The 57,671-nt window shown below is 67.2% G+C and carries 43 protein-coding genes and 1 riboswitch (1 of these 44 running past the window's edge); of the genes, 28 read left to right on the forward strand and 15 right to left on the reverse strand.

Annotation, left to right across the window (positions count from 1 at the left end; all coding sequences use genetic code 11):
• Window positions 1-113 precede the first annotated feature (113 nt).
• Window positions 114-1,052, reverse strand: a complete 939-nt coding sequence (gene lhpI / locus ACFO0J_RS05245; RefSeq protein WP_376812010.1) for a bifunctional Delta(1)-pyrroline-2-carboxylate/Delta(1)-piperideine-2-carboxylate reductase — start codon at window positions 1,050-1,052, stop codon at window positions 114-116.
• 136 nt (window positions 1,053-1,188) lie between these two features.
• On the reverse strand, window positions 1,189-2,046 hold the full coding sequence (locus ACFO0J_RS05250) for a COX15/CtaA family protein (RefSeq protein WP_376812011.1): 858 nt from the start codon (window positions 2,044-2,046) through the stop codon (window positions 1,189-1,191).
• Between the two features lie 265 nt (window positions 2,047-2,311).
• On the opposite strand from ACFO0J_RS05250, the gene ACFO0J_RS05255 reads away from it, so the two are divergent.
• The 10 genes from ACFO0J_RS05255 to metF all read left to right on the forward strand — a co-directional run bounded on the left by ACFO0J_RS05255 (window position 2,312) and on the right by metF (window position 12,338).
• Window positions 2,312-2,467 (forward strand): hypothetical protein, encoded by a 156-nt coding sequence (locus ACFO0J_RS05255; protein WP_376812012.1) that lies wholly within the window; start codon window positions 2,312-2,314, stop codon window positions 2,465-2,467.
• A 9-nt stretch (window positions 2,468-2,476) separates the two neighbouring features.
• Window positions 2,477-3,016, forward strand: a complete 540-nt coding sequence (locus ACFO0J_RS05260) for a cupredoxin domain-containing protein (protein WP_376812013.1) — start codon at window positions 2,477-2,479, stop codon at window positions 3,014-3,016.
• A gap of 13 nt (window positions 3,017-3,029) precedes the next feature.
• On the forward strand, window positions 3,030-4,730 hold the full coding sequence (locus ACFO0J_RS05265) for a cbb3-type cytochrome c oxidase subunit I (RefSeq protein ID WP_376812014.1): 1,701 nt from the start codon (window positions 3,030-3,032) through the stop codon (window positions 4,728-4,730).
• A gap of 41 nt (window positions 4,731-4,771) precedes the next feature.
• Complete coding sequence (locus ACFO0J_RS05270; RefSeq protein ID WP_376812015.1) at window positions 4,772-5,620, forward strand: SCO family protein; 849 nt, start codon at window positions 4,772-4,774, stop codon at window positions 5,618-5,620.
• On the forward strand, window positions 5,620-6,123 hold the full coding sequence (locus ACFO0J_RS05275) for a hypothetical protein (RefSeq protein WP_376812016.1): 504 nt from the start codon (window positions 5,620-5,622) through the stop codon (window positions 6,121-6,123). The genes ACFO0J_RS05270 and ACFO0J_RS05275 overlap by 1 nt, the downstream gene beginning before the upstream one ends.
• Complete coding sequence (locus ACFO0J_RS05280; RefSeq protein ID WP_376812017.1) at window positions 6,120-7,556, forward strand: cbb3-type cytochrome c oxidase subunit I; 1,437 nt, start codon at window positions 6,120-6,122, stop codon at window positions 7,554-7,556. The genes ACFO0J_RS05275 and ACFO0J_RS05280 overlap by 4 nt, the downstream gene beginning before the upstream one ends.
• Before the next feature lie 10 nt (window positions 7,557-7,566).
• Complete coding sequence (locus tag ACFO0J_RS05285; RefSeq protein ID WP_376812018.1) at window positions 7,567-9,504, forward strand: cytochrome b N-terminal domain-containing protein; 1,938 nt, start codon at window positions 7,567-7,569, stop codon at window positions 9,502-9,504.
• Between the two features lie 14 nt (window positions 9,505-9,518).
• A riboswitch (S-adenosyl-L-homocysteine riboswitch) is annotated at window positions 9,519-9,616 on the forward strand.
• A gap of 62 nt (window positions 9,617-9,678) precedes the next feature.
• Window positions 9,679-11,085, forward strand: coding sequence for an adenosylhomocysteinase (gene ahcY, locus ACFO0J_RS05290; protein ID WP_376812019.1), 1,407 nt, complete (start codon window positions 9,679-9,681; stop codon window positions 11,083-11,085).
• Window positions 11,086-11,154: 69 nt separating this feature from the next.
• Window positions 11,155-11,493: a phage holin family protein gene (locus tag ACFO0J_RS05295; protein WP_376812350.1), complete on the forward strand. Its 339-nt coding sequence runs from the start codon at window positions 11,155-11,157 to the stop codon at window positions 11,491-11,493.
• A complete protein-coding gene (metF, locus tag ACFO0J_RS05300) occupies window positions 11,490-12,338 on the forward strand; it encodes a methylenetetrahydrofolate reductase [NAD(P)H] (protein ID WP_376812020.1) in 849 nt (282 codons plus the stop codon). Before ACFO0J_RS05295 ends, metF begins: the two co-directional genes overlap by 4 nt.
• Window positions 12,339-12,372: 34 nt before the next feature.
• On the opposite strand, the gene ACFO0J_RS05305 is transcribed toward metF, so the two are convergent.
• Window positions 12,373-13,002, reverse strand: a complete 630-nt coding sequence (locus tag ACFO0J_RS05305) for a 5-formyltetrahydrofolate cyclo-ligase (RefSeq protein WP_376812021.1) — start codon at window positions 13,000-13,002, stop codon at window positions 12,373-12,375.
• A gap of 119 nt (window positions 13,003-13,121) precedes the next feature.
• Between ACFO0J_RS05305 and ACFO0J_RS05310 the strand changes: the two genes are divergently transcribed.
• From ACFO0J_RS05310 to ACFO0J_RS05330, 5 genes are all read left to right on the forward strand, one after another.
• Window positions 13,122-15,179: a transglycosylase SLT domain-containing protein gene (locus ACFO0J_RS05310; RefSeq protein WP_417281876.1), complete on the forward strand. Its 2,058-nt coding sequence runs from the start codon at window positions 13,122-13,124 to the stop codon at window positions 15,177-15,179.
• Entirely contained in the window at window positions 15,176-16,318 is a 1,143-nt protein-coding gene (locus tag ACFO0J_RS05315; RefSeq protein WP_376812023.1) for a tRNA CCA-pyrophosphorylase, read from the forward strand. Before ACFO0J_RS05310 ends, ACFO0J_RS05315 begins: the two co-directional genes overlap by 4 nt.
• A 159-nt stretch (window positions 16,319-16,477) precedes the next feature.
• Window positions 16,478-19,444 carry a S8 family serine peptidase gene (locus tag ACFO0J_RS05320; protein WP_376812024.1) on the forward strand — a complete coding sequence of 989 codons (2,967 nt, stop codon included), beginning with the start codon at window positions 16,478-16,480 and terminating at the stop codon, window positions 19,442-19,444.
• Window positions 19,445-19,519: 75 nt separating this feature from the next.
• Complete coding sequence (murI, locus tag ACFO0J_RS05325) at window positions 19,520-20,314, forward strand: glutamate racemase (RefSeq protein WP_376812025.1); 795 nt, start codon at window positions 19,520-19,522, stop codon at window positions 20,312-20,314.
• A gap of 338 nt (window positions 20,315-20,652) precedes the next feature.
• Window positions 20,653-25,323, forward strand: a complete 4,671-nt coding sequence (locus ACFO0J_RS05330; protein WP_376812026.1) for an autotransporter domain-containing protein — start codon at window positions 20,653-20,655, stop codon at window positions 25,321-25,323.
• A gap of 49 nt (window positions 25,324-25,372) precedes the next feature.
• Here ACFO0J_RS05330 and ACFO0J_RS05335 read toward each other — a convergent pair whose 3' ends face one another.
• The gene (locus tag ACFO0J_RS05335; protein WP_376812027.1) at window positions 25,373-26,554 is read right to left on the reverse strand and encodes a class I SAM-dependent methyltransferase; all 1,182 of its coding nucleotides are present in this window, start codon (window positions 26,552-26,554) and stop codon (window positions 25,373-25,375) included.
• A 157-nt stretch (window positions 26,555-26,711) separates the two neighbouring features.
• Complete coding sequence (locus ACFO0J_RS05340; protein WP_376812028.1) at window positions 26,712-28,421, reverse strand: DEAD/DEAH box helicase; 1,710 nt, start codon at window positions 28,419-28,421, stop codon at window positions 26,712-26,714.
• Between the two features lie 361 nt (window positions 28,422-28,782).
• On the opposite strand from ACFO0J_RS05340, the gene ACFO0J_RS05345 reads away from it, so the two are divergent.
• Both ACFO0J_RS05345 and ACFO0J_RS05350 read left to right on the forward strand, forming a co-directional pair.
• Window positions 28,783-31,779: an MHYT domain-containing protein gene (locus ACFO0J_RS05345; protein ID WP_376812029.1), complete on the forward strand. Its 2,997-nt coding sequence runs from the start codon at window positions 28,783-28,785 to the stop codon at window positions 31,777-31,779.
• Between the two features lie 29 nt (window positions 31,780-31,808).
• Window positions 31,809-32,834, forward strand: coding sequence for an HD domain-containing phosphohydrolase (locus ACFO0J_RS05350; RefSeq protein ID WP_376812030.1), 1,026 nt, complete (start codon window positions 31,809-31,811; stop codon window positions 32,832-32,834).
• Between the two features lie 58 nt (window positions 32,835-32,892).
• Here ACFO0J_RS05350 and ACFO0J_RS05355 read toward each other — a convergent pair whose 3' ends face one another.
• Window positions 32,893-33,366 (reverse strand): Lrp/AsnC family transcriptional regulator, encoded by a 474-nt coding sequence (locus tag ACFO0J_RS05355; protein ID WP_376812031.1) that lies wholly within the window; start codon window positions 33,364-33,366, stop codon window positions 32,893-32,895.
• 272 nt (window positions 33,367-33,638) lie between these two features.
• On the opposite strand from ACFO0J_RS05355, the gene glmS reads away from it, so the two are divergent.
• Window positions 33,639-35,471 carry a glutamine--fructose-6-phosphate transaminase (isomerizing) gene (gene glmS / locus ACFO0J_RS05360; RefSeq protein WP_376812032.1) on the forward strand — a complete coding sequence of 611 codons (1,833 nt, stop codon included), beginning with the start codon at window positions 33,639-33,641 and terminating at the stop codon, window positions 35,469-35,471.
• 74 nt (window positions 35,472-35,545) lie between these two features.
• The gene (locus ACFO0J_RS05365; protein WP_376812033.1) at window positions 35,546-36,925 is read left to right on the forward strand and encodes an MFS transporter; all 1,380 of its coding nucleotides are present in this window, start codon (window positions 35,546-35,548) and stop codon (window positions 36,923-36,925) included.
• A 23-nt stretch (window positions 36,926-36,948) separates the two neighbouring features.
• Here ACFO0J_RS05365 and ACFO0J_RS05370 read toward each other — a convergent pair whose 3' ends face one another.
• Window positions 36,949-39,549, reverse strand: a complete 2,601-nt coding sequence (locus ACFO0J_RS05370) for an EAL domain-containing protein (protein ID WP_376812034.1) — start codon at window positions 39,547-39,549, stop codon at window positions 36,949-36,951.
• A 95-nt stretch (window positions 39,550-39,644) separates the two neighbouring features.
• Window positions 39,645-40,556, reverse strand: a complete 912-nt coding sequence (locus ACFO0J_RS05375; protein ID WP_376812035.1) for a LysR family transcriptional regulator — start codon at window positions 40,554-40,556, stop codon at window positions 39,645-39,647.
• A gap of 186 nt (window positions 40,557-40,742) precedes the next feature.
• On the opposite strand from ACFO0J_RS05375, the gene ACFO0J_RS05380 reads away from it, so the two are divergent.
• The 6 genes from ACFO0J_RS05380 (at window position 40,743) to hmgA (ending at window position 46,746) form a co-directional block, all read left to right on the forward strand.
• Window positions 40,743-41,312, forward strand: coding sequence for a TRAP transporter small permease (locus tag ACFO0J_RS05380; RefSeq protein ID WP_376812036.1), 570 nt, complete (start codon window positions 40,743-40,745; stop codon window positions 41,310-41,312).
• Window positions 41,312-42,589 carry a TRAP transporter large permease gene (locus tag ACFO0J_RS05385; RefSeq protein WP_376812037.1) on the forward strand — a complete coding sequence of 426 codons (1,278 nt, stop codon included), beginning with the start codon at window positions 41,312-41,314 and terminating at the stop codon, window positions 42,587-42,589. Before ACFO0J_RS05380 ends, ACFO0J_RS05385 begins: the two co-directional genes overlap by 1 nt.
• A 40-nt stretch (window positions 42,590-42,629) precedes the next feature.
• Entirely contained in the window at window positions 42,630-43,610 is a 981-nt protein-coding gene (locus ACFO0J_RS05390) for a TRAP transporter substrate-binding protein (RefSeq protein WP_376812038.1), read from the forward strand.
• A gap of 74 nt (window positions 43,611-43,684) precedes the next feature.
• Window positions 43,685-44,704: a fumarylacetoacetate hydrolase family protein gene (locus tag ACFO0J_RS05395; RefSeq protein WP_376812039.1), complete on the forward strand. Its 1,020-nt coding sequence runs from the start codon at window positions 43,685-43,687 to the stop codon at window positions 44,702-44,704.
• Between the two features lie 17 nt (window positions 44,705-44,721).
• Window positions 44,722-45,363 carry a maleylacetoacetate isomerase gene (gene maiA, locus ACFO0J_RS05400; protein ID WP_376812351.1) on the forward strand — a complete coding sequence of 214 codons (642 nt, stop codon included), beginning with the start codon at window positions 44,722-44,724 and terminating at the stop codon, window positions 45,361-45,363.
• Between the two features lie 87 nt (window positions 45,364-45,450).
• Entirely contained in the window at window positions 45,451-46,746 is a 1,296-nt protein-coding gene (gene hmgA, locus ACFO0J_RS05405) for a homogentisate 1,2-dioxygenase (protein WP_376812040.1), read from the forward strand.
• Between the two features lie 302 nt (window positions 46,747-47,048).
• On the opposite strand, the gene ACFO0J_RS05410 is transcribed toward hmgA, so the two are convergent.
• The gene (locus tag ACFO0J_RS05410) at window positions 47,049-48,179 is read right to left on the reverse strand and encodes a homogentisate 1,2-dioxygenase (RefSeq protein WP_376812041.1); all 1,131 of its coding nucleotides are present in this window, start codon (window positions 48,177-48,179) and stop codon (window positions 47,049-47,051) included.
• Between the two features lie 81 nt (window positions 48,180-48,260).
• On the opposite strand from ACFO0J_RS05410, the gene ACFO0J_RS05415 reads away from it, so the two are divergent.
• Entirely contained in the window at window positions 48,261-49,025 is a 765-nt protein-coding gene (locus tag ACFO0J_RS05415; RefSeq protein ID WP_376812042.1) for an IclR family transcriptional regulator, read from the forward strand.
• Window positions 49,026-49,100: 75 nt separating this feature from the next.
• On the opposite strand, the gene ACFO0J_RS05420 is transcribed toward ACFO0J_RS05415, so the two are convergent.
• The 6 genes from ACFO0J_RS05420 to paaN are packed head-to-tail and all read right to left on the reverse strand — an operon-like array spanning window position 49,101 to window position 55,789.
• A complete protein-coding gene (locus ACFO0J_RS05420; RefSeq protein ID WP_376812352.1) occupies window positions 49,101-50,225 on the reverse strand; it encodes an ABC transporter substrate-binding protein in 1,125 nt (374 codons plus the stop codon).
• Window positions 50,226-50,245: 20 nt separating this feature from the next.
• Window positions 50,246-51,469 carry a 3-oxoadipyl-CoA thiolase gene (gene pcaF, locus ACFO0J_RS05425; RefSeq protein WP_376812043.1) on the reverse strand — a complete coding sequence of 408 codons (1,224 nt, stop codon included), beginning with the start codon at window positions 51,467-51,469 and terminating at the stop codon, window positions 50,246-50,248.
• 10 nt (window positions 51,470-51,479) lie between these two features.
• Window positions 51,480-52,802: a phenylacetate--CoA ligase PaaK gene (paaK, locus tag ACFO0J_RS05430; RefSeq protein WP_376812044.1), complete on the reverse strand. Its 1,323-nt coding sequence runs from the start codon at window positions 52,800-52,802 to the stop codon at window positions 51,480-51,482.
• Between the two features lie 40 nt (window positions 52,803-52,842).
• Window positions 52,843-53,292, reverse strand: a complete 450-nt coding sequence (gene paaI / locus ACFO0J_RS05435) for a hydroxyphenylacetyl-CoA thioesterase PaaI (RefSeq protein WP_376812045.1) — start codon at window positions 53,290-53,292, stop codon at window positions 52,843-52,845.
• 4 nt (window positions 53,293-53,296) lie between these two features.
• Entirely contained in the window at window positions 53,297-54,091 is a 795-nt protein-coding gene (gene paaG / locus ACFO0J_RS05440; RefSeq protein ID WP_376812046.1) for a 2-(1,2-epoxy-1,2-dihydrophenyl)acetyl-CoA isomerase PaaG, read from the reverse strand.
• Window positions 54,092-54,121: 30 nt separating this feature from the next.
• Window positions 54,122-55,789: a phenylacetic acid degradation protein PaaN gene (gene paaN / locus ACFO0J_RS05445; protein ID WP_376812047.1), complete on the reverse strand. Its 1,668-nt coding sequence runs from the start codon at window positions 55,787-55,789 to the stop codon at window positions 54,122-54,124.
• A 362-nt stretch (window positions 55,790-56,151) separates the two neighbouring features.
• Here paaN and ACFO0J_RS05450 point away from each other — a divergent pair, with 362 nt between their 5' ends.
• Together ACFO0J_RS05450 and ACFO0J_RS05455 are read left to right on the forward strand one after the other, a co-directional pair.
• Window positions 56,152-57,177 carry a hypothetical protein gene (locus ACFO0J_RS05450; protein ID WP_376812048.1) on the forward strand — a complete coding sequence of 342 codons (1,026 nt, stop codon included), beginning with the start codon at window positions 56,152-56,154 and terminating at the stop codon, window positions 57,175-57,177.
• A gap of 81 nt (window positions 57,178-57,258) precedes the next feature.
• Window positions 57,259-57,671: the beginning of a 2Fe-2S iron-sulfur cluster-binding protein gene (locus ACFO0J_RS05455; RefSeq protein WP_376812049.1), read on the forward strand. It continues 619 nt past the right edge of the window; 413 of the gene's 1,032 nt are visible here — the first part of the coding sequence; it begins with the start codon at window positions 57,259-57,261; its stop codon lies beyond the right edge, outside the window.

The raw sequence follows: 57,671 nt of genomic DNA on the forward strand, positions 1-57,671 counted from the left end.
CGGTGCAATACCGAACTCAGGCCTTGACCGCCTAATCTGTGACCGTCCAACTTCTGGGGGTCAGTTCACTTGGGGGGGCAGCAAGCAGCCGTCAGGCTGCGCAGCGTGGGGGGCTACCGCCCCGCTAGCGCCTCGTACACCAGGACCGCGCCCGTCAGGTCTTCCAGCGCGGACCCGACCGCCTTGAATACGGTGACGGCCTCATCGTCACGGCGGCCGGGATGCTGACCCCGGCAGAGCTGTTCCAGATTGGCGCGGATGTCTTCTTTGCGGAAGCGGCCGCTGGCGAAGGCGTCGAGCAGGTCGCCGGATTTGAGCGCCGCTTCGTCCGTGTCCACGAACACTTCTTTGCCCGCGAAGCAGTCCGCATCGGTCTCTTTCATCCTGGGGGCAAAGCTGCCGATCAGGTCCAGGTGCGTGCCGGGCTGCAGCCACCGGCCCTGGATCAGCGTGGCTTCGGACAGCGTCGCGCAACTGATGATGTCGGCCTGCCGGGCGGCGGGTTCCAGGTCGTCGACGCGGCGCGCGGTGAAGCCGTCCGCGTTCAGTTGGGCCACCAGCGCATCGGCCCGAGCCTGATTGGGATTCCAGACATCCACGTGGGTGATGTCGCGCACCGTGCGCATGCCGTAGGGCACCAGCTTGCCGATGCGGCCCGCGCCCACCAGCAGCAGGCGGCCGGCGTTCTTGCGGGCCAGGAAACTGGCGCCCAGGGCCGCAGCGCCCGCCGTGCGGTGGGCCGTGACTTCGTCGCCATCGACGAGGGCCAGCGGCACGCCGGTCGTCCCGTCGTACAGCACGTAGGTGGCGTGCAGGCCGGGCAGGCCGCGCCGGCTGTTGGCGGGGAAGATGTTGATGGTCTTGATCCCGAAATAGCCGGCCTGGTTCCAGGCCGGCATGATCAGGCAGGTGCCGTGCACGCCCTGGCTTTCGATCTGGTGCGTGTGGCGCAGCGGCACGCTGGCGCCTTCGGCGAAGGCCTGGCGCAACGCGGGGACCAGCGAGGTGAAATTCAACTGGGCGCGGGTTTGCTCGGTATCGAAGAATTGCATGGCGTGGTGTCGGTGAAGGGCGTGACGCCGGTCGTCATTTCAGCCGGCCGGTAGGCCGATGATGGGCCGATCGTCGGCCTGCGATGGGCATGACTGGAATTGAACCACAAGTCCCGGTGACGGGGCCGCGGTCGCTTCAGCGCCGCAGGCTCGCCAGTGCCGCGAGCAGCAGCGCGGCGCAGAGATTGTGCGCCAGGATCAGCGCCGGCGGCGGGGCCGGCATCGTCAGCGCCAGCCCCAGCGCCGCCAGCAGGCTGGGCAGGATCGTCAGCGCGGCGGCCAGGGCGCGTTCGCCCTGGCGCCAGAGCCGCCAGGATATCGTCAGCAGCAGCGCCGCCAGGGCCAGTCCTGTAGCACGGTGCGCCGCGTGCAGCCAGGCGGCGTCCACACGCATCAGGCTGCCCAGGGCGATCTGGGCCAGGACCAGCAGGATCGCGGGCCGGACCCAGCGCCGCGCGGGCGCGTCGGTGGCGGCGCCGGCCGTCATCCCGACCGGGGCTGTCGCGGTCCGCGCCAGCCGTGTGCAGAGCGCGAACAGGGCGAAGCCCCCGAGCAGATTGCCCAGCGTCACGGCCGGGTGCAGCGACGATCTCCCCCAGAGTCCCAGCACCGCGAGGCACAGCGTCAGACCCAGCAGGCCGAGGACCAGGCGGCGTTCGGCGCATCGCGCGGGCTGCGCGCTCAGGGTGAGCGCGAGCATGGCCAGCACCAGCAGCAGGGTCGCCGAGGCGGCCGCCCGGTGCGCCGTGCGCACGGCCGGTGCGGGTTCCCCTGAACCGACGGCGGCATCCGCGCGTGACGCCTGGGACGACAGGCTGAGGCACTGGGACCGGGGCTCGCAGGCCGCTCCGGCCCGGGTCAGGCGGATGTGGGCGCTCAGGCCGATGATGACCAGCACCAGGGCGGCGCAGGTCCACGCCATGGCGCGCAACATGCGCAGCCGGCGTGTTGCGCGGAGCGAGGACCGGTCGGGGAAGGGGGCGGATGCGCTCATGCCTGCGGTTTCTCGGATAAGGGTGGAGTTGCCGACGTCACGGGTGCCGGATCCCGGACGAGCCCGTGCGGCATTTTCACATCCTTTGGCGTCGGTCCGGCGGACTATTTGCAGGAAACCGCGCACTCATTTTTCAGACTTGATGCAGATCATGGTGTCGGCTGCTCCGGGTCAGGAGAATTGAAACACTCTGAAATCGATGCGCCCGGGCTTCCATTCCATCCCCCAATAAAAAGCCCGGGAGATTTCAAAAGAGGAGACACGCATGGATCACCATGATGACGAGGACGAAAAAGTGCCGCTCATCCAGCAACTGCTGGACAGCCCCTTTCTACTGCTGTTCCTGGGTGTGATGATCCCCATGGTCATCTACAACCTATGGGGCTTCATCGACATTCTGACCATTCCTGCAGCCAAATAAGGAAGCCCCATGAGCGCAATCCTGCCCCCCTCGGAACGGCTGTGGTGGAAGCACCCGCTCGACCGCCTCGAAGCCACCTGGATCGTCATCGCCTTCATCTGGTGCATGGTCATGTTCTTCATGATGGTGTTCTGGCACGTCTACGGCAAACAGAACCTGGCGACCGAGACCTACAAGACCAATCCCGTGAAGTTCATGGCCCAGACGCAGGCTGCCGTGGACAAATGGACGGTCCGCACCGAAACCGAACAGAAGATCCCCGTAGTGGCGCCGCCCGAAGGCGCCGACGTCTACCTGATCGCCCGGCTGTGGAGCTGGTGGCCGATCCTGGAACTGGAAAAAGGCAAGACCTACAAGCTGCACCTGACGGCCATGGACTACAACCACGGCTTTTCGCTGCAGCCGGTCAACATGAACATCCAGGTGGTGCCCGGCTACGAGCACGTGATCAAGGTCACGCCGACCGAATCCGGCACCTTTTCCATCGTGTGCAATGAGTATTGCGGCATCGGCCACCACGAGATGGTGAGCCGCCTGTACGTCAAGTAAAACAGGGATCGACATGGCCACCCAAACCACTTATCGCACGTGCCCGCGCTCGGGCCTGCAGTTCGAGGATCAGGCGGAAAAACTCATCAAGATCAATGCGGTCACGGCCATCGTGGCGCTGCTCGTCGGGGGGCTGCTGGCCATCGGCGTGGTGCTCACCCGCTGGCCTGCCGTGCACTGGCTGCCCGCCGACACCTTCTACATGGTGCTGACGGCGCACGGCCTCGACATGCTGATCTACTGGATGATCTTCTTCGAGGTCGCGGTCCTGTACTTTGCCGCCTCGACGCTGTTGCGCTGCCGTATCGCCGCCCCCAGGATCGCCTGGCTCGCCTACGCGCTCATGCTCATCGGCGCCGTGGTCAACAATATCGCCGTGTTCCGGGGCGATTCCAGCGTGATGATGACTTCCTATGTGCCGATGATGGCGCACTGGTCGTTCTATCTCGGCCTGATCGTGTTCGCCGTCGGCGCGCTGATCGCCTGCGGCGTGTTCTTCGGCACCATGGTCGTCGCCAAACGGGAAAAGACCTACGAAGGCTCGGTCCCCCTGGTGACGTTCGGGGCGATGACGGCGGCGATCATCGCGGTCTTCACGCTGCTGTCCGGCGCCATCATCCTGATCCCGACCTTCTTCATGTCGATCGGCTTGCTGCAAAACGTCGACCCGCTGGTGTATCGGGTGATCTGGTGGGCGCTGGGCCACTCGTCCCAGCAGATCAATGTGGCGGCCCACATCTCGATCTGGTACGCCGTGGCGGCCATCGCCTTCGGCGCCAAGCCCATGTCCGAGCGCGTCAGCCGCGGCGCCTTCCTGCTGTACATCCTGTTCCTGCAGCTTGCCAGCGCCCACCATATCCTGGCCGACCCGGGCGTCAGCACCGAATGGAAGATCGTCAACACCAGCTACTTCATGTATTTCGCCGTGCTGGCTTCGATGATCCACGCCCTGTCGATTCCCGGCGCCATGGAAGTCGCGCAGCGCGCCCGGGGCTTCAACAAGGGCCTGTTCGAATGGCTGCGCAAGGCGCCCTGGGGCAATCCGGTGTTTTCCAGCGTGTTCATTTCGCTGATCGGTTTCGGCTTCCTGGGCGGCATCTCGGGGGTGATGATGGGGACCGAGCAGCTCAACCTGCTGATCCACAACACCATCTACGTGCCCGGCCACTTCCACGCCACCGTCGTCATCGGCTCCACGCTGACTTTCATGGGCCTGACCTATTTCCTGATTCCGGTGCTGTTCCGGCGTGAAATCATCTTGCCCGACCTGGCGCGGATCCAGCCCTACCTGTTCGGCTTCGCGATGTACTTCTTCTGCCTCGTGATGATGGGCGCCGGCACGCTGGGGGTCTCCCGCCGCCACTGGGACATGGCCTTCAACGGCCACGCCCTGGCCTACGAATGGCCGGGCGCGGCCTACCTGATGATGGGCCTGGTGGGCATCGGCGGGGTCGTGGCCATCATCGGCGGCGCGCTCTTCGTCTATCTGGTGCTTGGTTCTCTGCTGTTCGGCAAGCGGCTCGATGCCGGTGCGATCAGTCCCCATTTCACGCCGGTCCAGCGCGCGGCGCCCACGGCTGCAGCCCAGACCTACGGCTCGGCGGGTTTCGTGGCGCCCGGCACCTTCGTGCTGGCCTCGGTGTTCCTGCTGGCCTTCGTGCTGTACTACTTCGTCAACTGGAAATATCTGAGCCAGTTGTGGGGCCTGAGCTAAGGCGCGGCGCATCGGGGATGATCGTGGGCGCCGGTGGGTCGATGTCCTCCCGCTCGATGTTTCACCGCGCATGGCGCGGCATCGCGGCATGCGGTCTGGGGCTGGTCTTGTGGATGTGGCAGACCCCGGGCCGCGCCGACACGGCCGGTCCGGGCCTGGACGCAGGGCAGGCCCTGCGTCTTAGCCAGGCGGCGGTCGGACGGCAGATCGGTGAACATATCCTGCGGGATCGACAGGGCCGTCCGGTGGCCCTGTCCGCGTTTCGGGGCAGGCCCCTGCTGGTCAGCTTCATCTATACCGGCTGCTTCCAGATCTGTCCCGCCACCACCCGCGCCTTGCAAGAAGCCGTCGAGGCCCTGCAAAAGAGCGTCGGCTCCAGCCAGTTCAACGTCGTCAGCATCGGTTTCAATCAGCCCGCGGATTCGCCGCAGGCGCTCAAGGCGTTTGCCGCCCAGTACGGGATCGCGGCGCCCAACTGGGATTTTCTCAGCCCGCCCGGGGCCATCGTCCCCGCACTGGCGGCGGACTTCGGTTTTGCCTATGCCGCCACGCCGGCGGGGTTCGACCATGTGCTGCAGGTCTCCGTCCTCGACGCCGAGGGGCGCATCGTGCGCCAGATCTACGGCCAGGACGTGGCGGCGGGCGACCTGGGCGAACCCCTGAAAATGCTGCTCGCCGGGCTGCCCCTGAACCCGTCGAATACCCTGCTCGACAACCTGCTGGACCGCATCCGCATCCTGTGTACGGTGCTGGACCCCGAAACAGGCGGCTATCGGGTCGATTACACCCTGCCGGTCCAGATCGCCGGCGGCGCGACCTTCTTCCTCCTGATGATGATCTTCTTCTTCAACGAATGGCGTGCGGGCCGCAAAACCCGAGGAGAGCCCTGATGCCGCGTGTATTCGACTGGGCGGGACAGGCCTTGCTGTATGGCTGCTTCGCTGTGGCGCTCGGCGTCTTTTCGCGCTGGCCCGCCTACCACCCCCTGCCGTCCGGCATGGCGCAGATCAAGGTCAGCTTCATGCATCACGGCGCGCGGCTGGCCGATTGCCGTCCCTATACCGCCGAAGAACTGGCCAAACTCGCGCCCAATATGCGCAAGGACATGAAATGCGAGCGGGAACGCTCGCCCGTCAGCATCGAAGTCGACCTCGACGGACAGCGGGTGATCAGCCACGTCTCCGCGCCTTCGGGGCTGTCGCGCGACGGCGTCTCTACGCTGTACCGGCGCCTGGACGTCCCGGCGGGCGAACACCGGATCAGCGTGCGCTTCAAGGATGATCAATCGGCCCGGGGCGTCGTCCAGCAGCGCGAGGCCGTGGTTTCCCTGGCGCCGGCCCAGGTGCTGGTGATCGACTACAACGCCGCCAGGGGAGGCATCGTCCTGCAATGAGCGCCAATCCCTTCCACGTGCCGGGCCTGCGGGGCCGCCCGGCCTTGCCTTCGCCGCCGCCGCCGGCGCGCCTGGGCGCGGACTACCAGTTGGACGTTTCCGGGGACGCCCGCCTGGCGCTGGGGCGCGGCTGGCTCGGCCTGGGCCTGGCGGCGCTGATCGGTTCGGGCGTGTTCTCCGTGCTGCTGGTGGCCTCGCGCACCCCCTTCGTCAATCGGTGGCTGCCGGCCGCCGATTTCTTTCAGATTTCCCTGGTGCTGCACGTGGACCTGTCGGTGCTGGTCTGGTTCGTCGCCATGGCCGGCATGCTCTGGAGCCTGTACGGCACCGCCCGGGCGCAATGGCTGGCCCGGCCGGGGCTGTGGGTGACCGCCGCCGGCACGCTCGCCATGGCGCTGGCGCCTTTCCTGGATCCGGGCCGGCCCGTCATGGCCAACTACATCCCGGTGCTCGAATCGCCTTTGTTCCTGGCGGGGCTGGTGCTGTTCGGCCTGGGTGCGACGCTGCTGGTGCTGCGCAGCCTGCTGGCGGCGCCCCGGCTGGGCCTGCATTACGACGGGCGGGGCGCGCTGGGTTTCGGCCTGGGCGCGGCGGCCGTCGCCGCGGCGGTCGGCGTGCTGGGCTTCGTCTGGTCCTGGGCCGTACTGCCGACCTCGCTGCACGGCAAGGCCTACTACGAGATCCTGTTCTGGGGCGGCGGCCATGCCCTGCAGTTCACCTGGACCCTGCTGATGCTGGTGGCCTGGCTGTGGCTGGCCAGCGCCTGCGGCGCGCGCTCCGTGCTGACCCCGCGCGTGACGGTGGCGATGTTTTCCCTGGCGCTGGCGGGGGTCTTCGTGACGCCGTACGCTTATCTGGCCTACGACGTGGCTTCCGTCGAGCACCGCGCCCTGCTGACCTGGGCCATGCGCCTGGGCGGCGGGCCGGCCATCCTGCCAGTCGGCTTGTCGGTGGTTTACGGCGTGCTGGCGGCCCGCTTGGCCGCCCCCGAGCAGCGGCCCTTGCGCGCGGCGCTGCTGGCCTCCGTGCTGGTGTTTGCGGCGGGCGGCGTGATCGGCATCTTCATCGCCGGCAGCAATGTGCGCATCCCGGCCCATTATCACGGCTGCATCGTCGGCGTGACGCTGGCGCTCATGGGCGTGGTCTACCGTGTCCTGCCCGCGCTGGGCTGCCAGGCGCCGCGCGGCCGCATGGCCGCCTGGCAGCCCTGGCTCTATGGCATCGGGCAATTGATTCACATCATCGGGCTGGTCTGGTCCGGCGGCTATGGGGTGCAGCGCAAGGTCGCGGGCGCCGAGCAAGTGCTGCGCAGCACCGGCGAGGTGGTCGGCATGGGCATGATGGGGCTGGGCGGCCTCATCGCCATCATCGGCGGGCTGTTGTTCGTGGTGGTGGCGATCCGCGCCATCCGTTCGCCCGCGCCGCGCGCCTGAAGGGGATCCAATGATCAAAAGCATCCAAGGCCTGCTGCAGTGGCTCTTTCTGCGCCTCGAAGGGCTGTTCAACGCTGCGTTCGGCGATCGCATCAACCCCTTCTATCATCTGGGCGCCATCTCCTTCTTCCTGTTCTGGGTGGTGGGGGGCAGCGGCCTGTATCTGTACGTGTTCTTCGAGACCGGCATCGTCGAGGCCTACGACTCGGTGGTCGCCCTGAGCACGGCGCAATGGTGGCTGGGCGGCATTTTGCGCAGCGTGCACCGCTATGCCTCGGATGCCATGGTGCTGACGATGGCGCTGCACATGCTGCGCTATTTCGCCTTTGACCGGTTTCGCGGGTTCCGCTGGTTTTCGTGGCTGACCGGGATCATGCTGATCTGGATGGTCTACGCCACGGGCATCAACGGCTACATGCTGCCCTGGGACCGGCTGGCGCAGTACGTCACGGTGGCGTCTTTCGAATGGCTGGATTGGCTGCCGATCTTCGACGGCGCGCTGATGCGCAATTTTCTCTACGACGAGCACGTCGGCAACCGTTTCTTCACCCTGCTGTCCTTCATGCACGTGGGCCTGCCGCTGGTGGTGCTGATGGTCATGACGATCCATGCGCAGCGGGTGCCCAAGGCGCGCACGACGCCGCCGCGTCCCGTCGTCGCGGGCCTGCTCGTGACGATGGCGGTGCTGGCGCTGGTGGCGCCGGTGTACAGCCAGGGCGGACCCAGCCACCTGGCCCAGGGCATCACCCGGATCGAACCCGACTGGTTCTACATGGCGGTCTTTCCGCTGATGACGCAATGGCCGATGGCCTGGGTGTGGGCTGTGGTGATCGGCGCTTCCGTGCTGCTCGCGCTGCTGCCCTGGTGGCCGCCGCGGTTCCGGCGCAGCGAGCGGCGGATGGCGGAGCTGGCGATCCACGGCGCCCAGGGGGCCGGCGCGCAGCTCCAGGCGCGCGAGGGGGAAACCGTGCTCGACGCCGGCCTGCGCGAGGGCCTGGCGCTGTCCTTTGAATGCCGCAACGGCGCCTGCGGCCTGTGCCTCTGTACCGTCCAGCAGGGCGCTTACGATCATCGGCCCTATAGCCCCGGGGCGCTCAGCGACGGGCAGAAGTCTCGCGGCATGGCGCTGATGTGCTGCGTCGTGCCGCGCGGCGATATGGTCATCGAGGTGGACGACTTCGTCACTGGCGCGGCCGGCGTCGTGCGCGAATACACCGCCCAGGTCGTCCGTCTGGAGCCGTTGTCCGCCGACGTGATGCTGCTGGCCTTGCGGCCGTCCGATGGCGTGCTGCCGGACTTCAAGGCGGGCCAGTACATCAACATCATGCTCGACGACGGTCAGCGGCGTGCCTTTTCGTTCGCCAACCGGCCCAATGACGGGGGCGGGTTGATCGAACTGCACGTCCGCCTCGTCCCGGGAGGGCGGTTCACGACCCACGTGTTCCAGGGCATGAAACCGGGCGACGTGGTGCGTTTCGAGGGCCCGTTGGGCCGGTTCACGCTGCGCGACAGCCGCCAGCCCATTCTGTTCGTGGCCGGCGCCACGGGCTTTGCGCCCGTCAAAAGCATCCTGGAGGACGCTTTCGCGCGCGGCATTCAACGGCCCATGCGCCTGTACTGGGGCGTGCGCCGCCGCGAGGACCTGTACATGCTGGATCGCTGCGAGCAGTGGCAGCGCCGGCACGGCAATTTCACGGTAGTGCCGGTGCTGTCCGAGTCCGCCGAAGGGGATGGCTGGGCGGGGCGCACCGGCCTGGTGCATGAGGCCATCCTGGCGGATTTCGCGGACCTGAGCGGCTACGAGGTCTATCTGTGCGGTTCGGTCCGGATGGTCGAGACGGCAGCGCCGGCCTTCATTGCCCAGGGACTCGACGAAGGCGTCTGTTTTTCCGACGCCTTTTTGCCGGCGGCACGGGCCCCTGACCCCGCAGTCCCCTCGGCGCCTTGATATAATGCCCCTCTTTTCCTGAGGGGCGCTGCACCGGTCCCGCCACCCGTTCCGGGTGAGCACGCGGACCGCCAGGCTCAGGAACCTTCTTCATGAACGGCGCCCATCGTTGCCCTGCGCGGGCGGGGATGGGCATCGTTGTCCGTTCCTTCGCGCAGGCTCTACAGGACCATCATGAGCACTGCACACGACTACGTCATCGCCGATATCGCCCTGGCCGATTGGGGCCGCCGCGAACTGGCCATCGCTGAAACCGAAATGCCCGGCCTGATGGCCACGCGCGAAGAATTCGCCGCCTCGCAGCCCCTGAAGGGCGCGCGCATCGCCGGCAGCCTGCACATGACCATCCAGACGGCGGTGCTGATCGAGACGCTGAAGGCCCTGGGCGCGGAAGTCCGTTGGGCTTCGTGCAATATCTTTTCCACCCAGGACCACGCCGCCGCCGCCATCGCCGCCGGCGGCACGCCGGTGTTCGCCGTCAAGGGCGAATCCCTGGAAGACTATTGGCAGTACACGCACCGCATCTTCGACTGGCCGGGCGAGCAGGCCAATATGATCCTGGACGACGGCGGCGACGCCACGCTGCTGCTGCACCTGGGCGCGAACGCCGAAAACGACGCCTCCGTCATCGCCAACCCCACCAATGAAGAAGAGCGCGTGCTGTTTGCCGCCATCAAGGCGCAACTGGCCCGTGACCCGAAGTGGTATTCCACGCGACTGGCGCAGATCCAGGGGGTGACCGAGGAAACCACCACCGGCGTGCACCGCCTGTACCAGATGTCCCAGCGCGGCGAATTGAAGATCCCCGCCATCAATGTCAACGACTCGGTCACCAAGTCCAAGTTCGACAATCTGTACGGTTGCCGCGAATCCCTGGTGGACGGCATCAAGCGTGCCACCGACGTGATGGTTGCGGGCAAGATCGCCATCGTCTGCGGCTTCGGCGACGTGGGCAAGGGCTGCGCCCAGGCCCTGGCCGCGCTGCGCGCCCAGGTCTGGGTCACGGAAGTCGATCCGATCTGCGCCCTGCAGGCCTCGATGGAAGGCTATCGGGTGGTGGACCTGAGCGACAAGGATGTGGTCGAGCAGGCGGACATCTTCGTCACCGCCACCGGCAACTACCACGTCATCGACCGCGATCACCTGTACCGCATGAAGGACCAGGCCATCGTCTGCAACATCGGCCACTTCGACAGCGAGATCAATGTCGCTTCGGTGGAAGACCTGCAATGGGAAGAAATCAAGCCCCAGGTCGATCACATCATCTTCCCGGACGGCAAGCGCGTCATCCTGCTGGCCAAGGGCCGCCTGGTGAACCTGGGTTGCGCCACCGGCCACCCGTCCTTCGTGATGTCGGCGTCGTTCACCAACCAGACCATCGCCCAGATCGAGCTGTTCACGCGCGGCGACCACTACAAGACCGGTCAGGTCTACGTGCTGCCCAAGCATCTGGACGAAAAGGTCGCCCGCCTGCATCTGAAGAAGCTGGGCGTGCACCTGACGACGCTGTCGCAAAAGCAGGCCGACTACATCGGCGTGCCGGCGGCGGGTCCGTTCAAGCCCGAACACTACCGCTATTGATCCCGGCCCCGCCCCCGGTTTTCCGGGGGCGGACGCCCGTCCGATTTTGATTTCTTTCCCGGGAGTTCCATCATGCTGCTGCTCGTCTGGATCCTGAATGCCGTGGCCCTGCTGATCGTGGCCTACATCCTGCCCGGCATCACCGTGGCCTCGTTCGGCTCGGCGCTGATCGCCGCGCTGGTGCTGGGCCTGCTCAACGCCGTGGTCAAGCCTTTGCTGATTCTGCTGACCCTGCCGCTGACCATCGTCACGCTGGGCCTGTTCCTGCTGGTGCTCAACGCCCTGGTGTTCTGGCTCGCCGGCTCCATCCTGAAAGGCTTCCAGGTGGACGGCTTCTGGTGGGCCGTGATCGGCGCGATCGTCTACAGCATCGTCTCCACGGCTTTGGCGGGGTTGCTGGCTTCATGAGCGCGTCTTCTTCCTCCACGATCAGCCTGGAATTCTTTCCGCCGCGCGACATCGCGGCCCAGGAACGCCTGGTGCGCTCCGCCAAGCGGCTGGCGGCCCTGCGGCCGGCCTACGTCAGCGTGACCTTCGGCGCGGGCGGCTCGACCCGGACGGGCACGGTGGACACCGTGCAGATGCTGCAGAACCTGGGCACCGACGTGGCGCCGCACCTGTCCTGCATTGGTGCGACCCGCGCTGAACTGCGCGCCATCCTGGACGACTATCAGGCGCGCGGCATCCGCCGTCTGGTGGCCCTGCGCGGCGACCTGCCTTCGGGCATGGGCGGCGACACGGGCGAACTGCACCATGCCGTCGATCTGGTGCGCTTCGTGCGCGAGCACTACGGCGACCATTTCCACATTGAGGTCGCTGCCTACCCCGAAATGCATCCCCAGGCCGAGAACGCCGCATCCGACCTGCGGCATTTCGCGGACAAGGTCCGCGCCGGGGCCGACGGCGCCATCACCCAGTATTTCTTCAATCCCGACGCCTATTTCGATTTTGTCGACCGGGTGCGCGCGCAAGGGCTGGACATCCCCATTACGCCGGGCATCATGCCCTTGACCAACTACACCCAATTGGCGCGTTTCTCGTCCATGTGCGGGGCGGAAATCCCGCGCTGGGTGCGCTTGCGGCTGCAGGACTTCGGCGACGACAAGGCGTCCATCCGCGCCTTTGGGATCGAGGTGGTCACGCGGCTGACCGAGCGCCTGCTGGCGCAGGGCGCGCCGGGCGCGCATTTCTACACCCTGAACAATGCCGATGCGGTGGCGCAGATCTGCGCCAACCTGGGCTTGGACGCCTGAGCGATCCCGGGCGCCATCCGCCGGCCTGCCGCGTCTATAGCTCCGGCGCCGGCACGGCCCAGCCCTTGTCGGTCAGGATCGCGTCCAGCCGGACGTCGTGCGTGGCGGGCGTATAGGTTTCTGCGCTGAGGTCGCCGCTCGCCCAGGCGATGCCGACCGTCGTGAACGCATGGCCGGCGGCCTTCAGCGCGGCCAGGGTGCGGTCGTAGTAGCCGCCGCCGTAGCCCAGGCGGTCGCCCTGGCGCGTGTAGCCCAGCGTGGGCACCAGCACGATGTCGGGGGCGGGGGCCTCGGGGCTGTCGGGTTCCAGGATGCCGTAGGCGCCCGGTTTCATGGGCGTGTCGGGGGTCCAGGTGCGGAATTGCAGCGGCTGGGCGGGCGCGGTGACGACCGGCAGCGAGACCGTCAGGGTGTCGTCTTCGGCCCATTGACCCAGCAAGGCCCGCAAGGCGGGTTCGTCGGCCATGGACCAGAACGCGGCGATGTGGCGGATGTCGGGGCGGCCCGACTCGCGCAGGCGGGTGCGGTTGGTCGCCAGCCAGGTGTACAGGCGGCCGCGGATCAGCAGCGCGCCCCGGTCGCGATCCTGAGGCGGGAGGTCGGCGCGGCGCTGTTTGAGTCGCGCCCGCAGGTCGGCTACGTTATCCTGTGCGTTCTGATTCATGGTGTGACTGGTTTGCGGGGTTTTGGGCGATGGGGCATCACGTTATAGGATATCCGGGATTGGCTGGCGGCGCAGGGTCGGTCCCGTCCCGGCTGTGCCATGGGGCCCTGGCCTGGGGGCTGACGGCCCTGCTGGGGCTGGCCGGCTGCGCCGGCGCCCAGGCGCCCACGGCGGCTGAACAGCAGGCGGGCGAGGCCCCGCGCGTGACGCTGGCCGCGCCGACCGACGAGGCGACCGCGCCTGAATCCGCGGCCCCGGAAACCCCGCCCCCCGTGACCCCCGCGCCGACGCCTGTGGCGGTGCCGCCTGCGGCCCGCCAGGCCGTCCAGGATGCCTACGACGCCGTCCAGAAGCGGCGCTGGGCCGATGTCGATCGGCTGGCGCCGCTGGCCGCCGCCGACCCGGTGCTGGGCCTGTACCCGCGCTACTGGGCTTTGCGCAACCGGCTGCAGAATCGCGCCCTGCCTGTGCCCGACGCCGAAGTGCGCCAGTTCCTGGCCGATGCAGCCGGCACTTATCTGGACGAACGCATCCGCGCGGACTGGATTCTGGCGGCGACGCGGTCCGGCAACTATACCCAGGCTTTGCAGGTGCCGGCGGTGGCCGATTCGTCCGCCTCGGTGCGTTGCGCCCTGCTGCTGGCGCGCCACCAAAGCGGCAAGCGCGCCCGCTCGACCGAGGTCCTGGACGTGTTCCAGCCCGTCGCCGACTGTTGGGACCTGCTGGACCAGGTGACGGCAGACCACATCCTCAGCCGCAAGGAACTGAACGGCCTGCTGCGCGACATTCTGGAAACCGGCAAGCAGGGCAATGCCGACCGCATGGCGGGCGTGGTGTTCGACGATGCGGCCATGGTGCAGTACGCCGCTTTGATGAAGAATCCGCGCAAGTGGCTCGAATCCCGCAGCCAGCCGCGCTCGGGCGTCGATTTCGAGCTGGCGGCCATCGCGCTGTCACGCCTGGCGCGCGGCAATGACCGGCCCGAGGCCGCCCGCTTCATCCAGGAACGCTGGGCCGGCTGGATGCCCAAGGCCGATCTGCAATGGGTCTGGGGGCAGTTCGGCCTGGTGGCCGCCCTGAACGTCGATCCCGAGGCCGCGCGCTGGTACCGGCAATCCGGTTTCGTGCCGATGACCGACTACAACCATGCCTGGGAAGTCCGCGCCGAATTGCGGGCCGCGCCCCTGGATTGGAAGCGGGTGGGCGAGGCCATCCGCAAAATGAGCGCGCGGCAGGCCGACGAGCCCGTCTGGCGCTACTGGTACGGTCGTGCGCTGGCGGCCCAGGGCAATGCCGAGGCCGCACGCCAGTACTACGTGTCCATCGTCGATGATCAGGGCTTTTACGGCCTGCTGGCGGCCGAAGAACTGGGCCGCACGCCGGCCCTGCCCCCCCAGCCCGATCCGCTGGATCCGGCCTGGACCGCCCAGGCGCGGGCCAATCCCGGTTTGCAGCGCGCCGTGGCGCTGTTCGACCTGGGCTGGCGCCGGGAAGCCGTGCCCGAATGGAATTTCGCCTTGCGCGGCATGAGCGACGCCCAGTTGCGCGGCGCGGCGGAATTCGCCCGTGAGCAGCATATCTACGATCGGGTGGTGAACACGTCTCTGCAGACGCGCAATGTGACCGATTTCAGCCAGCGCTTCATTGCGCCCTTCGAGGGGCAGGTGGCCGCCAAGGCGCGCCTGATCGACCTGGATCCCGCCTGGGTCTACGGCCTGATCCGCCAGGAATCGCGCTTCATCACCGACGCGCGTTCCCGCGTGGGCGCATCCGGCCTGATGCAATTGATGCCGGCCACCGCGCGCCATGTGGCGCGCAAGATCGGCATGAAGGACTTCAAGCCGGGGCAGGTCAATGATTTCGACACCAACACGATTCTGGGGACCAACTACCTGAACATGGTGTTGCAGGACCTGAGCGGGTCCGAACTGCTGGCGACGGCGGGCTACAACGCCGGGCCGGGCCGGCCGAAACGCTGGCGCGCACAGTTGCTGACGCCGGTCGAAGGCGCGATCTTTGCCGAGACCATTCCTTTTACCGAGACCCGCTTGTACGTGAAGAACGTGCTGTCCAACGCGGTCTACTATTCGATGCTGTTTTCCGGCCAGCCCGATTCGCTGAAGGCGCGCCTGGGCACCGTCAGCCCCATGGCCGGGACGCAGACGGCCTTGCCGTGACCGCACACGATCCGGCGGTCGAGGGCCTGGAGGTCTACATCGTCGGCGGGGCGGTGCGCGACGCGCTGCTGAACCTGCCGGCGGGCGACCGCGACTGGGTGGTGGTCGGCGCCGGCCCCGAGATCATGGCGGCGCGCGGCTTCACGCCGGTAGGCGGGGATTTCCCCGTGTTCCTGCATCCGCGCACGCACGAGGAATATGCGCTGGCGCGCACCGAGCGCAAGTCCGGCCGGGGCTACCGGGGCTTTGTGTTTCACGCGGGGCCGGACGTCAGCCTGGCGGACGATTTGCGCCGCCGCGACCTGACGGTCAATGCCATTGCGCGGGCGCCCGACGGGACGCTGATCGATCCCCTGGGCGGCGTGGCCGACGTGCAGGCCCGCGTGCTGCGTCACGTGGGACCGGCCTTTGTCGAAGACCCGGTGCGCCTGTTGCGCCTGGCGCGCTTCGCCGCGCGCTTCCACGATTTTTCCATTGCCCCCGAGACCCTGGACCTGTGCCGCGCGCTGGTGCGCGACGGCGAGGTCGACGCTCTGGTGCCGGAACGCGTCTGGCAGGAATTCGCCAAGGGGTTGATGACGGCGCATCCCGGCCGCATGCTGGATGTGCTGGCCGAATGCGGCGCGCTGGATCGGGTCGCGCCCGGCCTGGCGTGGCATGCCGCCGTGGCCGATGGTCTGGCGCAAGGCGCCGCCCGAGGGCTGGATCTGGCCCAGCGCTATGCCTTGCTGTGCCGGGCTTCGGCGCCCGAACTGCAGGAACGGTTGCGGGCGCCGTCCGCCTGCCGCGACCTGGCGCGGTTGCTGCCGGGAGTGCTGGAACATCTGGCGGGGATGGCGGGGGTCGCCGCTGCGTCGGGCGTACCGGGCGCATCGCCGCCCGGCGCGGCGCCGGGCGATCCTGCCGCCTGGCTGGCGTTGCTGGAATCCTGCGATGCACTGCGCCGTCCCGAGCGTTTCGAGGCGCTGCTGGCGGCGGCGGATTGCGTACGCGGAGATGTCGGCCCGGCGGCCTGGATGCGGCGGCTGGATGCGGTGCGCGCGGTGGATGCGGGCGCCATCGCCCGCGCTGCCGGGGGCGATGCGGCGCGCATCCGCGATGACCTGCGCGCGGCGCGGCTGCGGGTGCTGACGGCATGAACTAATCGTGCGAGAATGCGACAATTTGTGTCATCCACTGGCCTTTTGTCCCTTTTCGACCTGATCATGCCGCCCCCCTTGCGATTTGCCCGCCGTGCCACGGCTGTTTCCATTGGCTCCATTGCTTTCCAGGCTTCAGCGCGTGGGCGTGCAATGCGGATGCGACGGCGCCTGTCCGCCTTGTTGGCCGGACTGGGGGTGTCCGCGGCTGCGCTGGCTGCGCCCGGGGATTTTCTGTTCGATCCCGCCTCTTTCATGGATATGGAGTTCCGGCGCAGCGGCGCGCTTGAACGCATCAATGCCCAGTATGCCTACGCGCGCGGCTATACCGGCAAGGGCGTGCTGGTGGCCGTCCTGGATTCGGGCCTGTACGCGCAGCACCCGGAATTCCGGGGGCGCGTGGTCGGCGGCTGGAATTTCCGCCCTGACCAGCGGCCCTGGGATTTTGCGGATACCGACCTGGACGATGACACCGGTCGGATCGAAGGGCATGGCACCCACGTGGCCGGGATCATCGCCGCTGCGCGCGACGGCGCGGGGATGCACGGCGTGGCCTACGAGGCCGGCCTGCTGGGCCTGCGGACGGATTTCGACCACGACTGGACCGCCTTCGATCACGCCATCCGCGCGGGCGCCCAGGTCCTGAACGGCAGCTACGGCCCCGACGGCACGCCGCCGGTGATGAGGCCCGATCCCGCGAACCCGGACGGCCCCCAGATCCCCAATCCGGGCTATTGGGACAATGTGAGCGCGCATCCCGAACTGCTGAAATACCAGAACGTGCCGCTCAGCGCGCTGCAGACCCAGGCGGCCATGTTGCGGCGTGCGGCGGCGGCCGATATTTTGATGGTCTTCGCGGCCGGCAACGACTATCGGGAATACCAGAGCCAGGCTTCGCACGTGTCGGGCTACGGCATGTACCACCTGATCACGCCGCGTTTTTTCATTGATCAGCCGGGCGGCATCGACCCCATGTTCCGCTTCCTGGACGACAAGGATCCCTCGACGGATCTCTATGATCCGGCGACGTACGTCATCGTCGATTTCAACGATTCCCGCGTGAGCAGCCTGGATTTCTCCGACCTGGGCGGCAGCATGCTGTCCGTGGTTTCGGTGGGGCCTGCGGGCGTGATCGCCAGCTATAGCAACCGCTGCGGCCAGGCGGCGATGTGGTGCCTGGCGGCGCCGGGCGGGGACGGCGGCGCCGCAGGCGAGCCGATCTGGTCGACCAATCCCGATCCGGCCAACGGCTATTACGTCACCATGGGCGGCACCTCGATGGCCGCTCCGGTGGTGACGGGCGCCGCGGCCGTGCTGCGCCAGGCCTTTCCCTACATGAGCGCGCGCCAGATCATCGAGGTCATCCTGACGACGACGAACGATGCGGGCATCTACGCCGACCACGCGATCTACGGGCGCGGCCTGCTGGACCTGGGCAAGGCGATCCGGGGGCCGGGCGAGTTCGGCGCGGACGGTTTCGCCCCGATGTTCCGGGCCGATACGCGAGGCTTTGACTCCTGGTTCGGCAACGATATCGAGGGCGATGGCGGGCTGGTCAAAGCGGGCGCCGGCACTTTGTACCTGGACGGCGCCAACAGCTATACGGGCGATACGGTCGTGGAGGGCGGACGCCTGTCGGTCAATGGCGATACGCGCACGTCGAAATTCACGGTGCTGTCCGGCGGCACACTGGGTGGAACCGGCACGGTCGGTCCGACCGAGGCCTTTGGGCGGGTGGCGCCGGGCAATTCGATCGGCACGCTGACGGTGGCGGGCAATTACGTCCAGGCAGCCGGCTCGGTGCTGGAAATCGAGATCGACGGTGCGGGCAAGTCGGATCTGCTGGAAGTCCAGGGCGATGCGGATCTGCAGGGGGGCGAGCTCCAGGTGCTGGGGCTGAAGGGCGGGTCGCTGGGGCGCACCATGACCTTCATGACGGTCGCGGGGGCCGTCACGGGGCCGGGCCTGGCGCTGCGCAACGACTACGTTTTTGCCGACCTGAGCCTCGTCGGGGCGGCGCCGTCGTTCAATCTGGCCGTGGCCCGCAATGCCACGAGTTTTGCGTCGCTGGGGCGGACCGGCAATCAGCGCAGCGCCGCAGGCGCGATCGAGTCCATGGGGGCCGGCGCCGTGCCTTACGAGGCTCTGATCGATCTGCGCGATGCCGGCCGGGCGCCGGGCCTGTACGACCAGCTTTCGGGGGAACTGCATGCGACCGCCCGCACGATGATGTTCGAGGATGCGCGTCTGGCGCGCAGCGAAGTCATGGGGCGTCTGGCGATGGACGGCCCGTCCTCCCCGGTCGTGCAAGGCGGCAATGGCCTGTGGGGCCGGACGATGGCCGCCTGGAGCCGGCATGACGGCGGCGACGTGTCCCAGGACGCGGACCGCCGGGCGACCGGCCTGATGATCGGTCGCGACGCGACGTGGGCGTCCGGCGCGCGGGCGGGCGTGGCGCTGGGCTACACCCGTTCGCGTGTGCGCGCCGAGGCGCACAACGAGGCGATGCTCGACGGTTACCACGCCCTGGCGTACGGCGACATGGCCTTGGGCGCATGGCGTTTGCGCGGCGGGGTCGGGCAGTCCTGGCATGTGGCGGACACGCGCCGCGAGGTGGACGTGGCCGGTTTGGAGCGGCAGACGGCGCGCTATAGCGGCTGGACGACGCAGGTGTTCACCCAGCTCGGGTACGCGCTGGCGCTGGGCGCGGCAGAGGTCGAGCCCTATGCCGAGGCAGCGCAGTCCTGGCAGCATGTGCGCGGCTTTGACGAGGACGGCGATGCGGCGCTGTCAGGCCGTCCGGGCTCATCGTCCAGCACCGAAACGACGCTGGGTGTGCGGGCGGGATGGCTCATGCCGACCCGGGCCGGCGACCTGAGGCTGACGGCGGGCGCGGGCTGGATCCATGCCTGGGGCAGCCTGTCGCCGCAGGCGCGGCTGGCCTACGCGGGCGGCCCGGAATTCGAGCTCTCGGGCGTCCCGGCCGCCCGCAATGCCCTGCGGCTCGAAGCACGCGCCAGTCTGGCCCGCACGCGCGCGACGCGCGTCGACGTCGGCTACGCCGGCCGCCTGGGCGGCGGCGTCCAGGACCATGGCCTGCATATCCAGGTGAACCACGCTTTTTGATCACGATGGTCCCCCCCGTGAGTCTGGCCGCAGGAAAAAGGAGGACAATCCTTTTTCCTGCGGATGACACACACCATGAGTTCTGAAGATCAACCCGTCCTCGTCTTCGATTCCGGCATCGGCGGTCTGACCGTGCTGCGCGAGGCGCGTTTGCTGATGCCCGAACGGCGCTTTGTCTATGTCGCCGACGATGCCGGTTTCCCTTACGGCGGTTGGGCCGAGGACGCTTTGCGGGACCGGATCGTGCGCCTGTTTGCCGATCTGCTGCGCGACCATGATCCGGTGCTGTGCATCATCGCCTGCAACACTGCGTTCACGCTGGCGGGTACGGCGCTGCGCGCGGCCTATCCGGACATGCCCTTCGTCGGCACCGTGCCGGCCATCAAGCCGGCGGCTGAACGCACGCGCTCCGGGCAGGTCTCGGTGCTGGCGACGCCGGGCACGGTGCAGCGCGACTACACCCGCGACCTGATCCAGTCCTTTGCCTCGCAATGCCATGTGAATCTGGTCGGTTCGCCCCGGCTGGCCCGCATGGCGGAGGCCTATGTCCGCGGCTTGCCGGTCAGTGACGAGGCCGTGGCTGCCGAAATCGCCCCTTGCTTTGTCGATGTCGGCGGCGCCCGCACCGACATCGTGGTGCTGGGCTGCACGCATTATCCCTTCATCGCCAATGTGTTCCGGCGGCTGGCGCCCTGGCCCGTGGATTGGCTGGACCCGGCCGAGGCCATTGCCCGGCGCGCGCGCAGCCTGCTGCCGCGCCTTGCCGATGCGCTGCATCCGGCCGAGGATGACACGGCGCGGCTCACCAGCGGCCAGCCGGATTTCGCCACGCGGCGTTTGATGAACAGCTTTGGCTTGAAGGTGGCCTGAGACTCGGCGGCGAGCGCCGGAGCGCGGTTCGGCGACCGATGAGCCGGGCGGGCATGGCGGCGCCCGCAGCGCCTGCAAGACCACGTTTCCAGCAGCTGTTCAGCCGCCGATCCATCCGTTATATTCGCGCACAAAATACATAAATATTTTCATGTGCGGAGGCTCGCTTGGTACGCGGTCATTGGTTTCACCCACGCCTCGTGGCGGCGTTGTGGCTTGGGTTGTGGGGCGGCGCTGCGCTGGCGGCCTGGGTGCCGGTCGGGCCGGCGCCAGCCGTATCCAAGGACAGTTGGACCAACGTCGTCGGGATCCCTGGCGACAACCCGGTTTCGGGTGCCATGAGCAGGGTGCTGCCGCATCCTGACGATGCCAATATTCTGCTGGCGGGGGGCGTCAATGCGGGGGTCTGGCTCTCGAAGGATGGCGGTCAGTCCTGGGCTGCATTGGGGGACAGCTTGCCCTCTCTGTCAATCGGCGCCATGGCCTTTGACTCAGGAAACTCCAATCGCTTGTGGGTCGGCTTTGGCAAGCAGAGTTCTTTTGCCGGCATCTCCGGGGCGCTGTCCGGTCTGGGGTATTACGAGTTCGATTTCGGTGCCGGGACCGAAACGTGGACGCCGGTGGGCAGTACGCAACTCGTGGGTCAGGATATTTCCAGCATTCTGGTCGATGGTTCGAGGGTGGTGGTCGGCAGCAAGACCTCGGCAAACGCTTCCGGCGTTTGGGTCAGTCAGGACGGCGGCGCGAGCTTCATCCAGACCAGCCTGGAGGCCGGCAACGTCACCAGCCTGGTGGCGGATCCCACGCAGGCCGGCCGCTACTATGCCGCCGTGGTCAATCCCGGCGATCCCAAAGGCGTGTATCGGACGGACGATGGCGGTCAGACCTGGACGCAGTTGGACTTGTCCGTCAGTCGACCGGGATCGGCGGATGGGCGCGTGACCTACGATCTGATGCTGTCGGTTGCGAACGACGGCGTGCTCGTGGCCAGCCTGATCGAGCCCCTGAAAACCGATCAGGGCCTGATCCGCGAAAATCCGCAGGTGACGGTGTATCGATCGACCGATCAGGGGGCGACCTGGACCAGCATGGGCGCGCCCTCCACGCGGGAAACCCTGCCCGATGGGCGGGTGGTGGATTGGGGCGTGTATACGGGCGGCCAGTTCAATTTGCATGGGGCCTTGCTGGTGGACCCGAATGACTCGCGCGTGGTGTACATCAGCGGCGATACCCAGGGGCCGTTCGAGCTGATTGGCGATGGGACGGGCAATTCCGTGGGGGCCCATGTCTACAACGGCCGCCTGCTGCGCGGCACGATGGACGATGACGGCAATACCGTCTGGGAGGCCATCACTAATGCGTATACCGCCAACGGCTCGGCGCCGCATGCGGATTCGCGCTTCATGGTGATCGACGCCCATGGCAATTTGCTGGAGACCGACGATGGGGGGATCTATCTGCGGACCGACCCCAAAACCTCGCAAGGGATCTGGCTGTCGCTGAACGGCAATCTGCAGACCGGCGAGGTGCACGCGGGGGCCTGGAATGCGTTGAGCCATACGGTCGTGACGGCCATGCAGGACAATGGCGCGACCGTGCAGGAGCATCCCGGCACCCTGACGCACCAGACCTTGTCCGGCGGCGATGGCGGCGTGGCGGCCGTCAATGCCGGTGCCTGGGGCGGCGATCGTCCCGGGGCCGCGATCTATACCAGCTCGCAGTATCTCGGCGGCCTGAACCGTCTGCGCCTGGGGGCGGATGACGAGGCCGACAGCCGAACCCCGCTGCAGATCGGGGTCTACGACGACCAGGGCGTGTTCAAGGTGATGGGCGAGGGTTCGGGCGCCGTCAAGCCGCCCCGGCCGCGCAAGCCTGTCACCAAGGCGGAGGCGTTGGCGGCGCTGACGCAGCCGGGCGTCGAACCGGTCTCGTTCTATCCCGGCTTCAAGCTGAACGCCATGGATCCCACGCGCATCGCAATCGGGGGATTCGACCTGTACGTGACCCAGGATACGCTGGCGGAGATGGGGCCTGATGGAGCGCCCGTCCGCCTGGTTGCGCGCAAGGTGTTCGAGGCGCCGACGACGGGGACTGAGTTCGTCGCCCTGGCTTTTGGCGCCCGGAACAATCCCAATGCGCTGCTGGGCGGCACGGGCTTTCAGAGCGGGGTCGATGCGCCGGGTGCGCTCTACTATCTGGAGGACGTGACGGCCGACACCCCCGCTTATACGACCATTTATTCAGGCACCGGCGTCCAGTCCGTCCTGTTTGATCGCAACCGGGGCACCGAGCGCCTTTATTTTGCGGATGGCCTGCATATCCAGCGCGGCACGGAGCAGCCGGCCGATCCCGCCGCGCCCTATGTCATTGAAAACCTGGATGGCGATCTGCCGGGCGCTTTCTTTCAACGGCGCGGGCTGGACCATATCGCCAAGTACGGCGTGTCCGCCCTGGTGGCGGCCGGCACCCATAACGAGGCCGGCGGCAACAAGCTCTACACCCTGCGCGGCCCTGATGAGGTGGCCGCCGCCGGCGCCGCCTGGGACACCCGCCTGGGCGCCATCCCGAACGCGCCCGTCTTCGGCCTGGACTATTCCGTGGCCGACGACGTGCTGCTGGCCTACACCATGGGGCGCGGCGCGTTTGCGCTGTACGACGTCACCACGTATTTTCCTGAGGCCGAGAAACTGGTCTTCGGGCAGGCGGACAACGACAGTCAGGCGACGAATCCGCAACTGAAGAATGGCGAGACGCTGGCGGGCGTCGCGTTCGATCGGACCTTGTACAAGGTGGGGCGCGGCACCTTGGATCTGCGCCTGACTACGGCGGAATATAAAGGGGGCACGGAGATCCAGGGGGGCACTGTCCTGGTCGACGGTGACGGCAATCTCGGCGCTGCGGGCACCGGCTTGCGCCTCGACGGCGGGGCCCTGGGCTTCGGCGCCGCGTTCAGCCTGGACCGGCAGATCGAATTGGGCGCAGGAGGCGGCATGTTGCGGGTGGGCGGCATGCCGGGGGTGAATCCGCTGGCGGTGGCGCAGGGCAACGACGTCATCCAGGGCGTCGGCGCCTTGGCGGTGGCCGGGGCCGGCACGGATGTCAGCCGCTACACCTTCACCCGGAACAATACCTTCGAGGGCGGTCTGAGGGTCTTTGCGGCCACGGTATCGGCTGCGGGCGATGCGCAACTCGGCCAGGCCGGCGGCGCGATTGCCTTCGATGCGGGACGGCTCGATTTCCAGAGCGGCTTCCAATTCGATGCCTCTGGCCTGTTCACCCGGCCTCTGGCCGTCGGAGCGGGCGGCGGCTGGCTGGATACGCACGATAACAGCGTCCGTTACGCGGGCGTCATCACCGGCGGCGGCCTGCTGAGCTTCGATGGCACGCCGATGGAAATGGGCGGGGACCTGCGTCTGGATGCGATCTGGAATAGCGCCCTGAGGGTGCCGTCCGGCACGACGCTGCGCGGCACCGGCCAGGTGCGTGGGCGGCTGGACGTAGAGGGCACGCTGTATCCGGGGAACTCGCCCGGCACGATGAGCGCTCTGGGGCCGGTGCTTCAAGGGCCGGGCAGCGTCTATGCGCTGGACATCGACGGTCCGGGGACGGGCAACGGCGCGGGCAATTATTCGCGCTTGCTGGTGCTGGGACTGGGGGCGGGCAGCACGTATACGGCGGATGGCCTGATCCAGCCCGTGCTGCGGGGGATCGGCGGCAGCGCCACGAACAGCTATACGCCGGCGGTCGGCCAGGGTTTCGACGTGGTCGTGGCCGAAGGCGGGCTGCTGGGCAGCTATCTGGGTTTGACACAGCCTGCGGACGGCCTGGCGCCGGGCACGCGCTTTGACGCCGTGTATGGCCGGCAGGTGCTGCAACTGTACGTCACCCCGGCGCAGTATGGCGATCTGGCGCCCCTGGGCATCCGGACGAATGCCGGGCAATCCGGTGTGGGTCTGGCCCTGGATCGTTTCCGCGCACCGGCCGGTGTGCGGCCTGCAGAGCCCTACAAGGCGCTGTATGACGCGTTGGCGCCGGTGTCCGCAGCGGGGATGACGGCAGCCTACGATCAGCTCGGCGGCGCGGTCTATCCGGTCATGCTCCAGGCCGACATGGACAGCCACCGCTACCTGAACGACAGCCTGATGTCGCAGCTCTGGTCCGAGCGCGATCGTCTGATGCGGCCCGGCGGCCGGGGCGCCTGGGCCTATTATCTGCATCGGGACAGCCGGCTCGACGACGATGCCGGCGGCCGTGGGTTCCGCGACCGGCAGAACGGCGCCATGGCCGGCATGGACCGGCCTTGGGGACGGGATGGGGTGCTGGGCGCGGCGTTTGCCTATCTCGACAGCCAGACCACGGCGCATGCCGGCCTGGGCCAGGGCGGGCGCCAGAACTGGCAGATGTCGGCCTATGCCAGCCTCGCGCGCGGGGATTGGCTGTTGTCCGGCGCCGTGGGCCTGGGCCTGAGCCAGTCCTCGGTGACGCGCGGTCTGCCCGCCGGAGAGCTGGGCAGGATGCGCGCCACCCTCGACGGCAGGACGCTGGCCCTGTCGCTGCGCGCCGGCCATCCGCTGTGGCAGTCGGTGGACCGGGGTGTGGACGCCTGGGTGGGCTCGCAGTATCTGCACGTCTGGCAGAACGCCCCTTCGGAGTCCGGCGCCGCCGTGGTGCGGGTCGATCCGGCCGCTTCGTCGATGCAGTCGCTGCGCCCGGCCGTGGGTGTGACGGGACGATGGGATTTCACGTCCCGGGGCGTCGATTGGCGGGCCACGCTGGATGCCTCGCTGAGCACCGAACTGCTCGACGAACGCGCCGCGCTGGACACCCGGTTCCTCGGGCAGGATCTGCGGATGCGCAGCGCATCCACGGGACGTGTGGCCTGGGATCTGGGCGCAGGCATCGAGGCGCGTTTCAACGAGCGCCTCTCAGGCCGTCTCTCGGCGCAGTACGAGGGTGCCCAAGGCTACCGGGCCACGTCGGCGCGATTCAATTTTCTGTATCGGTGGTAGGGGAGCGCACGTGATCTGAGGGGGCTGCGGGTGGTGGCGTCGGCGTCGCCTATAAGCGGTCCCGCCGGTCCCCGCGCGTGAAACCCAACAGGGGCGCATCCAGGCCGCGGCCGACGGCCAGGACCTTGAACAGTTCGCCCATCTCGGCTTCGGACAGCAGTATGTTCAGGGCGGTCAACTGGCGCGCGCGTTGCGCCGGGTCGTCGCCGGGGGCGTGGATCAGATCGGTCAGGCCGGCGTTCATCAGGAAGCGCGCCTGGGACGTGTAGCCCATGACGTCCAGCCCGCCGTCCAGCGCGGCATCGGCCATGGCGGTGAAATCCACGTGGGCGGTGATGTCCTGCAGGCCGGCCAGGATCAGCGCCTGGTCGTGGGCGTGGTGGCGGAAATGGCACATCAGCGTGCCGCGCAGGCGCTGGGGGTGGTAGTACTCGGCCTGCGGAAAACCGTAGTCGATCAGCAGGGCGGCGCCGCGTTGCAGCCAGCGGCCCAGGTCGCGCACCCAGGCCTCGGCCTGTGGATTCATTTCCGACTGATAGCCGGGCAGGGCGGGCATGCGGGCGGCCAGGGCCGCCGCCGTGGGCGGGGGCGCTTCGCGTGTCGCCCAGCGGAAGGGGGCGACGGCCTCGGGGCGGGCGTCCAGGGCGACGCCCAGCAGTTCCGGCGTGCCGGCGGCGTTCCAGCGGAACAGGACGGCGGGCATGGCGTCCAGGACCTCGTTGGCCACCACGCAGCCGCTGAAGGCCGTCGGCAGCGCATCCAGCCAGCGCACGCGGCCGGCATGGTCCGACAGGCGCTCGCGCTGGCGGGCGCGCAGGTCGGCGGACAGTTCCAGGATCTCGTATTCGACTTCGAAGCCCAGGTCTTGCAGGGCGGGAATCAGCGCGGCGGCCAGCGCGCCCGATCCGGCGCCGAATTCCAGGACGCGGGCGGACCCGCAGGCCTCCAGCACCTGGGCGACCTGACGCGCCAGCGCGCGGCCGAACAAGGGACTGGTTTCCGGCGCGGTGGTGAAATCGCCGTCGCGGTGGAATTTGGTGCTGCCGGCGCTGTAATAGCCCAGGCCGGGCGCGTACAGGGCGGCTTCCATCCAGCGCTCGAACGGCAGCCAGCCGCCGGCATCACGGATGCGCTCCGCGAGCATGGCCTGGACGAGGGCGCCATGAGCGCGCGCGTCGTCGTCGGCTTGCGGCAGGCCGGAGGGGATATGGACGGTGGGCAGTTCGATCATGGGACGAGGCGGGACATAGGACAGTCCCCTACGGACTGTCCTATGCCGGACGAGTCGGAGCCGCTTGCAAGCGGCGACGCGGGGGGAGTGCTTACGACTATAAAACAAAAGCCCCGGCATGTTAGTGCCGGGGCAGTGAGGCGATCAGATCACCAGATCAAGCAAACCGAGGGCGCGACGCACGGGGCTGGTCCTGGCGGTCCTGCCGCTTGAAGGACGGCTTGGAACCGGCCTTGTGGGCGGGGCGGGCGGCGCGCGGCGCGTCGCCGTCACGGCTTTGGCGCGGGCCGGCGCCGTGAGGCGCGCGGTCGGCCTTGGGGTGGAAAGGGCGGCCTTCGCCGCGTTCCGGACGGGCAAAAGCCGGCTTGTCCTGTTCCCAGGGTTTGCGGGCGCGGGCCGGGCGCGTATCACCGTCGGCCTCTTGCTGCCAGGGTTTGCGGGCGTAGGCCGGGCGGCCCTCGCCGCGTTCCTGGCGGGCGAACGGCTTGTCCTGTTCCCAGGGCTTGCGGGCGTGGGCCGGGCGGGCATTGCCGTCGGCGCGGGCCTCTTGTTCCCAGGGCTTGCGCGGCGCACGCGCCGGGCGGGTGTCGTCGCCGGCCAGGGCGTCTTGCTGCCAGGGCTTGCGACCGCGCGGGGCGCCGCCGGAGGGGCCGTCCTTGTGCCAGGGCTTGCCGCCTTGCGGGCGGGCGCCCCGGGCGGGTCGGTCCTTGTAGGTGGGCCGCACGGAACGCTGCGGCTCCAGGCCGGGGATGGTTTCCATGGGGATCGCCTGACCGATGAAGTGCTCGATGCGGCGGACCTTGTGGCGCTCGGCATGCACGGCCAGGGTGATGGCCTGACCGTCGCGGCCGGCGCGGCCGGTGCGGCCGATGCGGTGCACGTAGTCTTCGGCCTGCAGGGGCAGGTCGTAGTTCACGGCGTGGCTGATGGTCTGCACGTCGATGCCTCGCGCGGCGACGTCGGTGGCGACCAGCACGCGCACCTGGCCCTTTTGCATCAGGCCCAGGGTGCGGGTGCGCTGGCGCTGGTTCATGTCGCCGTGCAGGGCGGCGGCGGCGAAGCCTTCGTCGGACAGATGATCGGCCAGATCGTCGGCGCCGCGCTTGGTGGCGGTAAAGACGATGGCCTGATCCAGGCTGGCGTCGCGCAGCAGGTGGTCCAGCAGGCGCAGCTTGTGGGCCTTGTCGTCGGCGTACAGCAGGTGCTGCGTGATGTTGGTGTGCTTCTGGCGGTGGGTGGTGATCTCGATGCGCTGCGGTTCGCGCATCAGATTGGCCGCCAGGTGGGCGACCGTGCCGTCCAGCGTGGCCGAGAACAGCAGCGTCTGGCGCTCGTCCGGCGTGCTGCGGACGATGGTCTCGATGTCTTCGATGAAGCCCATGTCCAGCATGCGGTCGGCCTCGTCCAGCACCAGGGTCTGAACGGTGGACAGGTTCACGCGGCGCGCTTCCAGGTGGTCGATCAGGCGGCCCGGGGTGGCGACCAGCACGTCCACGCGGCGCGACAGGGACTTGATCTGGGCGCCGTAGGGCATGCCGCCGACCACGGTGGCGATGCGCAGGCCGTCGATCTGCTTGCCGTAGGAACGGGCCGCGTCAGCGACTTGCATGGCGAGTTCGCGCGTGGGCGTCAGGACCAGGACCTGAACGCCGCGGCCGCCCGCACCGGCGCGGTGGCTCAGGTGTTGCAGGGCGGGCAGCATGAAGGCGGCGGTCTTGCCGCTGCCGGTCTGCGAGGACACCATCAGGTCATGGCCGGCCAGCGCTTGCGGGATGGCGGCGGATTGAACGGAGGTGGGGGTGTCGATGCCGAGGTCGCGCAGAGCGGCCACGAGCTGGGGGCCGAGCCCCAGGGAGTCGAAGGACATAGGTTTCCTTGCGCCCGTGAAGACGGGCGATATGCCGCGGGGAACGAATCGGATGTCCCCGCCGGGTTGCTGTCGCGGATGTCTGCCGGACAGAATCAGTCGCATGCGCCGACCGAATCAACCCAAACGGCACGTCAAGCGTGAAACCGAGGTCAGAAGGTCAGAAAACAAGCAATCCGGCAGTTTGGCATAGGGATTTCCCTAAGTCAATACCGCCAGGGCAGATTATTGCATTTTGCGGGATTGTGTTGGATTGATGCTGAAATCGGCGAGAATTTTTTCGATTCGGCTTGTTTCAGTCTGTTAGTCTAGCCGCTGCATAGGCTTATTTGTTTTAGGCATCAAGAATTGAGTCCGCATCATGACGCTTGCTGATTTCTTCGTCACCGGCACCGAGTCCGGCGAGCTGATCCAGGGCACCTGGCAGCCCGGCCTGGTCCTGCTGTCCGTCGCGGTGCCGATCTTTCTGTCGATGATGGCGCTGCAGACCTCGCACATCGCCCGCAGCACCCGCAGCCATTTCTATCGACACGTCGCCATCGGCACCGGCGCCGTCGCCCTGGGGGGCGGGATCTGGACCATGCATTTCATCGGCATGATGGCGTTCCATCTGCCGGTGCCCATGGTGTATCGCACGGACATCACCCTGGTGTCCCTGTTGCCGGGCCTGGTGGCCTCGTGGACGGCCTTGTGGATGCTGACGCAGCGCGAGCCGACCGGCTGGCCCCTGGTCCTCGGGGGCGGGGTGGTGGGCGCGGGCATCGGCACCATGCACTACACCGGCATGGCGGCCATGGACACGCCTCTGGAGATGCGCTACGACCCGCTGCTGTTCGGCCTGTCCATCGTCGTGGCGGTGGTGCTGGCGATGCTGGCGCTGTGGATCCGCTTCGGCTTGCGCCGCACGCCCTTGTCGCGGCGGGCGCGGTTCATGCTCAGCGGCGTGATCATGGGCGTGGCGATTGCCGGGATGCATTACACCGGCATGGCGGCCGCGCGGTTCTACGGTGTGCTGAGCGCGACGCACACCGAGCACGGCGTCTGGCTGGGCACGTCCTGGGCGTCTCTGGGGCTGGCGTCCATCAGCCTGACCGTGGCGGTGCTGGTCACGTCCTTGAACGGTCTGATCCGCACCCGTGAACTGTACCGCGAGGTCGGCGAAAGCCAGTCGCGCCTGCAGGGCATCCTGGACACGGCCGTAGACGCCATCATCACCATCGACGGCTTCGGCATCGTGCAGGAGTTCAGCCATTCGGCCGAGCGCCTGTTCGGCTATCAGGCCGGGGAAGTGATCGGGCACAACATCAAGATGCTGATGCCCGACCCTTATCATTCCGAGCACGACGGCTATCTGAAGCGCTACCGCGAGACCGGGGTGCCGCACATCATCGGCCAGGGCCGCGAGGTCATCGGGCGGCGCAAGGACGGCAGCCTGGTGCCGGTGCGCCTGGCCGTCGGCCGCGTGCCCATGCCCAATCAGGAACAATTGTTCGTCGGCATGCTGACCGACATCAGTGACAAGCAGGCGATGGAGGCCTCGCTGCGCGAAACGGCCGAGCGCGCCGAGCAGGCCGCCGCGGCCAAGGGCCACTTCCTGGCCAATATGAGTCACGAGATCCGCACGCCGATGAATTCCATCATCGGCTTCACCGACCTGCTGCTGCAGACCGATCTGGCGCCTGCCCAGCGCGGCCACTTGAATACCATCCGCCAGTCCTCGCGCAATCTGCTGCGGCTGCTCAACGACATTCTGGACACGTCCAAAATGGATAGCGGGCGGCTGGAGCTGGAAAACCGCGATTTTTCGCTCAAGGCCCTGGCGATGCAGATCGAGTCCTCGCTGCGTCTGGGCGCCCATGCCCGGGGGCTGCGCCTGACGACCCAGTACGCGGACGACATGCCGGAATACTTCAAAGGCGACACCTTGCGCCTGTTGCAGGTGCTGACCAATCTGGTGGGCAACGCGATCAAGTTCACCGAGACCGGCGGGGTGGACGTGCTGTTCTCCCGGGAGGGCGGCGTGGTGCATGTGCAGGTGCGCGACACGGGCATCGGCATGAGCCCCGCGCAGGCCCGGGCCATCTTCGACCCCTTCACTCAGGCCGACGCTTCGATCAGCCGGCGCTTCGGCGGCACGGGGCTGGGCACGACGATCGCCCGCCAGTTGGTGGAGGCCATGAAGGGACGCGTCGAAGTCGAAAGCGAGCCCGGCCGGGGCAGCACCTTCCATGTGTGGCTGCCGCTCGAACTGGGCGAGGCGCTCGATGAGCCGCAGTCCTCGGGCGAGGCCCCGCAACTGCCGCCCCTGCGCGTACTGATCGCCGACGACGTGGAGCAGAACCTGGAACTGCTGACGCTGGTGCTGCAGTCCGGCGGGCATGCGGTGGAAGCCGCCCGCGACGGCGAACAGGCCGTGGAACTGTTTTTGGCCGGCAGCTTCGATGTGGTCCTGATGGACGTGCACATGCCGCGCGTCGACGGCCTGCAGGCGACCCGCCTGATCCGTCAGCATGAGCGTACCCAGGGGCTGGGGTCCACGCCGGTCATCGCCCTGACGGCCAGTGTGATGGCCAACGATCGGCGTGAGGCGCGGCAGGCCGGCATGAGCGGCTTCGCCGTCAAGCCCCTGGATATTCCCCGGCTGTACGAGGAGATCGCCCGGGTGCTGGAAGGCCGGCCCGAGGCCGCCGGCGGCCCGATGGCGGCCGGCCGTGCGGCAGTCGCGGCGATCGACTGGGACCGCGGCGTGGCGCTCTGGGGCGACCGGACGCGGCTGGCCGACCGGATTCTGGCCTTCCTGGACGAGGCGCCGGACAAATACCCCTTGCCCGATCTGGGCGAGGATGCCGATCTCGAGGCGCTGCTGTTCAGTCTGCACGGCTTGCGCGGCGCGTCGGGCAATCTGGCCTTGATGGCCCTGTCGCAGCAGGCGGGCGAACTGGAAGACCTGGGGCGGTCGTCGGGACCGCTTGCCAGTGTGCTGGGGCGCCTGCCGCATCTGCGCGCTTTGATGGGCGCCGCGCGCCAGGAAGCCAAAATGGCGCTCAGGAACGCCGCCGCCGCGCCTGGAGCGGTGTCCGCCGCTGAGCCGGCAGGCGCCGCGGGAGGGCAGGCGCCGCAGTCGGTTTCGGATGCCGGCCTGGAAGCGGCCGTGGCGACGCTGCGGGCCGTGCTGGCCGGCAACGAACTGGATGATGCCGCGCTGGACGTCGTCTGCGCCGGGCTGGCCGAGCGGGGCGGTCGCGCCCAGGCCCAGGCCTTGCGCACCGCCATCGACGCGTTTGAGTTCGAACGGGCCGGCGAACTGCTGGAGTCCATTCCGGCGGAAACCGTTCTGCGCGCCGGGCAGCCGCACTGAACCCTGATCCGATCACAAGGGACTCCTCGATGGATGACAAGAAGGACGTGCGCCGCACAGTGCTGTTGGTGGACGATGAATCGACCAATCTGCAGGTGCTGCGGCATACCCTGCAGGGGCAATACCGCCTGCTGTTCGCCAAGGACGGCCCCACGGCGCTGTCGCTGGTGCGCAAAGAGCGGCCCGACCTGATTCTGCTGGACATCATGATGCCGGGCATGTCGGGCTACGAGGTCTGCGAGACCTTGAAGCGCGACGAGGGCACGCGCGCCATTCCGGTGATCTTCGTGACGGCGCTCAGTCAGGGCGCCGATGAGCACAAGGGGCTGGAGCTGGGCGCGGTGGACTACATCACCAAGCCCTTCAACCCGCCGGTGGTGCAGGCCCGGGTGCGGACCCATCTGTCCCTGGTGCAGGCCGGGGAAGTCCTGGAAACCCGTTTGCAGATCATCCGTTGCCTGGGTGCGGCGGCGGAATACCGCGACAACGAGACCGGCCTGCACATCGTGCGCATGAGCCATTACGCCTGGCGCCTGGCGCGCGAGGTCGGCTACAGCGAAGAAGCGGCCGACGAACTGCTGCACGCCGCGCCCATGCATGACGTGGGCAAGATCGGCATTCCCGATGCCGTGCTGCTCAAGCCCGGCAAGCTGGATGCGGCGGAATGGGCGATCATGCGCCAGCACACCGTGATCGGCGCCAAGATCATCGGCGAACACCGGTCCGGCCTGCTGCGGCTGGCCGCCACGATCGCCCTGCGCCATCACGAGAAATGGGACGGCAGCGGTTATCCGGACGGTCTGGCGGGCGAGGACATTCCCCATGCCGCGCGCATCATCGCGCTGGTCGATGTGTTCGACGCCCTGACCAGCGTGCGGCCCTACAAGCCGGCCTGGCCCATCGACGATGCCGTGGCGCTCATCCGCAAAGAAAGCGGCCGCCATTTCGATCCCGAACTGGTCGAGGCGTTCTTGCGCTGCCTGCCGGACATCCTGGAATTCCGCGATCGCTGGGCGGATGAGCCGGAGACGCCCGAGGTGGAACAGATCCGCTGAGGCGGATCCGCCCGCGGGCGGATGACGCCGTGGGTTCGCCCGCAGGCGTACCCGTCCTTCAGGGGGACAGCGGGATCCGGGTATCGAACTTGCTGCGCCGCGTCGCAAAGAAACTGCGCACGTTGCGCACGCGCGGATCGCCCGTCAGGCGACGCAGCGCCAGGGCCTGATAGGCCGCCATGTCCGCCACCAGGGCGACCAGCACGAAATCCGGTCCGCTGCTGACCCGGTAGCATTGCTGGATGGCCGGTTCGGCCAGCAGCCGGGCTTCGAAGTCGTCGGCCTGTGCGGCCGCCTGGGCGTCCAGCGTGACTTCGATCAGGACCGTCAGGGCCGCGCCCATCAGGGCGGGGTCCAGGATCGCCACCCGCCGCTGGATGATGCCGGCTTTCGTCAGGCGGCGCACCCGCCGCAGGCAGGTCGGCGGCGAGGCGTGCACGCGCGCGGCCAGATCCTGGTTGCTGAGCGCACCGTCCTGTTGCAGCAGGTCTAGGATGCGGCGGTCCAGGTCGTCGAGTTCGGGCATCGGCATGAGGATGTTTCCGGGATGCAAGCACTGTGAGGAAGGGCGAGCAAAATCACGGCTGATCTGCTCGATTCAAACCATAAAAATATCTTGAATGAAATTAAATTTCATGATCAATACGTAATGAAATTATATTTCATATTAAAAAGAAAATAGAAATCAAATTTCCACCATGCCAGTCCACAATAGCGCAAAACCGGGCGGTCTTCGCCGCCGGACTCGCCGCCAGGCCGGGCACCCGTCCGGCGGCGCTTCTTACCGAACCAGGAGTATTTCCCATGTGTGGCATTGTCGGCGCCGTGGCGCAGCACAACATCGTCCCCGTCCTGCTCGAAGGCCTGCGCCGTCTGGAGTACCGGGGCTATGATTCCTGCGGCGTGGCCGTGCATACGGGCACCGGGCTGCAACGGGTGCGCAGCACCCAGCGCGTCGCCGAACTGGCGGCGCAGGCCGCGCAGGACGGCGTCCAGGGGCTGACCGGCATCGCCCACACGCGCTGGGCCACGCACGGCGCGCCGCTGACGCACAACGCCCACCCCCATTTCTCCGGCCCGGATCAGGGCGCGCCGCGCATCGCGCTGGTGCATAACGGCATCATCGAGAACCACGACGTGCTGCGCGCGGAACTGCAGGCCGCCGGCTATGCGTTCCAGAGCCAGACCGACACTGAAGTCATCGCCCACCTGGTGGACCATTTGTATGACGGCGATCTGTACGCCGCCGTGCAGCAGGCCGTGCGCCGTCTGGAAGGCGCCTATGCCATCGCCGTGTTCTGCGCCGAGGAACCGCATCGCGTGGTCGGCGCGCGCCAGGGCTCGCCGCTGGTCGTCGGCCGTGGGGCCGACGGCAATTACCTCGCGTCCGATGCGCTGGCGCTGGCCGGCACCACCGACCAGATCATGTACCTGGAAGACGGCGACGTGGTGGACCTGCAACTGGCGCGGGTCTGGGTGACGGACGCCCAGGGCCGGGCCGTGGAGCGCGCCGTGCACACGGTCCAGGTCCATACCGGCGAGGCCGAACTCGGCCCCTACCGCCATTTCATGCAGAAGGAAATCTTCGAGCAGCCGCGCGCCGTGGGCGACACCCTGCAGGACATCGACGCCATCATGCCGGAACTGTTCGGCGACGGCGCGCACGCCGTGTTCCAGTCCATCGACCGCGTGCTGATCCTGGCGTGCGGCACCAGCTACTACGCCGGCCTGACGGCGCGCTACTGGATCGAATCCCTGGCCGGCATTCCCGTCAATGTGGAAATCGCCAGTGAATACCGCTACCGCACCAGCGTGCCTGATCCGCGCACCCTGGTGGTCACCATCTCGCAGTCGGGCGAAACCGCCGACACCCTGGCGGCGCTGAAGCACGCGCGCAGCCTGGGCATGGAGCAGACCCTGACCATCTGCAACGTGGCGACCAGCGCCATGGTGCGCGAATGCAAGCTGGCCTTCATCACCCGTGCGGGGGTGGAAATCGGCGTGGCCTCGACCAAGGCCTTCACCACCCAGTTGACCGCCCTGTATCTGTTGACCCTGACGCTGGCGCAGACGCGCGGCCGCCTGGACGCCGCCACCGAAGAGCAGGCCGTGAAGTCCCTGCGCCACTTGCCGGCGGCCGTGTCCGCCGTGCTGGCGCTGGAGCCGCAGATCATCGCCTGGGCCGAACGCTTTGCCAGCAAGGAAAACGCCCTGTTCCTGGGGCGCGGCATGCACTACCCGATCGCCCTGGAAGGCGCGCTCAAGCTCAAGGAAATCAGCTACATCCACGCCGAGGCCTATCCTGCCGGGGAACTCAAGCACGGCCCGCTGGCCCTGGTGACCGATGCCATGCCCGTCATCACCATTGCGCCGCACGACGAACTGCTGGAAAAACTGAAGTCCAATATGCAGGAAGTCCGCGCGCGCGGCGGCGAACTGTATGTGTTCGCCGATGCGGACTCCCAGATTGCCAGCGCCGAGGGCATGCACGTCATCCGCATGCCCGAGCACTACGGCAAGCTGTCCCCCATTCTGCACACCGTGCCGCTGCAGTTGCTGGCCTATCACACGGCCTGCGCGCGAGGCACTGACGTGGACAAGCCGCGCAATCTGGCCAAGAGCGTGACGGTGGAATAGGGGGCAGGCCGGTCGGGAACGCCCGCAGGCGTATGCTGTCAACTGGATGGATTTGCTGAATAGATGATCCCAGCATGACTCGTGCCGCCGCGGCGCCCGTGCGCCGCAAGACTGTTTTTGCCATCATCGCCATGGCCTTGCTCATGATGTCGATCGATTCGACCATCGTGGCGACGGCGCTGCACGCGATCCAGAAAGGACTGGACACCTCGATCAATCTGGCGAGCCTGACCATCACGGCCTATTCCTTCGGCTTCGTACTGATGCTGCCCATCAGCGGCAAGCTGGCCGAGCGTTTCGGTCGCCGCAAGGTCTTCATGGCCTCGACGCTGGCCTTCACGCTGGCCTCGTTCGGCTGCGGGATGGCGGACAACATCTATCTGCTGATCGTGCTGCGGGCGATCCAGGCCGCCGGCGGCGCGGGGTTCACGCCCACGGCCACCGGCATCATCGTGGACCACTTCGGTGCCGCGCGTGACCGCTACGTCAGCCTGTTCGGCAGCATCTTCCCGGTGGGGGCGATGATCGGGCCGATCTTCGGGGGGTATTTCGTCGCGTATTCGTCCTGGCGCGATGTGTTCTATGTGAACGTGCCCATCGGGCTGGTCATTCTTTTCCTGGCCTGGCGCTTCATCCCCCACGATGCGCTGCCCGAGAGCCGGTCCAGCCGCAAGATGGATGTGCCGGGGCTCGCGCTGCTGGGCCTGAGCCTGCTGTCGGGCATGCTGGCGGCCACCGTGCTGGGCGAGCGCCGGAGCGGCGACAGCCTGTTCGGGTTCCTGGGGCTCCTGCTGACGGCGCTGCTCTCGCTGCTGTGTTTCTTTCGCCATATCCGCCGCACGGCCTCCCCCTTCATCGCGCCCCGGCTGATCTACGGCCGCCACTTCGGCGTTGTGAACCTGGTGAACATGATTTTCACCGGCTTCGTGATCGGCGCCATGGCGCTGGTGCCCTTGTACGCCACCAGCCGGTACGGGATCGATGTCGTGGGATCCGGCACGCTGCTGACGGCCCAGGGGGCGGCGGCCATGCTCTGTTCGCTGACGGCGGTGCTGCTGCTGCGCCGCACCGGCTATCGCCTGCCGCTCTATGTGGGGAGCGCGATCAGCATCGCGGGGTTGGTGGGCTTGGCGCTGCCGCCGCTGGCGGGCACGCCCTATGTCTGGCTGGCTTTCTCGGCCTTCCTGGTCGGAGCGGGCAACGGCGCCATCAATCCGGCCATGCGCAATGCCGGCCTGCAACTGGCGCCTGAATCATCGTCGATGCTGGCGGCGCTGCGCACCTTGTCGCTGCAGACCGGCTCCATCGCTACGATCTCGATGGTGGCGGCGTTCCTGGCGTACCAGAGCAATCCGGGCGGGATCCTGGCGTGGGTTTATGCAATCCTGGCGCTGATCCGTCTCCTGGCGCTGGCCTTGGTGAAGTACGTGCCGGAGCAGCGGGGCGCGTGGTAGCGCGTGCGCCCCGGCGCATGTCCTCAATCCCGCCCCGTCCGCCGCTGCCGGATCGACGTCAGCCAGGCATCGATCGGCATGGGGCGCGCCAGCAGATAGCCTTGCATGGCGTCGCAGCCGTGACGGGCCAGGAATTCGGCCTGGGGCTCGTCCTCGACGCCTTCGGCGACGACCCAGAGGTCCAGTTGTTCGGCCATGGCCAGGATCAGGCGGGCGATGGCGATGCTGTCGGGGTCGTCGGGCAGGTTCCGGATCAGGCTCTTGTCGATCTTCAGCTCGAAGATCGGCAGACGCATCAGATTGGACAGATTGGAATAGCCGGTGCCGAAATCATCCACGGAAAAGCGGATGCCCAGGCGGTTCAGTTCGCGCATGCGCTGGACCGTGGCGTCGACGTCCTGGATCCACACCCCTTCGGTGATCTCGAAGATCAGCCGGTTGCCGGGCGCGCCGGTGCGCTTGAGCTGGCCGCGCACGGATTCGCCGAATCCCGGGTCCATCAGGACCCGGGGGCTGATGTTGATGGAAATGGGGTAGGTCTCGTCCAGGCTCTGCAGATCCAGCAGCGCCTGGCAGGCCACGCCCAGCGACCAGTAGGTCAGGTGGTTGATGAGGCTGGTTTCCTCGGCCAGGGGCACGAACAGGGCGGGCGAGACCGGGCCGTGGTCGGGATGCGTCCAGCGCGCGAGCAGTTCTGCGCCGGTAACCCGGCCGTCGCGCGCGTACTGGGGCTGGATGTGCATGGCCAACTGGCTGGTGTTCAGGGCCTGGGTCAGGTCCTTTTCCATCCACAGGCGCTGTTCGAAGTCGGCCTGCAGCGTGTGGTCGTAGATGACGGTCTGGTTGCCGCCCAGCATCTTGGCGCGCTGCATGGCCAGGTCGGCCTCGCGGATGGCGTCGCCTGCGGTCGTGCCGCCGGGGTGCAGCAGGGTCAGGCCCAGGCTGGCGGTGAAGACGCAGGCCTGATCGCCGGGCTCCAGCGGCGCCGAGGCCAGGACGAGCCGTAGCCTTTCGGCAATCTTCAGCGCCCGGCGGGTGCTGGTTTCGAGGTCCGGGCCCAGTTGGGTGAGCAGCACCATGAACTCGTCGCCGCTGACGCGCGAGACCATATCCCGTTCGAGTGTGTGTTCCTTCAGGCGGCGCGCCACTTCGCGCAGCACCTGGTCGCCGATGGCGTGGCTGCGGCTGTCGTTGAGTTTCTTGAAGTCGTCCAGGTCCAGGATCAGCACGGCGCTGCATCCCGCCCCGCGCCGCGCGCCGGGCAGCGTCTGCTCCAGCCGGTCCAGCAGCAGGATGCGGTTGGGCAGGCCGGTCAGGGGGTCGTGGAATGCGTTGTGGCGGGCCAGCTCTTCGGCCTGGCGGCGGGCGGTGATGTCGGTCAGGATGGTGCAGAACATGCCGGTCGTGCCGTCCGGATTCTGCAGCGGCAGCTTGACCGACTGGAACGTGTGGGTGCAGCCCGTCCGGGGGGACGGCCGTTGCTCCTGGGTGACGATGGATTCGCCTTGTGCCAGGGCCTGGAGTTCGGCGTCCGAGATGCCGTCGACGTGCATGAGGGCGCGGCTCGTGTCCGGGTTGAACGTCGTGGACGAGGGGGTGGCGGGCAGGTCGAAGAATTCGCGGAACGGCCGGTTGGCGTATCGGCAGCGCCGGTCCTGGTCCTCGATGCAGATCAGGTCGTCGATATGGTCGAGCACGGTGGACAGGCGGTGCTCGGCTGCCTGCAGATGCTGCGTCTGGCGGCGTGCCCGGCGCCGGGTGTATCCGGCGCAGGCCAGTGCGAGCAAGGCGACCAGGCCGACCGCCGCCAGGGCTAGCAGCCCGTATCCAGGCGCCGCGCGGGTGTCGGGCGGCCGCGCCCGGGAACTGTCCCAGCGGGTCAGGATGCGGTAGTACACGGAGTCCGAGTCGGCCTTCCAGGTGCTCAGGTGGCGGTCGATCGCCCTCAGGACGTCGGCATTGCGGCCTTTGGGCGCGGCGTAATACAGTCCGGCGGGCAGGAAGATGATGGGGGTGGACACCAGGCCGTACTGATGGGCCATGGTGTTGCCGAAAAAGAAGTCGGCGGCGATGGCGTCGATCTGGCCTGCCTGCACCTGTTGAAAGCCCTGGATCAGGGTTTCCGACGGGGTCAGGTGGGTCTTGAGACCCAGGCTGGGCAGCAGGGTTTCCAGGTAACTGTATTGGGTCGGGGAGGCCAGGGTGGACAGCCGCAGGCCGTCCAGGTCCTGGATGGTGTGCAGTTGCTTGTCGGGGCGCGTGTAGACCTGGGTCCAGGTCTGCAGAGCGGGGGTCTGGTGATAGTCCAGGACGGTGGTGCGGTCGGGTGTCAGGGACACGGCGGGCAGCAGGTCGAGCTCTCCCGCGCGCAGCTTGCGCATGCAGTCCCGCCATTCGCACAAATCGGTCTTCAGGGTCCAGTTTTCCTGGCGGGCGATCTCGGACAGGATGGCGCCCAGGATGCCGTCGGGCTGTCCGTTGGGCGCGGCCGACAGCAGCGTACCCATGTTGCTGACGCCGACCGTCAAGGTGGTGGCCCGGGCAGCGTGCGGCAGAAGACAAGCCGATCCCAGAACGAAGAATAGGCAGACGTACGCGCAGACGGAACGTAAGTGATTTTTCATCGGCGTACCCAGGGACCTCCATGCCGGCCGATCAGGGTTTGATTATAGGAGGGGCCTCGTGTCCGGATCGGCCGATATCCCGGGAGAATCTGCGCTTATCCGGGATTTCCCCAGTCTCGTTCGCCGACGTGCTCGTGCAGATGGCGCACGAAGGCTTGCGTGGCCGGCGGCGGGCTGGCGTGCAGGCGGCTGTAGATGAAGAATTGGCGGCGGATCACCGGGTCCTGCAGCGGGCGCATGCGCAGGCCGTACAGATCCACCAGGGTCTGCGCGTAGGGCAGGCCCGCCGTCACGCCCAGGCCCGCGCTGACCATGCTCAGGGCGGTGCTCATGAAGGCCACTTCGTGGCTGGGATGGATGGCGGGGATGTCGGCCATCCGGTACAGATCCAGGGCCAGCCGGTCCGTGAACTGGCCTTGCAGGGCGATCAGGGGATAGCGCACCAGATCGGTCCAGCGGATGCGCTTGAGCGATTCCAGCGGATGGCCGGGCGGGAACACGGCCATGAAGGGCAGGTCGAACAGCGGGTCGGCCGACAGGTCGGCCAGTCCTTCGCGGTGGGGGCCGATGCTGATGTCCACTTCGCCGCGCACGGCCTGGGTGATGGCGTTCTCGACGGCGCAGTCCAGCAGGTGGACCTGGATGTCGGGATGTTCGCGGCGGAAGCTGGCGATGACCTCCGGGATCAGGGTGCTGGCCATCAACTGGGGGGCGGCGATGCGCACGATGCCGCGCCGCAGGCGCTTGAGGTTGTCGATGTTTTCCAGCGCGCCGTCCAGATCGCGCAGGATGCGGGTGGCGACGGAATGGAATTCGCGCCCGACCTCCGATAACTGGATGCGCCGGGTATTGCGGTCCACCAGGCGCACGCCCAATTGAGATTCCAGTTCTTTGATCAGGCCGCTCAGGGCCGACTGGGTGATGTGCAGGGATTCAGCCGCCCGGGTGAAGCCGCCGGTGCGGGCCAGCGCCGTGAAGGCGCGCAATTGGCGCAGTGTCACTTCCATCGGATCATCCTATGAATCGATGAATAAAAACTGTTTGAATGATAGCTGGAAACTGCGTTTAATGGTGCATCACGATAGAGACGCGCCGGTGCCGCCGGCCCGCGTCCGCATCCCGACCGGAGACAACACCATGCTCATTTCCTGGGGCGCCTTGCAGGCCAGGCCACGCCCGTGCGGTGAAGGCCGATGATACAGCGCGCTTCTCACCTGATTGTCCGGGGCTTCGAGATCCTGATCGTCGTATGTCTGGCGATCATGGGCATTCTGGTCTTTGGCAACGTCGTGCTGCGCTATGCCTTCAATTCGGGCATCGCCATCTCCGAGGAACTGTCGCGCCTGCTGTTCGTCTGGCTGATCTTCATGGGCGCGGTCCTGGCCTCGGCGCGACGCATCCATATCGGTTTCGATACCTTGCAGCAGGCCGTCGGGCCGCGCGTGCGTCGGGCGCTGGTGGTCTTCACCGGCGCGCTGATTCTGGCCGGTTGCGGGATCTTCATCGTCGGCGGCTGGCGCCAGACCGTGATCAACCTGGGCAACACCTATCCGGTCCTGGAAATTTCCTACGCATGGCTGTATGGCGTCGCGCTGGTGTTCGGGGTGGCGCTGATCTTCCCGGTCTGCAACAACATTTACCGCGCGCTGATCGGCATCGATGACGGTTTGACCGAGGACCTGGCTGACCGCATCGAGGGACTGGCGGAACGGATTGAAGAAGAGGCGGCGGACGCCGCCTCGAAAAAGAAGGGAGGCAACTGATGAGCGCCATCGTCTTCCTCAGCTCTCTGCTGGGCCTGATCGCCCTGGGCCTGCCGATCGCCTTCGCCCTGATGTTCGCGGGTGTGGCGCTGATGCTGCTGACCGGGCAGTTCGATGCCCAGATCGTGGTGCAGAACGCCGTCGCCGGGGCCGACAATTTCGTGCTGATGGCCGTGCCTTTCTTCATCCTGGCGGGCGAGTTCATGAATGCGGGCGGCCTGTCCAAGCGCATCGTGGAGATGGCCGGCGCTTTCGTCGGTCATCTGCGCGGCGGCCTGGGCTATGTGGCCATCTGCGCCGGCATTCTGCTGGCCAGCCTGTCCGGCTCCGCCGTCGCGGACACGGCGGCGCTGGCGGCGATCCTGGTGCCCATGATGCGCCAGGCCGGCTACGATCCTGCGCGCGCCTGCGGCCTGATGGCGGCCAGCGGCATCATTGCGCCGGTCATCCCGCCTTCGATCGGCTTCCTGATCTTCGGTGTGGTGGCCAACGTCTCGATCACCCGCCTGTTCCTGGCCGGGATCGTGCCCGGCATCCTGATGGGACTGTTCCTGACCGTGGCCTGGTGGTTCGTCGCCCGCAGGCAGCAGGCGGCGCTGACGCCCCGGGTGCCCTGGGGGCAGCGTCTGCGCCTGCTGGGGCAGGGCGGCTGGGCCCTGATGCTGCCGGTCATCATCATCGGCGGCCTGCGCTTCGGGATCTTCACGCCGACCGAGTCCGCCGTGGTGGCGGCCGCCTACGCGCTGTTCGTCGGCCTGGTGGTGTACCGCGAACTCAGTTGGCGCAAGGTCTACGAATGCCTGCTGTCCACGGCTCAGACGACCTCGGTCGTGCTGCTGCTGGCGGCGCTGGCGATGGTCGCGTCCTACATGATCACCATCGCCGATATTTCCGGCCAGGTGGGCGGCTGGCTGTCCGCGCTGTCGGATCACCCGATGATCCTGATGGCGGCCATGATGGTGGTGGTGTTCTTCGCCGGGATGGTGCTGGATTTCATCCCCATCGTGCTGATCTTCACGCCGGTGTTCATGCCCATCATCCAGGCGGCCGACATCGACCCCGTCTATTTCGGCGTGATTTTCATCATGAACTGCTCGATCGGCATGATCACCCCGCCCGTGGGCGTGGTGCTGAACGTCGTCAGTTCCGTGGGCAAGGTGTCCATGGCCCAGGCCACACGCGGCATCGCGCCGTTCCTGCTGGCGCTGGTCACCTTGCTGATTGCCCTGATCCTGTTCCCCGAACTGGTGACCGTGCCCGCCCAGTGGTGGCGTTAGCGTCCGGCGCCCCGTCCGATTCCACCCAAGGAGACATTCCATGAAAATCCGCACCACCCTGCTCGTCGGCCTGCTGGCCGCGACGCTGTCCGGTTCCGCCTGGGCGGCCGTCACTGCAAAATTCGCCGTCACCCTGCCGGAAAAATCCCACCAGGGCCAGGGCGTGGCCAAGTTCGTCGAACTGGTCAAGGCCAAGAGCCAGGGCGAGATCGACATCAAGCCCTACTACAGCGGCGCGCTGGGCAACGACGTGCAGGTGACCTCGGCCCTGCAGGGCGGCACGATCGAATTCACCGTGCCCCAGACCACCACCCTGACGGGCATGGTCAAGGCCTACGAAATCCTGGACTTCCCCTTCCTGTTCAAGAACAGCGAACAGGCGGAAAAAGTCCTGGACGGCCCGGTGGGCCAGAAGCTGCTGGAAACCCTCCCCGCGCACGGCCTGGTGGGCCTGGCGTATTGGGAAAACGGCTTTTTCAACGCCACCAACAGCAAGCACCCGATCGCCAGGGTCGAGGATTTCGAGGGGCTGAAGTTCCGCTCGATCCAGGCCAAGATCACCCAGGAAACCATCAAGGCCCTGGGCGCCAATCCCGTGCCGCTGGCGGTGCCGGAACTCTACACCGCGCTGGAAACCCGCACCATCGACGGCCAGGGCACGCCCAATGCCGTGATCGCGGCGCTCAAGCTCTACGAAGTGCAGAAATACCTGTCCATCACGCGTCACAGCTATGGCGCCTTCATCCCGCTGGTCTCCAAGGCCTTCTGGGACAAGCTGACGCCGGATCAGCAAAAGATCCTGATGGATTCCGCCGTCGAGGCCCGCACCTACCAGCGTGAAGTGGCGCGCGCCCAGGCGCAGTCGGCCAAGGACGCCATGGCCAAGCACGGCATGGAAATCAACGAAGTCAGCGATGCCGAGCATGACCGCATGCGCGAGCGCGTCCAGCCGGTGTGGCAGATGTTCATCCCCAGCGTCGGCCAGGATCTGTTCGATCAGGTCCAGGCTGAACTGAAGTAAGTCAGTCTTTGCGCGCGGGGCGGCCGTCCCGCGCCTCCGGGCCGCTCGGGCGGCCCGGGCAACCGGAGTCCCCCATGAAGCTTGCCACCTTGAAAAATGCGTCGCGCGACGGCCGCCTGGTCGTCGTGTCCCGGGATCTGACGCAGTGTGTCGCCGTGCCCGAGATCGCGCCCACCTTGCAGGCGGCGCTGGACGACTGGGATGCCTGCCTGCCGGCCTTGCGCGCGGCGTATGACCGGGTCAATTCAGGCCAGGACGGCGCCGCGCGTCCCTTTGATCCGGCGGCTTGCCATTCGCCGCTGCCGCGCGCCTATCAATGGGCGGACGGCTCGGCCTATCTGAACCACGTGGAACTGGTGCGCCGCGCCCGCAACAGCCAGGTGCCGGAATCCTTCTTTACCGATCCGCTGATGTACCAGGGCGGGTCCGACAGTTTCATCGGTCCGCGCGATCCCATCGTCGCCGACACGGAGGACTGGGGCATCGACATGGAAGCCGAAGTCGCCGTCGTCACGGGCGACGTGCCCATGGGCGCGAGCCCGGCGGATGCCGCCGGCGCGATCCGCCTGCTGATGCTGGTCAACGACGTGTCCCTGCGCGGACTGATCCCCGGAGAACTGGCCAAGGGCTTTGGCTTCTTCCAGTCCAAGCCGGCCAGCGCGTTCTCTCCGGTCGCCGTCACCCCCGACGAACTGGGGCCGGCCTGGCACGACGGCAAGGTCCACCTGCCGCTGCAGGTCGATCTGAACGGCGAACCCTTTGGCTGCCCGAACGCCGGCCAGGACATGACCTTCAATTTTCCGCAGTTGGTCGCGCATGCCGCCCGCACGCGCCGGTTGGCGGCCGGAACCATCATCGGTTCGGGCACGGTGTCCAACAAGCAGGGCGGGCTGCATGGTTCCAGCATCCGCAATGGCGGCGTGGGCTACTGCTGCATCGCCGAGGTCCGCATGTACGAGACCATCGAGGGCGGCGCTCCGGCGACGGCCTTCATGCGCTTCGGCGACCGGGTGCGCATCCACATGAGCGACGCCCGGGGCGAGGACATTTTCGGCGTCATCGAGCAGACGGTCGAGCGCCGCGCAGGCGCCTGAGGGGAACCTGACCCATGCTGGAACTCTATTCGTATTTCCGCAGCTCGGCGGCCTATCGCGTCCGCATCGCACTGGGCCTGAAGGGGCTGGACTACCGCGTCATTCCCGTGCATCTGCTGCGCCACGGCGGCGAGCAACTGGGGGACGCGTACCTGAGCCGCAATCCGGAAGGCCTGGTGCCGGCGCTGGACGAGGGCGGCCGGATTCTGACCCAATCCCTGGCCATCATCGAATACCTGGACGAGACGCACGGCCCGGCCACCTTGCTGCCGGCTGACGCCCTGGGCCGCGCCCGGGTGCGCGCCTTGTCGCTGCACGTGGCCTGCGACATCCACCCCCTGAACAATCTGCGCGTGCTGCGCTGGCTGTCGCGCGAACTCAAGGTCGAACAGTCCGCGCGCGACGACTGGTACCGCCATTGGGTGCAACTGGGCTTCCAGGCGCTGGAGGCCCAGTTGCAATCGCCCGGGACGGGTTTATGCTGCCATGGCGACGCGCCGGGCATGGCGGACTGCTGCCTGGTGCCGCAGGTCTACAACGCGCGCCGCTATGACGTGGACCTGTCGGCCTTTCCGACGATTGCGCGGATCGCGGCGCATTGCGAATCACTGCCGGCCTTCCAGGCGGCTCATCCGGGTGCGCAGCCGGACGCAGAGTAGCGGGCTGCCACCCGCGGACGCGGGACGCAGCCCCGCCGGCCCGGCACGTGTCATGCGGTCGCCGGTCGAGTTTTGCAGGAGATCATCATGAACACCACCCCCTCTTTGGCCTACCAGAGCGGATTCGGCAACGAGTTCGCCACCGAGGCCTTGCCCGGCGCGCTGCCGCAGGGGCGCAATTCCCCCCGGCAGGCGCCTTACGGCCTGTATGCCGAACAATTATCGGGCACGGCCTTCACGGCGCCGCGCCATGCCAACCGGCGTTCCTGGCTGTATCGCATCCGGCCGGCGGCCACGCATGGACCGTTCGAGCCGTCTGCGGCGGGCGCGCGCTGGCTGAGCCGGTACGACGAGGTTCCCACGCCGCCGGACCCGCTGCGCTGGGACCCCTTGCCGCTGCCCGACGCGGATCAGTCCGTGGATTTCGTCGATGGCATGGCGACCATGGGCGGCAACGCCGGCTGCGGCATCCACCTGTATGCCGCCAACCGTTCGATGGAGCGGTATTTCTACAATGCAGACGGCGAATTGCTGATCGTGCCGCAACAGGGCCGACTGGAACTGGCGACCGAACTGGGCGTGCTGCGGATCGAGCCCCAGGAAATCGCCGTCATCCCGCGCGGCGTGCGCTTCCAGGTCCGCCTGCCCGACGGCGCAGCGCGCGGTTATGTGTGCGAAAACCCCGGCGCGCATTTCCGCCTGCCGGATCTGGGCGTGATCGGCTCCAACGGCCTGGCCAACCCGCGCGATTTCCTGGCGCCCGTGGCCGCCTACGAAGACATCGAGGGCGACTTCGAACTGCTGGCGAAATTCCAGGGCCGCTTCTGGAGCGCCCGCATGGACCATTCGCCGCTGGACGTGGTGGCCTGGCACGGCAACGACACCCCCTATAAATACGACCTGCGCCGCTTCAACGCCATCGGCTCGATCACCTACGATCACCCCGATCCGTCGATCTTTCTGGTGCTGCACGCGCCCAGCGCCGTGCCGGGCGTGGACAGCATCGATTTCGTCGCCTTCGCCCCGCGCGTCCTGGCGATGCAGGACACCTTCCGGCCGCCCTGGTTCCACCGCAACCTGGCCGGCGAGTTCATGGGCCTGATCCACGGCCGCTACGACGCCAAGGCCGAAGGCTTCCAGCCCGGCGGCGCCTCGCTGCACAACACCATGACCGGCCACGGCCCGGACGCCGAGACCTTCGCCAAGGCCAGCGCGGCCGACACGTCCAAACCGGACTACATCGTCGACACCATGGCTTTCATGTTTGAAACGCCAGTCGCGATCCAGGCCACCCGCCAGGCATTGGAGTCCCCGCAGCGGCAGCGGGAATACTACAGGTGCTGGCAGGGCTTGAAGAAGCATTTCGACCCGACGAAGCGGTAAAGCCGGTCCCCATCCACGACAGTAAAAAACGATCGAGGGGAGTCGAGTGGAGGGGCGTGGCGCAACCGTATGAGGCGCCGGCGGCTTCCGAAGGGAGAGCGGGAAACAAGGTGCGCACTGTTTGAGGAGCGCGTAGCGCGACGAGTTTGCGCACCGCCCGCTCGTACGAGGAAGAGTCGGGCAGTCCGACCGCAGGGAGGACCGCCGAGTCGGGCGGCGCCATGCCTCCCACTCGGCTTCCCGTCTTAAGAACTCAAACCACGCCGATTGCAAGATACCTGCCCGGCAATCTGCTCAGAAACTCACTCCTTCCACGAATCCAGATACCCCGGCACCTTCACCCCTTCGGGCAAAGTATCCAGTTCCAGCGGATAGCGGGAATCGATCATCACCGCGACCTCGTCGGTGTACTTGCGTTCGCCCTTGTTGTTGGCCGCAGCGGCCGCGAAAGCCTTGGGGTGCGGGCCGTGGTGGAAGCCCGAAGGGTGCAGCGTGAACATCCCCGGCTTGATGTTGTCGCGGCTGAAGAAATTGCCCTGGTGGTAGAACAGCGCCTCGTCGAACTCGTCGTTGTTGTGATAGAACGGCACCTTCAGCGCGCCCGGGTCGCTCTCGATGGGGCGCGGGGCGAATGTGCAGACGATGATGGTGTTCGACAGGAACGTCGCGTGCACCGTCGGCGGCAGGTGATAGCGGTCCGACAGCAGCTCGCGGATGTCTCGCCAGTTCAGCTTCACCGGCACGCAATCGCCGTGCCAGCCGGCCGTGTCCAGGAAATTGTAGGGGAAGGTCACCGTCGTCACCTGCTGGCGGCGCTTGGCGCGCACGCGGGTTTCATGTTCGCCGTACTGGGCCTTGTAGGCCTCGTCGATCTTCGGCGTGTCCAGCACGGCCAGGTCGAATTGCGCGTGGCGGCCGGTGATGCCGCGCTCCGGCAACTGGAACAGGTCCTCGGTGGCCTCGATCGTCAGGACCTCGTTGCGCACCGAGGTTTCCAGGCGCCAGGTCGTGCCGCGCGGAATGTTGATGTAGTCGCCCTCGCGGTAGCTCATGTGACCGTAGTCGCAGAAGAACTCGCCCTCGCCCCGATGGAAGAACAGGATCATGTCGCCGTCGCCGTTGCGCGCCAGATCCGGCATGGACACGTCGAACTTCCAGAAACAGACCTGGGTCTGGGCGTTGTGCATGAAGCGCCGCGCCTTCCAGGGGCAGGGGGCGCTGTCGTCCAGGCGGTTCAGGTCCAGCAGGGTGAGTTCCAGCGGACCTTCCCATTTCGTCCAGCCGGTCGGTTTGTGCGTGTGCAGGATGTGGCTGGCCGGGCCGAAGAAGCCGTTGCGGCCGTGTTCGCGTTCGTACAGGCCGTCGGGGATGTCGCAGTGGGCCTGGCGGGTGTAGATGCCTTCGGCCTTGGGGAAAGTGATGGGGTTTTTCATTGAGGTCTCCGTAGGGTTGTTATGAAATAATTAACAGTGTTATTATTTAAGCAACATCGATAATCTAAGGCCAGGCGAACGATGCGTCCAACAGTTTTTCCCCATGAATCGATCAGTCCCGCTTCTACCGACGCGGCCGACGCGGGCGGCCGGTCCGGCGACATCGCGGGCATTCAATCGGTCGAGGTGGGGCTGGACTTGTTCCATCGGCTGGTGGACGGGGGCGCCCCGTGCGGCCTGTCGGACCTGGCCCGGCGCGCGGGCATGCACCGGGCCAAGGCCTATCGCTACCTGGTCAGCCTGGGGCGTACCGGCTGGGTCAGCCAGGATGCACGCACCGGCCAGTACGACATCGGTCCCGCCGTGCGCGATCTGGCGCTGGCCTGGCTGTCGCGCCAGGACCCCCTGCAGCGCGCCGGGGAAGAAGCCCGCGCGCTGGCGCAGATGCTGGGGGAAACCTGCTTCGTCGCAGTGCGCGGGCAGGGCGGGGTGACCGCCGTCCGGGTCTGTCAGCCCGGCCAGGGCGTATCCATCGGCGTGGCCGAAGGCGCGCTGTTCGACCTGGAATCCTCCGCCACGGGGCGTGTCTTCGCCGCCTGGCAGGATCCGCCGATGCGGCGCTTTCCCGCCGGCGTGCGGCGCGGCATCCAGGCGCGCGGCCTGGCGATGGTCGAAGGCGAACACGTCCCGGGCATCAACGCGCTCAGCGTGCCGGTGTTCGACGCGCAAGGCCAGTTGCTGCTGGCCCTGACGCTGGTGGGGCCCGCGGCGTCCCTGCAGGCCGACCCCGACAGCCCCGCCGCCGAGGCCCTGCGCGCGGCGGGGCGGCGGGTGTCGGCGGCCTAGGCGGTCGATGAAACGGCCGTAAAAAAACCCGGCCGCATCCGCGGCCGGGCAGCTTATCGCTTGGTTCCAGTGCGCTTAGTCGGCCAGCGTCCAGTCGCCCTTGCGGATTTCGAGCATGCGGAAGGCGCTCAGGTCCAGACCCATGTGGTCGGTCGCGGACATGTTCACCACACCGCCCGTGCCGACGTAGCCCTGGGTCTGCTCGATGGCGTCGCGCACCTTGGCCTTGTCGGTGCCGCCGGCCCGCTTGACCGCGTCGGCGTAGATCATCAGGCCGTCGTAGGCGTGGCCGCCGAAGGTCGAGACTTCGGCCTTCCAGCGTTCCTGGAACGCCTTGGCGTAGGCCGTGACGACCGGCTTCTGGGCGTCGCTGTCAGGCAGCTTGTCGGCCACGACCAAGGCCGCGCAGGGCAGGCGCACGCCTTCGGCCGCGTCGCGGGCCAGCTTGATGAACTCGTTCGAGCACACGCCGTGCGCGTGATAGAGCGGCAGTTTCACGTCCAGCTGCTTGTAGTTGCGGGTAACCAGCGCAGGACCCTGGCCCAGACCGAAGACCAGCACGGCCTGGACGTCAGGTGTGTTCTTGATCTTGGTGAGCTGCGGGCTCATGTCGGTGTCCTTGGGGCCATAGGTTTCGTTGGCCACGATCTGGATGCCGTAGTTGGGCGCAACCAGCTCGGTTTCTTTCTTGCCGGACTGGCCGAAACCGCTGGTCTCGCTGAGCAGGGCGATCTTGGTGTAGCCGCGCTTCTTCATGTCCTCGAAGACTTTCTCGGCGGCCATGCGGTCGGTGTGCGGCGTCTTGAACAGCCATTTTTTCACCGGGTCGATGATGACGACCGCGCCCGCCAGGGAAATGAAGGGGATCTCGGCCTTTTCAGCCAGAGGATCCATGGACATGGTGGAGCCCGTCGTGGTGCCGCCGATGATGACGTCGACCTTGTCGTCATAGATCAGGCGCTTGGCGAAGCTGTTGGCCTTGTTCGCGTCGCCGCCGTCGTCGTAGTGCACGAGCTGCAGTTGACGGCCCAGGATGCCGCCCGCCTTGTTGATGGATTCGACGTACATTTCCAGGGTCTTGACTTCGGGGTCGCCCAGGAAGGCTGCCGGGCCGGTGGCCGACAGGACGGAGCCGATCTTGATGGGATCAGCGGCTTGCGCAGAGCTCAGCCCGAAGGTGGCCAGCGCGACGCCGGTCATCCAGCGCCAGGTCGTTGCTTTCATGGTGTGTCTCCTTGGTTGTGGATATTTTCTAGGATCAGGGCAATACCCTGGCCCACGCCGATACACATGGCGCACAGGGCATAACGGCCACCGGTCCGGTTCAGTTCGGCAACGGCGGTGGTAATCAGCCGGGCGCCACTCATGCCCAGCGGATGGCCGATGGCGATCGCGCCGCCATTCGGATTCACGTGCGGAGCGTCATCGGGCAGCCCCAGTTCGCGCAGCACCGCCAGCGACTGGGCGGCGAAGGCTTCGTTGAGCTCGATGACGTCCATTTGTTCCAGTGCCAGGCCGGTCAGGGCCAGGACCTTGCGCATGGCCGGGACCGGACCGATGCCCATGATGCGCGGCGCCACGCCGGCCGTCGCCATGCCCAGGATGCGGGCGCGGGGCGTCAGGCCGTGTTGGCGCGCGGCTTCGCCGGAGGCCAGCAGGACGGCGCAGGCGCCGTCGTTGACGCCCGAGGCGTTGCCCGCCGTGACGGTGAGGTCCGGGCCGTTGATGCCGCGCAGGCGCGTCAGGGCTTCGGCGGTCGTGTCCGGCCGGGGATGCTCGTCCGTGTCGATGACCAGATCGTCGGCCTTGCGCCGCGGAATCCGCACCGGCACGATTTCGTCCGCAAAGCGGCCGGCCGCCTGCGCGCGCGCCCAGCGTTGCTGGCTGCGCAGGGCGAAGGCGTCCTGGTCGGCGCGCGAGATGCCGAATTCCTGGGCGACGTTGTCCGCCGTTTCCGGCATGGAATGCGTGCCGTGCGCCCGGGCCATGAGCGGGTTGACGAAGCGCCAGCCGATGGTGGTGTCGTACATCGCCGCCTGGCGCGACCAGGCCTGTTCGGCCTTGGGCACGACGAAGGGCGCGCGCGACATGGATTCGACGCCGCCGGCGATCATCAGGTGGGCTTCGCCCGCGCGGATGGCGCGGGCGGCCGTGCCGATGGCGTCCATGCCCGAGCCGCACAGGCGGTTGATCGTGGCGCCGGGCGCGGACAGGGGCAGGCCGGCCAGCAGCGCGGCCATGCGGGCCACGTTGCGGTTGTCCTCGCCAGCCTGGTTGGCGCAGCCCAGCAGGACGTCATCGAGCGCCGACCAGTCGAGGCCGGGGTGTCGTTCCATCAGGGCCCGCAGCGGCAGCGCAGCCAGGTCGTCGGCGCGTACACCGGCCAGGGCGCCGCCGTAGCGGCCGATGGGGGTGCGTACGGCGTCGCAGAGAAAAGCGTCCATGGGGGTTTCCTTATGCCTGCTTGGGACGTTCGTCGAACACGCGGCGGGCCTTGCCGGTCTGCGTGCGCGGCAGTTCGCCGTAGCGGTGGACCGTGATCCGGGTCGAGATGCCGATATTGGTCTTGATGTGATGCTGCAGGCGGCGGACCGCCTGATCGATGGCCTCGGCGCCGGCGCCGTTGGCCTCGTGCTGCAGTTCGCAGCGGATTTCGACCTGGTCCAGGTGGTTGGTGCGCGACACGACGATCTGGTAGATGCCGTTGAAGATCGGGTCGCGCAGGATCTGCTCCTCGACCTGGGTGGGGAATACGTTCACCCCCCGGATGATCAGCATGTCGTCGCTGCGGCCGGTGATGCGGCCCATGCGGCGGAAGCTGCGGGCGGTCGGCGGCAGCAGCCGGGTCAGGTCGCGGGTGCGATAGCGGATGATGGGCAGGGCTTCTTTGGTGAGCGAGGTGAAGACCAGTTCGCCTTCCTCGCCGTCGGCCACCGGTTCGCCCGTGTCCGGATTGAGGATTTCCGGATAGAAGTGGTCTTCCCAGATCACCGGGCCGTCCTTGGTCTCGATGCACTCGGAGGCGACGCCCGGGCCCATGACTTCGGACAGGCCGTAGATGTCCACGGCGTCCAGGCCCAGCTTGCGTTCGATGTCGGCGCGCATGCCTTCGCCCCAGGGCTCCGCGCCGAAGATGCCGACTTTCAGCGAGATGTCCTCGGGGGCGATGCCCTGGCGGTCGAATTCTTCGGCGATGACCAGGGAGTAGGACGGCGTCACCATGATGATGTCGGGCTGCAGGTCCATGATGAGCTGCACTTGCTTTTCGGTCTGGCCGCCGGACATGGGGATGACCGTGCAGCCGGCGCGTTCCGCCCCGTAGTGGGCGCCCAGCCCGCCGGTGAACAGGCCGTAGCCGTAGGCGACGTGGACGGTGTCGCCTGCACGGCCGCCCGCGGCGCGGATCGACCGGGCGACCAGGTCCGCCCAGGTGCTGATGTCCTTCAGGGTGTAGCCGACGACCGTGGGTTTGCCGGTCGTGCCCGACGAGGCGTGCAGGCGGGCCAGGCGTTCGCGGGGGACGGCGAACATGCCGAAGGGGTAGTTGCGCCGCAGGTCCTCTTTGGTGGTACAGGGGAATTTGCGGATGTCTTCCAGGCGCTGCAGGTCGTCGGGGTGGACGCCGCGCGCATCGAAGGCCTTGCGGTAATGCGGGACGTTGTCGTAGGCGTGGCGCAGGGTCTGGCGCAGGCGTTCGAGCTGCAGCGCGGCGATTTCGTCGCGGCTGGCGGTCTCGATGGGATCCAGATCCCCGGCTTGGGCGGTCTTGACGGGCATGGTGTTGTCTCCTGGTCTTGTAATCGATGCGCGGGCGGTTTCAGCCCGGGGGCAGGGTGTCGGTCACCAAGCCCTGGATGCGGTGGGATTTTCCCCGGAACAGCGCGACGTCGCGGCCCGCCGTCAGGTTGTGCACCGTGATGTCGTAGACCCCGGTGCGTCCGCCCTGGGTGCGGGCCTCGGCGCGGGCCTGCAGGCGGTCGCCTTCGCGGGCGGGCGCCAGAAAGTCGATGTGGCAGGCCGAGGCGACCGTGTTGTAGTTGTCGCTGTTGCAGGCGTAGGCGAAGGCGGTGTCGGCCAGCGTGAAGATCATGCCGCCGTGGCAGATGCCGTGGCCGTTGAGCATGTCGCCGCGCACGGTCATCGACAGCCGCGCGCTGCCGGGCGCGATGGAATCCAGGCGCATGTCCAGCGCCTGGGCGGCATGGTCGCGGGACCACATGGCGGCGGCGACGGTTTCTGCCAGAGTCTGGGGGGTCAGAGAGGTCATGCGCTTATTCCCCCGTGAAGCGGGCAGGGCGTTTTTCCAGGAAGGCGGCGACGCCTTCTGCGTAGTCGCGGCGCCAGCCCAGTTCGCGCATGATGCCGGCCTCCATCGACAACTGTTGTTCCAGCGTGTGCGAGGGGGCGGCCTGCATGGCCTGACGGGTCCGCACCAGCGCCCGGGTCGGCGCCTGGGCCAGTTGCGTGGCCAGCCGCTCGATCTCGGCCTCGAAGGCGTCATCGGCGATGCAGGACCAGATCAGGCCCCAGTCGGCGGCCTGGCGCGCGGGCAGCCGTTCGGCCAGCAGGGCCAAGCCCATGGCGCGCGCCATGCCGATGCGTTGGGGCAGCAGCCAGGTGCCGCCGGTGTCGGGGATCAGGCCGACCTTGCTGAACGCTTGCAGGAAATAGGCGGATTCGGCGGCAACGACCAGGTCGCAGGCCAGGGCGATGGACGCCCCGGCGCCGGCGGCGATCCCCCGGACGGCCGCCAGGGTCGGCACCCGCAGGTTCTGCAGCGCCAGGATCAGCGGCTTGTAGAAGCCTTCGACGGTGGCGCCCAGGTCGGGCGTCTGCCCTGCGTTGATCTGCATGGCGCGGTCGCCCAGGTCCTGGCCCGCGCAGAAACCGCGTCCGGCGCCGGCCAGCACCAGCACGCGTGCGCCGGCGTCCCGCTGGACCCGGTCCAGCGCGTCGCGCACTTCGAGGTGCATGGCCTCGGTGAAACTGTTGAGCTTGTCAGGGCGCGCCAGCGTCAGGCGGGCGATGCCCTGGTCGATGGAAAAATCGATGTTCTGGTAGGTCATGCCGGATCTCCGTGGATCGGGGGACGGGTGTCAGGCGTGGGCGCGGCGCTGCACGACCCGGAAGCGGTTGGCCACGAAGGCCGAATCCGCGTACGAGGCATTGGCCGCCGGGTTGCCGCCCGTCCCGTGGAAGTCGGAGAAGGCCGCGGACTGGTTCACGAAGACGCCGCCCGTCAGGTTGAGGGACAGGGCGACCTTGGCGCGCCAGGACATCCGGACGGCTGCGTCCAGCACGCTGTCGCGGGTGCTGTAGACCGCGAGCGTCAGCGCGCCGTGCGTGCGCGTCAGATCTTCGGCCAGCGCCAGGGCGGCGTCCGTGTCGTCGGCGCGCACCAGGAAGCTGATGGGGCCGAATTGTTCCTGGGCGTAGTGTGCTGTATCCCGTGCGTCGCAGCTCAGCAGGGCCGGCGTGCGGGTGCGCGCCTGCGGGAATTCCTCGTAGTGCAGCGCCTTGGGCGCCAGCACGACCCGGCCCATGCCGCCGCCGGCCGCCTGGTCGATGCGGGCCAGCGTGGCCTCGGACTGGATCGCCCCCAGGACGGCCTGGGCGACTTCCGGTTTTTCCAGGAAGCGTTCGATCGCCTGGGCCAGGTCCTGGCCGACCTGATCAAAGGTTTTATGGCCGTCGTTGGTGTCGATGCCCTGCGCCGGGATGACGATGGCCTGGGAGGTGGTGCACATCTGGCCGGAATAGAGCGACAGGGTGAAGGCCAGGTTGCGCAGCATGCCGGCGTAGTCGTCCGTGGAGTCGATCACGATGCTGTTGACCCCGGCGAGTTCCGCATAGACCTGGGCCTGGCGGCAGTGGTCCAGCAGCCATTGGCCGAAGACGTTGCCGCCGGTGTAGTCGATCGAATGGACGTCGGGATGGGTGTACAGCGCGTGGGCCGCCTCGTGGCTGGTCGGCAGGCACAACGTGACCAGGTTCGGGTCCAGGCCGTTTTCAGCCAGCACGGCGCGGATCGTGCGGACTGTGATGGCGGCGGGCAGGACGACGTGGCCGTGCGGCTTCAGGATCACGGGATTGCCGGTCGCCAGGGCGGCGAACAGCCCCGGATAGGTGTTCCAGGTGGGGAAGGTGGCGCAGCCGATGACCACGCCGACGCCCCGGCCGACGATTTCGTAGTGCTTGCGCATCACCAGGGACGGATGCTTGCCCTGCGGTTTTTCCCAGACGGCCTCGGCGGGGATGGCCGACATTTCGCGCCAGGCGTAGGCCACGGCTTCCAGCCCCCGGTCCTGAGCGTGGGGGCCGCCCGCCTGGAAAGCCATCATCCAGCCCTGGCCGCTGGTCATCATGACCGCGTGGGCGATTTCGAAGCTTTGGCGGTTCAGCCGCTGCAGGGATTCCAGGCAAATGCCGACCCGGCCTTCGGCGCCCAGCGCCTGCCAGGCCGGCATGGCCGCCAGGGCTGCCTGCACCAGGGCCTGAGGATCGGACTGGGGATAGCGGATGCCCAGGGGGACGCCGTAAGGCGAGGTCTCGCCGTCATGCCAGCCGCATTGGCCAGGCTGGTCGATTTCGAAGGGCTTGCCCAGATGGGCCTCGAAGGCGGCGCGGCCGGCTTCAGGGGCGCCTTCGCCATAGGCCTTGGGGCTGGGGGACTCGGCAAAAGCCGACCAGTAGCCGCGCGTGGCAATGGTGTCGAGCGCGCGTTCGAGCAAAGGACGATGCTGGTCCAGCAGGGGGTGTGACATGGTGCGTCTCCGGCGCCGGCCTGAGGGCGGCGTTTCTTTTAAAAATACGAAACTTTGGATTTGATGTCGATTAATGTATCACTTTGGAAAGAGGTTTTTTCAAGTCGAAGTGATTTATCTGATTTCATGATGGATTCATTGTGAAATCGAATAACAAGGAAAATCAAGGGTTTCATAGGGTGTTTGATGGGAAACAGGCTGAATCCTGTGATCAGTCCAGGAAAACCCTAGTGCTCAAGCGATACAAATAAATTGACAGTATCGATATTAAAGTAACATGATGGCATCGTGCCCGAATGAATCGGGTCCAAAGGACACAAAATCCGTCCGCCCCCCGTACATCACCCCAAAGGAGTCTTTACATGTCCAGCAAGGAACGCTTTGCCGACAAGATGGAATTTCCGCCGGAAATTGAACAACCCAACGTCTATCCTCTGTCCTGGCACCGCAAGACCGAAAAACTGCAGGAAGTCTGGGAAGCCTCGCTGCGCGAGTACTGGAAGCCCGAAGAATTGCCCTGGGATACGTTCGACGTCGAGAGCTATTCCTGGGAAGAACGCGAATGCATCGCCTACTGGTGGACGCTGCTGTCGGTGTTCGACGCCTCGGCGCCCCCGGTGTTCGCCGAGGCCCTGATCAAGACCTACGAGGTCCACGAAGAAGACCCGGTCCGCAAGTGCTTCTTCTCCGTCACCAGTGACGAGCAGAACCACGAGATCATGTGCGGCCTGTCGATCACCAAGCTGCTCGGCCACCCGGATCCCATCACCTACGAACCCAAGACCGACATCGGCCGCCGCCTGCAGAAAAACGCCAAGTGGCTGTATTTCAACGGCGCGCGTTACTGGACCGGCTACAAGACCGCCGTGCCCAAGTACGATCTGGCGGTGCTGTTCAGCTCCTTCCTGATGGGGGAAATCGCTGCGGCCACCATCTTCAAGCAGATGTACGAAAACTCGCGTGAGCCGGTCTTCAAGGAAGCCTTCAAGAACATCGGCCGCGACGAAGGCCGCCACATGGCGATCTGTATGGCTGTGATGGAACGCGACTACCCGGGCCTGAGCGATGAGCACAAGTCCGTCGTCACCAAGCAGATCCGCGCGGGCTACCTGTTCCTGTCGGCCGTGCTGTACGAGCCGCCCGCCGACTTCTGGGATCTGCCCGAAGACTTCATCGCCACGCAGCGCGAGGCCGAGGCCATCGCGCGTGACGCCGGCTTCGGCATCCCCACCGTCGAAGCCAAGCGTGAAAACTGGCGCCAGGCCATCATCAACCTGAAGGGGGTCCTGGATCACTACAACATCCCGTTCCCGGCCATTCCCGAAGTCGGGATCACCGGCCAGGAAGTCTCCGACGTCGAGATGGACGACATCATCCCGGTGTTCTGACCGGATAGCAGCACCCGGCACGGCCGCGTTTGCGCGGCTGGTGCCGCTACCCCGATAGACAAAAGAAACGGAAATCGACTCATGTCACGCATCATCATCCAACCCTCCGGCAAGACCGTCGAATGCAAGGGCAGCGACACCGTCCTGATGGCCCTGGAAAAGGCCGGCTACGCGCTGCCCAACAACTGCCGGGCCGGGGCCTGCGGCGAATGCAAGGTCAAGGTGCTGGAAGGCCAGTATGACCAGGGGATGGTGCTCGACATGGCGCTCACCGCCGAAGAACGCCGCCAGGGCATCGGCCTGATGTGCATGGCCAAGCCGATTTCCGACGAGATGGTGATCGAATGGGGTACGGCCGATGCGCGTCCCAAACTGTTCCCACCCCGCGAGAACGCGTTGTTCGTCCTGATCGATCGCCGCGAGGTGGCCAATCGCACCCTGGAAATCCGCCTGCGCCCGGTGGGCCAGCCGATCCGCTATTGGCCGGGGCAGTA

The organism is Castellaniella hirudinis (genome assembly GCF_042651965.1).
In the GTDB taxonomy this organism is placed as follows: Bacteria; Pseudomonadota; Gammaproteobacteria; order Burkholderiales; family Burkholderiaceae_B; genus Castellaniella; species Castellaniella hirudinis.

Excerpts from the sequence above, each read along its gene's own strand:
- lhpI (WP_376812010.1), bottom strand. The coding sequence starts at position 1,052 with ATGCAATTCTTCGATACCGAGCAAACCCGCGCCCAGTTGAATTTCACC.
- ACFO0J_RS05250 (WP_376812011.1), bottom strand. The coding sequence starts at position 2,046 with ATGAGCGCATCCGCCCCCTTCCCCGACCGGTCCTCGCTCCGCGCAACA.
- ACFO0J_RS05255 (WP_376812012.1), top strand. The coding sequence starts at position 2,312 with ATGGATCACCATGATGACGAGGACGAAAAAGTGCCGCTCATCCAGCAA.
- ACFO0J_RS05260 (WP_376812013.1), top strand. The coding sequence starts at position 2,477 with ATGAGCGCAATCCTGCCCCCCTCGGAACGGCTGTGGTGGAAGCACCCG.
- ACFO0J_RS05265 (WP_376812014.1), top strand. The coding sequence starts at position 3,030 with ATGGCCACCCAAACCACTTATCGCACGTGCCCGCGCTCGGGCCTGCAG.
- ACFO0J_RS05270 (WP_376812015.1), top strand. The coding sequence starts at position 4,772 with ATGTCCTCCCGCTCGATGTTTCACCGCGCATGGCGCGGCATCGCGGCA.
- ACFO0J_RS05275 (WP_376812016.1), top strand. The coding sequence starts at position 5,620 with ATGCCGCGTGTATTCGACTGGGCGGGACAGGCCTTGCTGTATGGCTGC.
- ACFO0J_RS05280 (WP_376812017.1), top strand. The coding sequence starts at position 6,120 with ATGAGCGCCAATCCCTTCCACGTGCCGGGCCTGCGGGGCCGCCCGGCC.
- ACFO0J_RS05285 (WP_376812018.1), top strand. The coding sequence starts at position 7,567 with ATGATCAAAAGCATCCAAGGCCTGCTGCAGTGGCTCTTTCTGCGCCTC.
- ahcY (WP_376812019.1), top strand. The coding sequence starts at position 9,679 with ATGAGCACTGCACACGACTACGTCATCGCCGATATCGCCCTGGCCGAT.
- metF (WP_376812020.1), top strand. The coding sequence starts at position 11,490 with ATGAGCGCGTCTTCTTCCTCCACGATCAGCCTGGAATTCTTTCCGCCG.
- ACFO0J_RS05305 (WP_376812021.1), bottom strand. The coding sequence starts at position 13,002 with ATGAATCAGAACGCACAGGATAACGTAGCCGACCTGCGGGCGCGACTC.
- ACFO0J_RS05320 (WP_376812024.1), top strand. The coding sequence starts at position 16,478 with ATGCGACGGCGCCTGTCCGCCTTGTTGGCCGGACTGGGGGTGTCCGCG.
- murI (WP_376812025.1), top strand. The coding sequence starts at position 19,520 with ATGAGTTCTGAAGATCAACCCGTCCTCGTCTTCGATTCCGGCATCGGC.
- ACFO0J_RS05330 (WP_376812026.1), top strand. The coding sequence starts at position 20,653 with ATGAGCAGGGTGCTGCCGCATCCTGACGATGCCAATATTCTGCTGGCG.
- ACFO0J_RS05335 (WP_376812027.1), bottom strand. The coding sequence starts at position 26,554 with ATGATCGAACTGCCCACCGTCCATATCCCCTCCGGCCTGCCGCAAGCC.
- ACFO0J_RS05340 (WP_376812028.1), bottom strand. The coding sequence starts at position 28,421 with ATGTCCTTCGACTCCCTGGGGCTCGGCCCCCAGCTCGTGGCCGCTCTG.
- ACFO0J_RS05345 (WP_376812029.1), top strand. The coding sequence starts at position 28,783 with ATGACGCTTGCTGATTTCTTCGTCACCGGCACCGAGTCCGGCGAGCTG.
- ACFO0J_RS05350 (WP_376812030.1), top strand. The coding sequence starts at position 31,809 with ATGGATGACAAGAAGGACGTGCGCCGCACAGTGCTGTTGGTGGACGAT.
- ACFO0J_RS05355 (WP_376812031.1), bottom strand. The coding sequence starts at position 33,366 with ATGCCGATGCCCGAACTCGACGACCTGGACCGCCGCATCCTAGACCTG.
- glmS (WP_376812032.1), top strand. The coding sequence starts at position 33,639 with ATGTGTGGCATTGTCGGCGCCGTGGCGCAGCACAACATCGTCCCCGTC.
- ACFO0J_RS05365 (WP_376812033.1), top strand. The coding sequence starts at position 35,546 with ATGACTCGTGCCGCCGCGGCGCCCGTGCGCCGCAAGACTGTTTTTGCC.
- ACFO0J_RS05370 (WP_376812034.1), bottom strand. The coding sequence starts at position 39,549 with ATGAAAAATCACTTACGTTCCGTCTGCGCGTACGTCTGCCTATTCTTC.
- ACFO0J_RS05375 (WP_376812035.1), bottom strand. The coding sequence starts at position 40,556 with ATGGAAGTGACACTGCGCCAATTGCGCGCCTTCACGGCGCTGGCCCGC.
- ACFO0J_RS05380 (WP_376812036.1), top strand. The coding sequence starts at position 40,743 with ATGATACAGCGCGCTTCTCACCTGATTGTCCGGGGCTTCGAGATCCTG.
- ACFO0J_RS05385 (WP_376812037.1), top strand. The coding sequence starts at position 41,312 with ATGAGCGCCATCGTCTTCCTCAGCTCTCTGCTGGGCCTGATCGCCCTG.
- ACFO0J_RS05390 (WP_376812038.1), top strand. The coding sequence starts at position 42,630 with ATGAAAATCCGCACCACCCTGCTCGTCGGCCTGCTGGCCGCGACGCTG.
- ACFO0J_RS05395 (WP_376812039.1), top strand. The coding sequence starts at position 43,685 with ATGAAGCTTGCCACCTTGAAAAATGCGTCGCGCGACGGCCGCCTGGTC.
- hmgA (WP_376812040.1), top strand. The coding sequence starts at position 45,451 with ATGAACACCACCCCCTCTTTGGCCTACCAGAGCGGATTCGGCAACGAG.
- ACFO0J_RS05410 (WP_376812041.1), bottom strand. The coding sequence starts at position 48,179 with ATGAAAAACCCCATCACTTTCCCCAAGGCCGAAGGCATCTACACCCGC.
- ACFO0J_RS05415 (WP_376812042.1), top strand. The coding sequence starts at position 48,261 with ATGCGTCCAACAGTTTTTCCCCATGAATCGATCAGTCCCGCTTCTACC.
- ACFO0J_RS05420 (WP_376812352.1), bottom strand. The coding sequence starts at position 50,225 with ATGACCGGCGTCGCGCTGGCCACCTTCGGGCTGAGCTCTGCGCAAGCC.
- pcaF (WP_376812043.1), bottom strand. The coding sequence starts at position 51,469 with ATGGACGCTTTTCTCTGCGACGCCGTACGCACCCCCATCGGCCGCTAC.
- paaK (WP_376812044.1), bottom strand. The coding sequence starts at position 52,802 with ATGCCCGTCAAGACCGCCCAAGCCGGGGATCTGGATCCCATCGAGACC.
- paaI (WP_376812045.1), bottom strand. The coding sequence starts at position 53,292 with ATGACCTCTCTGACCCCCCAGACTCTGGCAGAAACCGTCGCCGCCGCC.
- paaG (WP_376812046.1), bottom strand. The coding sequence starts at position 54,091 with ATGACCTACCAGAACATCGATTTTTCCATCGACCAGGGCATCGCCCGC.
- paaN (WP_376812047.1), bottom strand. The coding sequence starts at position 55,789 with ATGTCACACCCCCTGCTGGACCAGCATCGTCCTTTGCTCGAACGCGCG.
- ACFO0J_RS05450 (WP_376812048.1), top strand. The coding sequence starts at position 56,152 with ATGTCCAGCAAGGAACGCTTTGCCGACAAGATGGAATTTCCGCCGGAA.